Source organism: Halobellus ordinarius, from assembly GCF_031823395.1.
In the GTDB taxonomy this organism is placed as follows: domain Archaea; phylum Halobacteriota; class Halobacteria; order Halobacteriales; family Haloferacaceae; genus Haloquadratum; species Haloquadratum ordinarius.
In genome coordinates, this window is record NZ_JAVQKJ010000006.1 from 285,559 (window position 1) to 342,509 (window position 56,951).

A 56,951-nucleotide genomic window follows, 5' to 3' on the forward strand; every position below is an offset into this window, starting at 1 on the left:
CGTATTCGATGCCCTCGGCTTCCAGTGAGGCCTCCACCCCATCGAGGATTCCAGCGGCCCGGATTCCCTGGTCGGTGACCAGCAGGGCACTGTTCCACCCTTTCGCGTCGATCACTTCCCCCGCTCGTTTGCTTTTCCCGTTCCCGAACTCGACCCAGATCGGAAACGAGAGCGTGTACTCGCCGAGACTCATCGTTGCACCCGGCCGGCGGGGATCCAGTTTCGATTCGGATTACTCTCTGCTTGGGCGTAGCTGTTTCGTTGCATCCGTAGTAAACTCGAACAACTCTATTATAAAATATTTTTGTTAGTGTGAATATTGCTTATTCTTGTCCGAAGCTCCCGAGAGCCGCGTAAAGATTTTTGAGTTCCGAAACGAGAATGCCCGTATGGCGAGTTCCTCACCAGAGGGCAGTACCGTCACCGATAGACATCGATCGAAGCACCAGGAAGTGAGAGCCGAGTTCGAGTTCGGTCCGTGGATCGGCGGAGAGCATCAGCCCAGCGGAACGGAGCAGGCGGTCCGTGATCCGGTGATCGACGAGGCTATCGTCGAGATCCCCCACTGCAGTGCCGCGGCGGTCGACGAGGCGGTCGAGGGCGCCTGGGACGCCTTCGAGAATCGCTGGGAGGAGGCGAGCGCCCGCGACCGGTCTGCTCGCCTGTTCGAGTGGGCCGATGTCCTGTCGGATCACGTCGAGGAACTTACTCTCCTGGAATGTCTGGATTGCGGCAAACCGATCACGCAGGCGCGCGGCGAAGTCGAAGGGGCGATCGATACCATCGAATTCTACGCATCCGTCTGCCGGGCACAGCGCGGAAGCGAGGTTCCGGCCGGCGACGACCTCCATCTGTACACGACCCAGGAGCCGTACGGCGTCGTCGGGCAGATCGTCCCGTGGAACTACCCGCTGTGGGCGGCCGCCTGGAAGCTGGGGCCCGCACTCGCCGCCGGTAACGCCTGTGTGTTGAAGCCTGCGAGCGACACCCCGCTCTCGACGATCCGGGCGGCACAGCTCTCGGAGGGGATCTTCCCCGACGGCGTCCTCAACATCGTTCCGGGATCGGGATCCGAGGTCGGGCAGGCGATCGCCGAACACGACGACGTTCGAAAGGTTTCGTTCACCGGCAGCACCGACGTCGGAAGCGGGGTGATGCGGGCCGCCGCGGAACGGGTTGCTCCGGTCACGCTCGAACTCGGCGGCAAATCCCCGTTCATCGTCTTCCCGGATGCGGATCTGGAGAAGGTCGTGCAGGCGGTCGCCGACGGGATCTTCTACAGCACCGGCGAGATCTGTGACGCTTTCTCCCGGGCCCTCGTGCACGAATCGATTGCCGAGGAGTTCACAGAGCGGTTCGTCGATACCGCCGAATCGTACGTGCTTGGAGACCCGCTATCCGAGGAGACGACGATGGGACCGCTCACGTCACAGAGCCAATTCGAGACGGTGAGCGACTACATCGAGATCGGGAAAACCGAGGCAGAGTTGCTCAGTGGCGGCGGCACCCCCGACGACCCCGAACTATCCGATGGGTGGTACGTCGAGCCGACCGTCTTCGGCGGTGTGACAAACGAGATGACGATCGGCAGCGAGGAGATCTTCGGCCCGGTGCAGACGATTATGACCTTCGAGGACTACGAGGAGGCGATCGAACTCGCAAACGAGACACAGTACGGCCTCGCCTCCGGAATCGGAACGGAGCGCACCTCACTCGTCCACCAGACCGCAGACGACCTGGATGCAGGCCTGGTGTACGTCAACGAGTACGGCCCGATTCTTCCTGACGCCCCATACGGTGGATTCAAACAGTCCGGGTTCGGGAAAGATCTGGGTCTGGAAGCACTCGAACACTACCAGCGTCAGAAGAGTGTCTACGTTAACCTTGACGACCCCGAACTCTGAGTTCTCCGGGTGCGGCGCTCACCTATTCTCTTTGCTGTTCAGCGTAGTTTCGTTGAACGAAACGATAGGGGCGGTTGTCGCTGGACCGGAAACCGACAGGCCCGCAGAGGCCGGGAAAGGCCGATAATCCGCCTCCAACGTATGTGGTAACACATCACGTATAGGGGGAGAAACCGCCCGCCAGACTGCAACCTCAGTTCGGCTCAGCAAAACTATAACCGGAATTCGGGAGGAGTCTCCACAATCATAACAAATGTACTATTGTTATTTAAAAGAAACTGGAGGACATAGAAACATAAAATACGTGAAATATATCGGTGCTGTCCGGGTGTTTCGTGAGATGATATGTAAAAGTTCGATGCAGTACAACTACCTCTCAGTCATCTTAAAGAGACAAACTCAGGTATGACACCGGCCGAGCCAGTGAAAATAGGGGATACTGGTCGTGGAAGTCAGATGTGAACACAGAAATTGTCCCGGAGAAATCGCCCGAAGCAACGGAGCGAGAAGGTGCTACTTCGTCTGCACGTTAAACGTCTCCAACAGCGGCTTGTTGGCGAGAATCAGGATGACGAGCGGCGGGAGCAGCGCGAGGATGGTGCCCGCCATAATCAGTCCCCACAGCGTCTCGCCGGCCGCCTGCGCACCCTGGAGCTGTTTCAGACCGACCTGGACGACCTGGTTGCTCTCCGATTGGATCGCGACCAGCGGCCAGAGGTACTGGTTCCAACTCCAGATGAACGCGATGACGTACAGGCCGATGAGCATACTCTTCGACATCGGAATCAACACGTACACCAAGAACTTGATCGGGCCGATTCCGTCGAGTTTCGCGGTTTCGACGATCGACTCCGAAATCGACTCGAAGTGCTGACGAAGCAGCAACACCGACGTCGCACTGGCGAAGTACGGCATCACCAAAGCCAGCATCGTGTCGTTCCAGTTCAGATCGACCATCATCTCGAACAGGGGGACGATCCGGATCGGCACCGGCAGCGTCAGCGTCAAGAGGATGAAGATGAACGTCGCCCGCTTGAACCGGAAGTCGAAAAACACGATGGCCAGCGCTGCCAGAAGCGAAATTCCGACCTTGCCGACGGAGATGAGCGTGGCCATCACGAAACTGTTTTTCAGGTAGTTCGCGAACCCGTGTTCCTGCAACACCGCCGAGTAGTTGCTGAGACCGTCACTCCCGATTCCGAGGAAGGTGAAATTCAGGATCTCGCCCTTCGTCTGTGTACTCATCAGTGCCACGAGCACCACCGGCAGCAGGAGGACGACAATCGAGAGCAAAAGCGTCCCGTGGAGCTTCCACTGTCGTCTGATCCGGCGCTTGTACAGGTGGGCGTTCTTCGCGACCGTCTCGAGGTCGGGAATGTCGACGGGGCTCATCTCACCCACCTCCGTAGTGTGCGTACCGGTCAGACATAATCAACTGGACGATCATGAGTCCTCCGACGAGGACGAACAGGATGAGCGACTGTGCCGCGGCGAGTCCCATCTGGCTGGAGCTGAACGCGGTCTGGTACAGCTCGTAGATCAGTACCGTCGTCGTGTTCCCCGGACCGCCGCTGGTCATAATGTCGATGACGGGGAACGGGAGGAAGAACGCGTAGACGGTGTTCATAATCACCAGGAACCCGATGGTCGGCGAGACCAGCGGGATGTACACCCGAGTCAGCAGTTTCAGATGGCCGATGCCGTCGAGTTTCGCTGTCTCGTCGATCGTCGCGGGGATGCTGCTGAACGCGCCGACGAGGAAGATGACGTTGTAGCCGATCATCTTCAGGATGGTCGTCCCCGAGACGACGGCCAGCGCCTGGAGGTCGTTCGACAGCCACTCCAACCTGATCCCGGTCGCGGCCTCCAGTGCGAACGTGAAGATCCCGACGGTCGGATGGAGCAAAAACAGCATAATCGTCGCTACGATGGCGAACGAAAACGAGTACGAGAGGATGCCCGAGATCAGATAAAAGGACTTGGCGAACTCGATCTGGTAGATCAGGTAGCTCAGATACAGCGCGATGGCCAGGGAACCCACGACGACGACCACCGCGAACGCCAGAGTGATCAGGAAACTGTACTGGTACCGGCCGCTGGTCAGCAGCCACTCGAAGTTTTCGAGGCCGACGTACTGCTGTCGTGCGCCCGCGGCGACCGTCTTGTACAGGCTGAGACGGAACGTCTCGATCGCGGGGTAGTACAGAAACGCGACGCTGGCGGACAGTGTCGGCAACAGCAGCAGAGCGGCCTTCCATCTGGATTGATATATTTCGCTCATAAAACCGGTGGATGAGGATCTGATTTCGACCCCGTCGTTAGGCCCGTTCGTAGCGTTCCAACTGCCGGTCGCCGAACTCCTTGATGGCCCCCGTCGCCTCGCTGATCGCCCTGCCCTGCAGCATCTCGTCGGACTGGCTCTCGACCTCCTGGTAGATGTCCGAGGCCGGGCCCATCAGGATCCCCTGGTTCATCGCGTGTTCCTCCCACGCTTGGTACTGCTCGTAGGAGACTTTGAAGCTGTCGGGGTTGTCCTCGTAGAAGCCCTCATCCTCGAGGATGGTGAAGGACTCCTCGTGCGACGGGAAGTAACCGGTCCGCCGGGAGTAGTAGGCCTGCTGCTCCGGGCCGGTCATATCCTGGAGGAACGTCGCGACCGCCTCCCGCTCGGCGTCGCTGCGGTCTTTATCGGAGACCCAGACCGCGGCGCCGCCCATACTGTGCCCGATACGGTCGCCTGGTACCGGGAGCGGCGCGATCCCGACGTTGATGCCGTTCTCCTCGAACCCAGCGAGGAGGTACGCCAGCGATCCCGAGGAGTTCATATGCATCGACGCGACGCCGTTCTGGAATGCCTGCTCGGAGGCGCCCCAGTTCTTGATGCCGGGGTTGTGGTACGCGTCGCCCAGATCGTTCATCCAGTAGTCGAACACCTCTTGGGCGGCGTCGCTGTTGTAGTACACCTCGGTCGGCTCGCCCGCGCGGCCGTTCTCCTGATCGCAGACGAACTGCTCCTGTTCGCCCATCCAGCTGTTGATCCACCAGTTGTGGTTCGGCCAGCTGACGCCGTAGTCGGCGACGCCCTCGTCGACGATCGTGTTCGCGGCGTCGGCCATCTCCTCCCAGGTTCCGGGGGCGGCCTCGGGGTCGAGTCCCGCCTCCTCGAAGTGATCTTTGTTGTAGTACATCACGATCTGGGAGTTGTTGAACGGGATCGACCACGTAGTGCCCTCGATGACGCTCGTCCCGACGGCCGGTCCGATGTAGTCGTCGGGGGTGATGTCGGGCCAGACCTCCTCGACCGGCGTGAAGAAGCCGCTGTCCTTGGCGATGATCGCGTCACCCTTGTCGAGATGGCCGACGTCCGGGGGATTGCCCGCGTTGGCCGCGTTGAACAGCGCCGAGCGCGACTCCGCGTAACTGCCCTGGGCGGACATATCGATGGTGATGTTCGGGTGTTCCTCCTCGAAATTCGCCACCATCTGGGTGAACGTCTCTTCGTAGTACCCACCCCACGCAGGCCAGAAGGTCACAGTTACCTCCTCCTCGCCAGCGTCGCCGACGGTGGTCCCTTCCGAGTCCGTCTCCGTTGCTGTCGACCCACCCTCGCCTTCGGTTTCGGTGTCCTCGGAACCGCCGTCTCCCGTACAACCGGCTAACCCCATCGCAGCCGTGGTGCCGCCGGCCACGAGGAATCGACGACGGGAGTAACGGCCTCCGCTTCTGTTGGAATGGCTACGTGACATAGTCGCATCGCACTGTTTTGAACCGATTCGTATTAATATTTCTTAATTATCCTGACACTATTCGGGCGGATCAGACATCGGCGGGGAAAGAGCTACTTTTCCGCGGGCTGACAACGTGACTGATGCGAACAGGATTCGTCAGTTTCGATCGGGAAGCGTACTCGGAATCGATCGCACACGCAGACGAACTCGGCTTCGATTACGTCGAACTGATGATGGACGGCGACGCCCACCGTGATCAGCTTGAACGTGATAGCGACGTCGTGACCGACGCGCTCGCGACTCACGATGTCGATCTTCTCGTCCACCTCCCATATCCGATGCTCATCGGCTCGCCGCACCGCCACCAGCGGACGGGCGCTGTCGAGGAGCTGAAGCGGTGTATCGAGGTCGCAGCTACACTGGGCGCCGAGAAGGGGGTTCTCCATCCCGACTCGTACGCTTGGCGACGCGTTTGGGACCGTGACGAACTGAACTCGATGCTCATCCCCTCAGTTCGCGAACTGGATGAGTTCGCCGCGGAACACGAATTCGAGATCTGCCTGGAGAATCATTACGACGACGTCGGCTCACTCGACGTCCACGGCTTCGACGTGGTGCTTTCGGAAACGGATACCTCGATGACGTTCGATACCGGTCACGCGGCGATCTCGGGAATGACGGAATCGGAGATGGCCTCGTTCCTCACCGAACACGGAGAGCGGGTCTCACATCTCCATCTCAACGACACGCGGCACCCGGACACCGGGTATCAGGGGAAAGACGAACATCTGCCGCTGGGGTACGGGGGCCTCGACTTTGCGACGGCGCTCCAGCCCGTTCGGGAGGGAATCTGGGACGGCACGCTCTCTATCGAACTGGACACTGCGGACTTCGAGTATCTCGAGGTGAGCAAACGGCGGCTCGAACGGATCCTCGCCTGAACCGTCGCCCGGGAGAGACGCAAGCCCCTCAGGCGGTAACTTCTCGCTCGATTGCGTGGGCCGAGTGATACAGTACGTCACCGGTCTCGGCGTCGAAGAGATGGAGTCGCTCGGGGTTACAGACCAGCGATACCGTGTCGCCGCGGGACACGTCGGCGTGCGCATCGAGTTGAATCCGGACCTCCTGCTCGCCGATCATCCCGTACACGAGCGAACTGTCACCGAGCGGTTCGATCACGTCGACGGTAAGCGACAGCGGGGTCTCCTGCTCGAAGTCGGAGGTGGACGCGAGATGGATGTCCTCGGGTCGGATACCGAAGGTGACTTCGCCGAGTTCCAACCCCCGAAGGTCGCCGTTCTCGGGCAGGGTGATCTCGAAGTCCTCACGGGCGTGTTGGGCCTCGATGGAAAAATCGCCGCCCTCCTGTCGGAGCTCCGCCGGGATCAGGTTGATCGGCGGCGAGCCGATGAACTCCGCGACGAACTCGTTGTCCGGGAAGTCATAGAGTGTCTGCGGCGGGTCGACCTGTTGGATCTGCCCTTCGTTCATCACGACCACCTTGTCGCCGAGCGTCATCGCCTCCGTCTGATCGTGTGTCACGTACACGGTCGTGGTCCCGAGCTCCTGGTGGAGTTCGTCGAGTTCGGTCCGCATCTCGATCCGGAGTTTCGCATCGAGGTTCGAGAGGGGTTCGTCGAGCAGGAGTACGTCGGGATCTCTGACGAGTGCCCGTCCGAGCGCGACGCGCTGGCGCTCACCGCCGGAAAGCTGCTTGGGCTTGCGGTCCAGGAGGTCTGCGATGCCGAGTGTGTCGGCGGCTTCCCGGACCCGTTCGTCGATCTCGTCGCTGGAATACGTCTCGGAGCCCGAGTTCATCCCGAACGTCATATTCCGTCGGGCGCTCATATGCGGGTACAGTGCGTAGTTCTGGAACACCATTGCGACGTTCCTGTCTTTCGGAGGCGTGTCGTTCATCAACCGATCGTCGAAGTACAGTTCCCCCGACGTGATGTCTTCGAGCCCTGCAATCATCCGCAGGGTCGTGCTCTTGCCGCAACCGCTCGGCCCGACGATGACGATGAACTCCCCAGGTTCGACCTCGAGGTCGATCCCTTTGACCGCGATGAGCGACCCGTAATCCTTCGTGAGGTCCTGCAGCGAGACGCTGGTCTCCGACGATGGATCCATATGTTCTTCGAAATCTCTGCTTCCTCCATACTTAATATTTGTGCCGGTACCGGGAGATGGCGGTCCTGAGAGACTATCCCCCCTCGCAAGCGCCGCTTCAGTTCAGAATACGCTTTCATCCGCATCGTGGCCTCCCAGTGCTGGCGAGTTCCGAGATATCAGGAGGAGGGCGAGGCCTGCGAGCAGGATCGCAGACACAAACGCATATGCGAGACCCCATCCAGCCGTATCTGCGATCGTTCCCGTCACGGTTCCGCCGAGAGAGCCAAGCAGGATGTATGCGGTTCGAAACACGCCGAATGACTCCGCACGGTCGCCTTGGTCACTCGCCGCGAGCAGTTTCGACTGCAACGGAACGTTGAATCCCATCGTCAGAGCCGCAGCCGCCGCACCGACGATCACGGCGGGACGCGTGGATGCGACGACGAGGAAACTGTGACTGATGACGCCGATTGCGAGCGCGGCACCGACGACCACAATCGGCCGAAAGCGGTCGCCACACCAGCCAGCGATCGGATGCGTCGCGCTGACGATCAGAAAGTATAGCGAAAACACAGCGCCCGCCAGCACGGAGTCGAAGCCGTGATAGCGAATGAGAAACGTCGGCAGAAACGTAATGTTCGCCAACGCGACGAACTCGCCGATGCCCGCGACAGTCGTTATTGAACCGATCCTTCGCAGATAGCCCACCCCGGAACGGAGCTGATCAAGCAAGCCTGTGGCCGGAGTCGTCGGCTCAGTCGGCCGCGTCGGTTCCACAAAAACGGCTGCTAACCCGGCCACCGGCAGCGCGACGGCCGCACCGAGCAGGAGTCCGATCCGCCACGAGTACCAGGCGCTGATCGTGGCTGCAACGATTGGGACGACAAGCCCCGCGGCCTGTGATCCGATGCGATGGATACCAAGCGCCCAGCCTGTTCCCTCAAACTGATCGTCGAGCGACAGAACGCCCACGTTGTAGTAGAGGCCGAGACTGCCACCCAGCAACACGACCACGACCGCGAAAATCAAGATCGACGGTGCCGCTGCGAGCAACACGCTCCCGAGAGCCCCGCATAGCAGCACAAAAAGTATCAGTCGGCGTCGTCCGTACCGATCCGCCAGGATCCCGCTCGGCAGTTGTGCGATCGCATACGCCGCCCAGAGGCCCGTCATTGCGGTACCGACCGCGCCAGAGGTCGTTTCGAGTGACGTCGTTATTTCGGGAACCAACGGCGCGACTGCCAGCGGTTCGATCCGTGTCGCAAAGTACGAAAGCGTGTAGACTGCCAGTAAACCGTGGCGCTGCCGGTGGAACGAACGCATCCGTCTACCCACAACTCCTCTGGGCAGGGTACCTAATTGTTCCGCCGGGGAGCGCCTCAGAGAAAATTTCTTATGTCTCCATTGGAAGCGCATAGGTACGGACATCCGGAGCGGACGAGAGGATTCCATATGAACTACGATACGATCATCTTCGACAGCGACGGGGTGCTCGTCGAGCCGACAGACCCGGCCGTCCACCGAACTGCCGTCCGCAAGGCGTTTCTCGAATTCGGCGTGGTGGACGTCGACGCCGAGACGGTCGAGTACCTGGTCGAGATTACCGGTGACGAACGTGACAAACTCTCGGCGGCGAACGTCCGTCGCGTCTGCGAGGAGTTCGGAATCGAACCCGAACAGTTCTGGCGTCGACGGGAGCAACTCGCTGTGGAGGCACAGGCCGAGGAAGTCGAGCGGGGCCGAAAGTGCACGTACCCCGATGTCGGCGTCGTCAACATCTTGGATGCGCCAGGGAAGGACCTCACGCTCGCAGTCGTCAGCAACAATCAGGCAGGGACGGTCACGAACTCCCTCGAGGCGTTCGACCTCGCTCCCCACTTCGATGCGATCTACGGGCGGGAACCGACGCTTGCGGGGCTCGATCGACGGAAGCCGGACACGTACTACGCCGAAAAGATCTTAACGGAGTTCGGCGGCGATCAGGTGCTTTTTGTGGGTGACAGCATCGTCGACATCCAGACGGCCGACCGTCTCGGGATCGACTCCGCGTTCCTCCACCGGGATCATCGGGCGTCCTACCAGCTCACGGAATCACCGAAGTACGAGATCGACGGGCTCGAAGGCCTCCTGGAGATCGTTTCCTGAAATCCGAAAAGCGAGCGAAGCCTTCCGCACCTCACGTCGAACCGAGCGGTTGTCTCTCGACGACGCTCGATCGATCGACGATCGCCTCTTCGAGCGCCTCACTGGCCTCTTCGAGCGCGTTCGGGATCTCCCGCTCCAACACGACTCCGTTCATCCGATAGGTCGGCCCAGCCACGTTCAACGCTCCGAACACGCCACCGTTCGGATTTTCGACGACTTTCGCGACGCTTCTGAGACCCTCGGCGTACTCTCCGTCGCTGATCGCGTACCCTCGCTCCCGGATCTGTTCCAGTTCTGCGAACAACTCCGTCTCGGAAGTAAGCGTGTTTTCAGTTCGTGCCGGCAACCCCCACTGGTCGATGATCCGTTCGACTTTCCGATCGGGGAACTCCGCGAGGATCGCTTTGCCGGCGCCAGTCACGTGCATGTGATAGTAGTTACCAACCTGAGACCGACGTCGTTCCGGATCACTACCGTCTCCGCTGTCGGAGTATCTGACCATCCTGTGGTACTTTCGGTACGATTTGCCGATCGTGATCACCCGGCCACGATCTTCAGTCAGGAAATCCACTTCTTCGCCGGTCTCGTCGTTGAGTTGCGAGACGGCGTCTTCGATCGCCTGCAACGGCCACTGGCTCCTGACGTACTCCCCGAAATCGAGGAACTTCAGTCCCAGATGAAACGTTTCCCCATACCGGGTTACGAAACCGGCCCTCTGGAGTGTCCTCAGATGCCGATGGACCGTACTCGTCGCTTTGTCCAGTTCGTCGGCGATTCCGTTCAGATCGGCGCCCTTCTCTCGACGGATGATCTGGAGGATGTCGAGCGAGGTCCGGGTAGTCTTCACCGAGGCGCCCGAGGGATCGTCTGTCATACGTGGAGCTACGTCCTTGACCTTTTTAAAAATACCCCAGAATGGAATCACTAAATACGACTACGCGAGGGACGTTTTTCCCACCCTACCGAGTCCTCGCTGTCGGGCGACTTAGGTCAGTTCTGCAACTGATCGATTCGAAACTATTCGATGAGCTCACCGGAACGATCAAACGGAAACACCACATATCGAAGCATCCGTTCCGCAGAATAACTCCGTCGGTGCGTTCTTTCAGTAATTGGGACGATTGAACCGGTCTGTCGTATTTTGGCTGTCGGTCTCGTGGGGATAAAAAATATGCCGAGTTCATTTATAAATATCCCAGGATATGGGAGACCAGGTCGTTTTTCACCCCCTCGATTTCTATTTTATATAGTTCTAAGTATAGATACCAAACGTACATTTGTTACGATGAACCGGGCCTATGGTATCACAGTTTTATATAAATAACAGTACTTTATCGTATTTATCAATATTCTTATTTAATCTTTATTTATTTTAACGTGAATTTACGCTTACTGAGGTCTCATTGAACCATAATCAAATACAGAGTGTTTTAATCACCATTCAAAATTTATACTATGTGATTTGATAGGATTAGGCACTACTCCTCCAGATATTCATACTCTTTAGGGAGTATTTTCAGGTCACTATCGACATCGGTTGCAGTCAACGGTGGTCGCACGTCGGACGAAGCGATGATATCGCGTTCAGCGAGCAATGCTTTCGTCGCGGGGGCAAACCCGTCCCGCTTGCACACCTCGAAAAGGGGTTCGATCATCCGATGGTGCTGGTGTGCAGCTTCCTCGGTGGCCGTCGTCCGATAGAGTTCGGTATAGACGGAGGGAACCACGTTCGCGAGCGCGTTGATTCCTCCATCGAACCCCATTCGCAAGGAGGGGAGCAAAAGCGGGTCGTACCCCTGGAAAAGCAGAAAGTCCTTCGGTGTCTGATGCTTCGCCCGAAGGCCGTAAGCCAGGTCACCACTGGAATCCTTCAGTCCGGATATCTGCTCGTGAGTGGCGAGCGAAGCGACAGTCTCGACCGGAATCGATTCACCGACACACGACGGGATATTGTACAGAATCAGTGGAAGCGGACTCCTGTCAGCGACGCTCGTGAAGAATCGTTCGAGTCCCGGGTTCCGGTTCGAGTTGTGGAAGTACGGCCCAGTGACGACGGCAGCGTCCACGCCGAGGTCGGCAAGCGTTTCGATCCAGTCGACGGTCTCAGCGACGGTCGTCCCGCTGCCACCAGCAATGACCGGGGTATCCGCCCCGACGGATTCGATAGTCCGTTCGACCAACTGTCGTCGCTCTGTCCGGGTCAGACTCGCGGACTCCCCGGTCGTCCCGCACGGGAAGAGACCGCTGACGCCGCCTTCGCGGACGTGCGTGAGCAACTGCTCGAAAGAGTCCCAGTCGATCTCTCCGTCGACCATCGGTGTCGCAAGCGGCGGTGAGATGCCCTCGAGTGCGCGGAGATTCGGATCCATACCCGTCTGTTACGAACGATACTGTACATAAAACGAGGGGAGTCAGTCGAAAAGAGCCTCCGGAGAAAGTCGACCCGAGGGTGCGACTCGAATCCCGCCGGCGGCAAACGGCGTTCTCATTGCTCGTAATAGCGTAGGTATTACTTGTCATAAATCGATAAAATACGGATAGTAGACGGCATACGTAGCTGGCAGCGGGAGGATTGAATTTTTGACTGCCCCGCGCAGTCAGCGAGATATGCATTCGACATCCCGTCAAAAACCGAATGAACTGTAATCCCCTTTCAATCCTAATTTTGTAGGTCGGTTCGTCAGGTTCCTGTAACCAAATTCGATAGTATGGCCACGCAGGAAACAACTGGTGGTTCCAGTCCGGACGAGGCAGAACCCACGGTCCTGTTTGTCGACGATGACCCGCAACTGACGGCCCTCTACGAGGCACAGTACGGGGCGGAGTTTACTGTCGTGACTGCCACGAGTGGCGAAACCGCATTGCAGGAATTCGGAGATCACATCGACTTCGCGTTCTTCGACCGCCGAATGCCGGATTTACGCGGAGAAGAAGTCATCCGCCAGGTTCGAAACGAGGGATACGAGACGCCAGTCGGCATTATCTCAGCCGTCGACGCCGAATCGAATCTCTCCGTCGACCCGGACGTCTATCTGACAAAACCACCGTCCGTCGAACGGGTCACAGAAACCGTGTTGGAGTACTGGGGTTGATTCACCTGGAAAAAGTGTAAACTACTCGTTGGTGCAGTCGTGCCCAGACAGCCTTTTATACCGCCTCGTTGAATACCGAAAGTAACAGTTAGTGTATTCAACAATTTCGTCCGGGAGGGGGTGGCGGTCTCGGGAGTAACTGACTGACAAGATGTTACAAACTGTATATCTGACGCTGCTCGCGGTGACCTGTATATTAGGCGTCGGCATCGCGTATTCCGCGTGGACTCACCGCGAGATTCTCGGGGCACGACCGCTGGTCCTGACGTGTGTTGCCGCGGTAGTCTGGGCAGGCGGGTCATTCGGACTCGTGACCGTCTCGACGCCGATGGCCGAACTGCGATGGTTGCAGATATCGTATTTCGGGATCGTCGCCTCACCGGTCGGGTTTCTCCTCCTCGCGGTCCTCTACACTGGCTACGTCGAGTCGTTTCCGACGCGTGCCGCCGCCGTTCTCGGTGGATTCGCCGGAGCGTTTCTACTCCTCGTCTGGACGAATCCGAGCCACCATCTCTACTGGGCCGGGATCGACTATTCGGCTCCCGTCCCCGCAGGACTCTCGACGACTCCGGGGCCGGGATTTCTGGCTTTCGTCGTGTTCACGTACGTACTGCTATTGTTCGGGTCGTTTCTGTTCCTCAGATACGTCGTCACCGCCCCGAACCTCTACCGGCGCCAGAGTGCGATGCTGATCATCGCCGTCGCAGCGCCGTGGGCGGCGAACATTCCCCACTCCTTGCAGTTGATGACCGCGGATTTCACACCGATTTCACTCCTGGTTACGGTAAGCGCGATCTGGGTGGCGATGTTCCGCTATCGCCTCGCCGAAGTCGGCCCGGTCGCCCTCCGAACGGTGTTCGAGAACATCTCGTCGGCCGTCTGCGTGCTGGACCGACACGACAGAGTCGTGGATATCAATGGGGCCGGAATGGAACTGTTCGGCGTCTCCGAGGACGTGATCGGCGCGCGGTTTCGGGAGATCGTTCCCACGACTGCCCTCTCCGATCTCGTCGACGGAACGGGGCGAATCCAGGAGATCATCAGGATCGACGAGTCCGAGTCCGAAACGCGGTACTACGAGGTGTCCGTGACACCGACGAACCCCGGCCAGGGGGGACGGGACAGTCGTGTTGTCGTAATCAACGACGTCACGACCCTCAAACTGCAGCAACGTCGACTCGCCGCACAGAACGAGCGCCTCGATCAGTTCACCTCGGTGATTTCACACGATCTCCGGAACCCGTTGAACGTCGCCCAGGGACGGCTCGAACTGGCTCGCGAGGAGTGTGACAGCGAGCACCTGACGGCCGCCGCGGACGCCCACGCCCGGATGGACGAACTGATCGAGGATCTCCTCGCGATGGCCCGAGGCGGACGGAGCGTCGGCGACAGGGAGACGGTTTCGGTCGAAGAGCTTGCCACCCGTGCCTGGGCGACGATCGAATCTCCCGAAGCCACCATCGAAACCGACATCGAGCGAACGGTTGCTGCCGATCCTGGCCGGCTCCGACAGGCGTTCGAGAACCTCTTCCGGAACGCGATCGAACACGGCGGCAGCGACGTAACGATCACTGTCGGAGAGCTGCCTGAGGGGTTCTACGTCGAGGACGACGGCAACGGGATCCCCGAATCTCAACTCGACCAAGTGTTCGAGGAGGGCTTCTCGACGAGCAACGAGGGAACGGGACTCGGGCTGAATATCGTGCGACAGATCGTCGAGGCCCACGAGTGGCAGATCCGGGTGAAAAACGGGTCGAAGGGTGGCGCGCGGTTCGAGATAACCGGCGTCGAGTTCGTCGGCGAATAGCAACCCGAGGTCGCGACGCTCGAAGAGCGAAGGCCGCCGAAACTCAACCGCGCTCGAAAATCAAAACACGCAGCTATTCCGGGAAATCGTCTGTCACGGCTGCCGTTCGTATGTCACGAAATCGAAGGCCGCTCTCGATTCTCTGTCTGTCTCGTCCCACGCCGACTCGTTCCACTCCGGAAACTCGGTGTCCCCCTCGTAGGGCTCGTGCAGTTCGGTGAGGATCAGCCGGTCTGCATACGGGAGAAACTGCTCGTAGACGCGACCGCCGCCTGCGACGTACGCCGTGTCGACGCCGCGATCCTCGGCGTCGGCAGCGGCGGCCTCGATGGCTTCTTCGACGGAGTTTGCCAGTACCGCACCGGGCGGGAGATCGAGTGACTGCGAGGAGAGGACGACAGTCGTCCGCTCGGGGAAGGGTTCACCGAGTGCCGCGACGACGGCCTCGTAGGTCTTCCGGCCGACGATCACCGGATGCCCAGTCGTGGTCCGCTTGAAGAACCGGAGATCCTCGCCGTAGTGCCACGGCATCTCGCCGTCGCGGCCGATGACCCCGTTGTTCGCGACGGCGGCGATCAGGACGATATCGACGTCGGCGGTCATTCGGCCACCGCAAAGCGAATCCCCGGCGCAGCATCGTACCCCGAGAGTTCGACGTCCGCGAACGTGAGGTCGTCCAGGGGGACGTCCGCCACCTCGATCGCCGGCCGCTCCCGCGGCTCACGCGAACACTGTTCGAGTAACCCGGGCACGTGATCGTACCGCTCTTCACCCTCGGCTTCGGGTGGGGCGGTCTCCACGAGCCACTCCCGGACGTCGTTGTAGTCGCCACGATCCTCGACCGACCCCAGTCGCGACTGCAGCGCGTCGAGGTTGTCCGCGTACCACTCTCCGCGCTCGCCGGCGCCGCAGTAGATGTGCGTGTCGACGACGGAGTGGGCGAAGGTCCCCGGTTCGAATCCAGTCCGTTGTGCGATCGCGATTGCGAGCAATGCGTACGCGGCGATATTGAAGGGGATCCCCAGGGCGACGTCGCCCGAACGCTGGTGGAGGTGGACGTTCAGTTCCTCGCCTTGGACGTTGAGAACGAACGTGTAGTGACACGGCGGGAGGGTCGAGACGGCGGCGTTGGCCGGGTGCCAGGCGTTGACGACGATCCGCCGGGAGTTGGGATTCTCGCGCAGTTGGTCCAGCGCGTACGCGATCTGATCGAACGTCCCTTCGTCGTTGATCCAGCGGTGATCGTCGTCGGGCCAGGACTCGCCCGGCAATCCCTCCTCCGGAACCGGAAACCGACGCCAGAAGCGACCGTAGGCGGTGTCGAGGTTGCCCTCGTAATCGGCCCAGGCGTCCCAGATCCCGGTCTCCTCGCGGAGGTTTCTGATGTGTTCCTCGCCCGAGAGATACCAGACGAACTCGTGGATCAGCGAGTTCCACCGGCTCCCGGAGAGGTCCTTCGTCGTAAGAAGCGGGTAGCCCTCCGAGAGATCCACCCGGTAGTGACGGCTGAACGCCGAGATCGTATCGACGCCCGTTCGGTTCGGCTTGTAGCCCCCGTTTGCGAGGACGTCGTGGACGAGATCGAGATACTGACGCATACTGGCTTGATCGTCACTCCGCGGCCCGGAATCTTGATTGTTCGTATCCGGAACGTGATAGGGATTATCGTAAGTCCTCATAGAATTCTGGCCGGACGGGGCGGCGAGAATCTATAAACAGTTACGATAATCCCTATGAGACATCCGGGCGCGTTCGATCCAGCGGCGATATCCTGCTGTGACGAGCGGGATCGGAAAGAGGGAAGTCGGCGGGTCCGCTATCAACGCCCGTGATTCACAATCTCGCACGCGACGTCCAGGCGTTCACCGCGAACGTCTTTCTGGCCACCGGCGACACGACCGCACTGATCGACGCGGGCGCGAACTTCGACGTCGTCACGCGGATCAGAGACCACGTCGACTCCCTGGATCGCCTCTATCTGACCCACACCCACCCGGACCACGTCGAGAAGGTGCCGGCCGTGAAGGAGGCGTTCGACGTCGAAACGTGGGGGTTCGACCCAGGCAGCGAGTACGTTGACAACGCTATCGCCGACGGCGAGACCGTCCCGATCGGCGACGACGACTACGAGGCGATACACACCCCGGGACACAAGCCGGACCACCTCTGTTTGTACGCCCGCTCGACCGGCGCCTGTTTCGCGGGTGATCTCGTCTTCGCCAACGGGTCGTTCGGTCGCACCGATCTCGAGGGCGGCGATCGGGAGGCCCTCATCGAGAGTATCGACAGGCTCCGGGACACGGTCGGCGACGAACTGACCGCACTCTACGTCGGACACGGGCCCAGTATCACGGAGCGCCCCGGCGACGACCTGGAACTCGCAGCAAGGGCGGCGCGAACCCGCTGATCCGTCGTCGTTTCGGCGTCCCGTTATCCGTCGAAGACCTGCGTCCGAGTCTCGTCGGCGTCTTCGGGAATCTCGTCGACCTCGTCGGCATCCTCCGCGAGGCCGAAGTATCCGGGTTCGTCGCCGACGGGGTCGTTGATCACCAGCGCGTCGGCGTGTTGTATCAGCCAGGGAATCGTCCACGCGACGACGCGGTCCTCGGTGTCGGCGTCGAGTTTCGTTGCCGGATCGAGGCCCTGAAGCAGGCGAGCGATCTCTGGGACGGTGTACATCAACTCCGGATCGAGGATCTCCGTGGGCTCGTACAGACGGTACGGGTAGAGCGTCTCGAAGTCGTCTTTCGGCTTCGGCATACTGCACCGTTGTCGGCGGACGATAAAAGTCCCGCCGAGTGGATCTGCCCGCGGGCCGCCCGCCGGCAATCGGCCAGTCAGTATATGTGCCTCCCGTCCGTCCATCGGGTATGCGAACTGTGGACGCCGCCGGCCTGAAGATCGGCGACGAACACCCACCGCGGATTATGGGCGTGCTGAACGTCTCGAAGGAATCACCGTACGATCCGAGCGTCTTCGACGATCCCGGCGACGCCGCCGAATACGTCGACGAGGAACTGATCGACGAGGGTGCCGACATCGTCGACGTCGGCCTCGAATCTGCGAACAAGCGATTCGAGGTGCTCTCGGCCGAGCAGGAACTCGACCGCCTAGACACCGCCGTCGAAACGCTCGAAAGCGTCTCCGGCGACGCGATCTTCTCGATCGAGACCCGCTACCACGAAGTCGCCGACGCGGCGCTCTCACAGGGCTTCGATATGGTCAACGACATCTGCGGCTTCGCGGACCCGGAGATGCCGCGAGTCTGTTCTGAGCACGACGTCGCGGTCGCGAAGATGGCGTCGCCGCCGGATCTCACCCGACCGGGGGCGATAGAGGACGTCGACGACATCTACGACGCGCTCGGCCTGAACGGGTTCACCGACAAGACGATCGTCGACCCGGCGTTCGGCGGCTGGTCCGAGGCAAAGACGCTCGAAGACGACCGGGAGACCTTCCGGCGACTCCGGGAGTTCCGGGGGCTCGGCTACCCGATCCTGGTGTCGATCAACCGGAAGAACTTCCTCCGGTCGGTCGCCGGCCGCTCGACGGAGGAGGCGCTTCCGGTGTCGCTCGCGGCGACGTCGATGGCGGTCGAACGAGGGGCTCACATCATTCGAACCCACGACGTGGCCGAGACACGAGATGCGGCGCTCATCGGCAAGGAATTCGCCCGCGATCGGCTCCGGGAACACCGGACGGGCGACGTCGGTATCGAGGAACTGGACGTAACGACGACACGGGAGGCCGAACGCCATCTCGAACGCATTGGCGGAAGTTCCGAATCGGCTGGTGGCGAGAGCGATCCACGGACCGCATCAGCGACAACCGTCGTTCGCGTGTTCGAGCTGACGGGGCTGTCCGACGGGAACGTCGGCGTTCTGTCCACGGCGGCCGCAGAGGTTGGCGTCACGGTCGTTTCGGCGGGTTCGGCAGCCCCGAATCAGTCCGTCCTGGCCGACGGGAACGGGAATTTCTCGGCAACCGATTCGACCGGTCGAACGGCTGTGGTCTTCGGGACACCGCGTGCCCTCACCGCACTCGACGACGCAGTCGACGATCAGTCGGCCGGGCTCGCAGACGCACTGCGGCGGATCTCCGCGTCGCTCGCGTGACCCGGTCTGTCGGTGTAGGGGTGCGTCAGACGCGCACAGACACGGGAAAACTTATGCCGGATCGTTTAAAATGGGCCGACTGGACGCCGGAAGGGCACGCGGGTAGGGGTACTTGGTGCCATTCCGGCCCGCACCGTAACACCCGTGAGCCGTAGCTATGCGATTCGAAACCTGGGAACCGATCTACGAGTCGATCCTCCGCGACTTCGGCTACCCGCGGACGGGAGACGAACGCGCCCGCGACGTGCTCGCTGTATCGGCGACGCCGTTCGACCTGGAGCGCCTCGACTGCACGGGCGAGACGGTCGCAGTCGTGGGAGCGGGTCCTTCGCTCCCAAGGGAAGTCGACCGCGTAGCCGACGCCGACCGAATCTTCGCTGCATCGACGGCGGCCGATACAGTCGCTGATGCCGGCTACGACGTGGATCTGTTCGTCACGGACCTCGACAAGAATCCGGAGACGGCGCGCGATCTGACGGGGGCGGGGACGCCGGTCGCGGCCCACGCTCACGGCGATAACATCCCGTTGCTTGAGACGTGGCTGCCGCGACTCGACCAGGCGCACGTCCTCGCGACGACGCAGGCCGAGCCTGTCGACGCCGTCTACAATTTCGGCGGCTTCACCGACGGGGACAGGGCGGCGTTCCTGGCCGACGAGTTCGGCGCCGCGGAACTCCAGTTCGTGGGCTGGGACTTCGAGGACCCGTCGGTCTCGGCGGCGAAAGCGAAGAAGCTCCGCTGGGCGGCACGGTTACTGGAGCTGCTGGAACGGCGTCGCGACGAACGGTTCGCGGTGCTCGACGGTCGCCGGGACGAAATCGAGCCGATTAGCGACTGATCCGCCGGGTCGATCGGTGACGTACCCGCCGCGACACCATTGTTTCCGGAAAGCTGCCGTTACGTTGACGGCGAGGGCGCCCTTCCTGCCGGTATGCAGATTCACTGGCACCGGCAGGATCTCCGGGCGGCGGACAACCGGGCGCTGGCGAGGGCCGCCGCGGCGGCGACGGGAGATGCCGCGTCGACTGGCGACGCAGACGGAGCAGCCCCGAGAGGGGCGGTCATCCCGGTGTTCGTCTTCGACGACGACGTCCTCGAACACGCCGGCAATCCTCGGGTTCGATATATGCTGGATTCGCTCTCGGCGCTCCGTTCGTGGTACCGCGAGCGGGGCTCCGATCTCGTGGTTGCGTCCGGGGACCCGACCGAGGTGCTCCCCGAGTTGGCCGCGACCTACGACGCGGATCGGGTGGTCTGGAACAGAGACTACTCCGGACTCGCCCGCGAGCGCGACGCGGCTGTCAGGCGGGCACTCAACGAGCACGACGTCGAGCGCGAGTCGTTCCACGACGATATCATCCACCCGCCCGGATCGATCACGACCAACGACGGCGACCCCTATTCGGTGTTCACCTACTTCGGCCGGAAGTGGCAGGCGCGGGAGAAGCCGGATCCGATCTCCCCCCCGCGAGCGGAGACGCTCGCGGACGTCTCGGGCGACGATCTCCCGACGATCGATGAACTGGGATTCGAGGACCCCGACGCCGACGTGCCGGAGGCGGGCACCGAACCCGCCCGGGAGCGCCTGGAGGCCTTCTGTGCGGACGGCATCTACCGGTACGAGGACGATCGTGATTATCCGACCCGTGATTCAGTCTCTCGGCTCTCCGTCGATCTGAAATTCGGGACGATCGGGATCCGGGAGGTGCACGCCGCGACCGAGTCCGCACGGGAGCGGATCGTGGATGTGGAGACGAATGGTGACGCGGATCCCGACGACGAGCGGATCGACTCGATCGAGGAGTTCCAGTCACAGCTCGCGTGGCGGGAGTTCTACACGCACGTCCTGTTTTTCAACCCGAACGTGGTGACAGGGAACTACCGCGAGTACGAACACGACATCGAGTGGCGAAACGATCCCGAGGAGTTGCAGGCATGGAAGGACGGCGAGACCGGGTATCCGATCGTCGACGCCGGGATGCGGCAGTTGAAATCGGAAGCGTATATGCACAACCGCGTCCGGATGATCGTCGCGTCGTTTCTCACGAAGGATCTGCTCATCGACTGGCGCGAGGGCTACGCCCACTTCCGCGAATATCTGGCGGACCACGACACCGCAAACGACAACGGCGGCTGGCAGTGGGCGGCCTCGACGGGGACCGACGCTCAACCGTACTTCCGCATCTTCAATCCGATGACGCAGGGCGAACGGTACGACTCCGACGCCGAGTACATCAAAACCCACGTGCCCGAGCTGCGCGACGCCGAAGCGGACCTGATCCACGAGTGGGACGATCTGACGCCGACGCAACGCCACGGTGTCGCGCCGGACTACCCGGCACCGATCGTCGACCACAGCGAACGACGTGAAGCGGCGCTCTCGATGTTCGAGGCGGCCCGCGGCGACGATTGACGCTTTTGTCTCATTTCTCGACTGCGTTTGCTTCGAGCGTCGACAGCGGCACGCGCTCCAGGACGGCCTCGTTCGTCGCCGCCAGCACGACCGGCGGCGCGCAGTCGGCCTCGTGGGCTTCCAGCCAGCGCGGGAGGCAGAGACACCAGCGATCGCCCGCCGACAACCCGGGGAAACCGAACTCGGGCCGCGGGGTGATCAGATCGTTTCCCTGGCGCTTGCTGTACTGCAGGAACTCGTCTGTGAGCTCCGCACACACCTCGTGGCGCCCCGGATCCCGCGGGAGGTGCCGGCAGTGGCCGTCCCTGAGATAGCCGGTCTCGGGATCGCGACTGCAGGGTTCCAGCGGGTCGCCACGGACGTTCCGTTCGTCGGTCTCGGGGGTACCATTGCCCATCCGTGCCATACTGGCTCCAGGGCCGGACTCGGCAAAACTCTGGTCCCGCCGCGACGAAACCGGAAGTAGTCTCACAGCCGCAGGTGTGTAAACATGTTAGCACACCTCTCTTAACGTTTAACAGGAATCCGCCCGTGGTAGGAGATGGTGGTACAATTATGAGCTACGAACTCGATCCCCTCCCGTACGATTACGACGCCTTAGAACCGCACATCTCCGAACAGGTACTGACGTGGCATCACGACACGCACCATCAGGGCTACGTCAACGGCTGGAACGCCGCCGAGGAGACGCTCGCCGAGAACCGCGAGGCCGGGGACTTCTCGTCGTCGGCGGGTGCGATTCGGAACGTCACCCACAACGGCAGCGGACACATCCTCCACGACCTGTTCTGGCAGAGTATGTCGCCGGCGGGCGGCGACGAGCCCAGCGGGGCGCTCGCCGACCGCATCGAAGAGGACTTCGGTTCCTACGAGGCCTGGAAGGGCGAGTTCGAGGCCGCAGCGTCCAACGCAAGCGGTTGGGCGCTTCTCGTCTACGACTCCTTCTCGAACCAGCTGCGCAACGTAGTCGTCGACAAGCACGACCAGGGCGCGCTCTGGGGCAGCCATCCGGTGCTCGCGCTGGACGTCTGGGAACACTCCTACTACCACGACTACGGTCCGGCCCGTGGCGACTTCATCGACAACTTCTTTGACGTCGTCGACTGGGAGGAGCCCAGCGCCCGGTACGAGCAGGCCGTCGAACTCTTCGAGTAACGCGACGAGTCGCTGTCGCACACCCCGACATTTTTTCGGCGCCGATCAATCAAGCAGCCCCGCCTCCGGAGCGAAACTGCAGTCATCGAGGCTGCCAAATCGATCTGTGAGAATCTAACACTGAAATCGAGATCTGAGTCTTGCGTAGCCTTTTGCGGGTCCGCATCCCCGTCACGCGTATGTCGATCCGACTCGGTCGTACACTGGCTGACGGTTTCAGTCGCATAGTGAGCCGAACCGGTCTGGTGCTCTTCGCCGGCCTGCTCGCGATCCAATTTCTCACTCAGATCTCGATCAATACCGCCCTTCTGGGAGTCTTTCCGCCGGAGGCAACGAGCCAGTTGGAAGGGATGGTCGGGCTGACGCTTCCCGTCTCCGGGACCGCCGGTGCACTGTTGTTCGTGCTCACGACCCTCCTCAGTTCCGCGTTCTTCGTGGTCATCTCGCGCGCGCTCGCTCGACCGGCGACCGAACTCGCGACGCTACCGCGCGAGCTATACACGCGGCGGGTCGGCCGCGCATCGGTCTCGATGATCGGCGGCGGCTTCATCGTCGGGCTCTCGGTCTCCGTCGGGCTCGTGTTCTTCGTCCTCCCGGGGCTGTTCCTGGGCGCCTGTTTCCTGTTTTTCATCTTCGCCGTCGGGGTCGAGGATCGACGGGCGATTTCGGCGCTGAAGCGGAGTTGGAACCTCTCGCGGGGACATCGGATCAAACTCGGGGTTATCGTGCTGCTGTCGGGCGTCATCGGAGGCGTGGTGGGAGCCGTGGGAGCGGTGTTCGAGCTGGCTGCTTCGCCGGCCGTTTCGGAAATCGCCACCAACACTATCAGCAGTGCGCTGTTCGTCGTGCTCTACGGGATTATGGCGGAAGCCTACCTTCAGGTTCGTGATGGAGGTGTCGGTCCATCCGGCCGCTCCGGAACGACGACCGAGGGCCACCACACGGTTGATCAATACTGAAGGCCCCAATATCGGAGAAATCGGTGGCAAACCCGCACTGCCCTCGCAATCGACGACGAAATCGACGGTCGTGGTAGCGTGACCCTCGGAAGCGTTATCCCGGAACCGGGCGTACGTTTGTTTGCAATGGCAAACGGTAAGGTTGATTTCTTCAACGACACAGGCGGCTACGGTTTCATTTCGACTGACGACTCGGACGATGACGTTTTCTTCCACATGGAGGACGTTGGCGGACCGGATCTCGAAGAAGGACAGGACATCGATTTCGACATCGAGCAGGCCCCCAAGGGCCCGCGCGCGACGAACGTCGTCCGTAACTAAAACCGGCTTCCGTCGCCGGAAGGCGACTGCAGACGGCACCACTTTTCCAGACGCTACGTCGACAGTGACCACAGCGAACAGTTGCATCGAGATCGATGACGGTAGTTCGCTGGCTGGCCTCCACCGAGAGCGCGGAGTCGAAACGCTCAGTGTACTGCGTCCGCTCTCCCCGATGTGACCGCCGAGAACGGATCGGACGAGGGAACGACTCACGGTTCCGGCGCCAGTACTGCGACCGACAGCACTGGCGTGTTCGTCGCAGACACGAAGGCCACGCGCGACGACGCTCTCGCAGTCCGACAGCGGGTGTTCGTCGACGAGCAGGGCGTCGACGAATCGATCGAGTACGACGAATACGACGATCCCGACGCCCCGGCCACGCACTTCGTCGCCTACAACGGCGGGGATGTCGTGGGTGCAGCACGGATCCGACCCGTGACCGGGAAGGGGGACGCGCCGTCGAGGTCCGACGACCCGAAAACCGCCAAGGTCGAACGGGTCGCCGTCGCGGCGGACAGTCGCGGCGAGGGCTGGGGGCGACGTATTATGGAGTCCGTCGAATCGTGGGGTCGTGCAGCGGGATACACACGGTTCGTTCTCAACGCGCAGACACACGTTCGAGAGTTCTACGAGCGCCTCGGCTACGAAGCGTCCGGCGAGGAGTTCGAGGAGGCCGGGATTCCGCACATCGCGATGGACAAGTCCCTTCGAGACGAAACATCCTGAACGGGAGTCGCCGCCAAGTAGTCCGAAGACGTGGTCGGCTGAGAGTTTATAAACGGAGCCGCGGGCAAGGTCGGTGTGACCTGACAACTGCCCCGCGTCGTGTCGCGGTTGTTCGGCACGCCGACGTGGGGAATCGGGGACTCGCCCGACTGCTGCCGTGCCGACTGTTCGCCCCATCATACTGATTACTCTCGTCTCTCCCCGCCGAGCGCCGTCACCGGGGTGGCGCTCGGCGAAAAAACGTGAGAGTGCTCAGTATCAGAGCCGTTTCGAGACGTACGGGCCGTCCTGGTGATACCCGAGTTTCTTCCGGTAGTACTCGCGGACGCCGATCCCCGAGATGATCGCGAGGTTCCGGTAGCCAGCGTCGGCGGCGATCTCCTCGGCGCGGCGGATCAGTCGCCGGCCGTACCCCTTGTGCTGCCACTCCCCTTCGCCGCTGCCGATCCCGGCCTCGCTGCCGTAAACGTGTAGCTCGCGGACGATCGCGGCGTCTTCGAGTTCCCGCCTGACGGGATCGTTCGGGAAGCGGAGCCGGCAGAACCCGACCAGCAGGTCCTCGATCGGATCCTCGAACGCGAGGAAGTGTTCGGTCCCGCCGGCGACGTCGTAGGTCGTGACGTTCAACTGCACCCGTTCGGGGTCGGGGTCGACCTCGTTCATCCCGGCTTCGCGGGCACGGATGTCGCGGGACTCGATCCCCTTCTCTTCGGCGCGCTGGGCGGCCAGCTGTCTGAGATTCGATTTCCAGACCCCGGCATCAATAAAGTCGGCCGGGATGTCCCGCTGGACGCGCTGCAGACGCGTGTACTCGGGGATCATCCCCATCACCTCGGCGACGATCTCCGCTGCCTCCTCGTTGCCGAGTGGCTCGAACTCGTCGCGGCGCCACTGGTCGTACACCCGTGTCCCGCGAACGACCAGCGTCGGGTAGATCTTCAGGTAGTCCGGGCGGTACTCCTCCCGCTCGAACAGCTGCCGGAAGTCTTCGAGAATCATCTCCTTCGTCATTCCCGGCTGTCCCGGCATCATATGGAAGCCGACCTTGAATCCCGAGTCGCGAAGCCGCCGGTTGGCCTCGATCGAGGCGTCGACGCCGTGGCCGCGGTGCATCTCGCGGTTGATGCGCTCGTAGGTGGTCTGGACGCCGACTTCGACCTTCGTCGCGCCGAGGTCCAGCATCCGATCGATCTGTTCGGGATCACACCAGTCCGGCTTGGTCTCGAACGTCGTCCCGACGTTCCGGATGTCGGCCGTCTCGTTTTCGGCGATCACGTCCTCGAGATACCTGAATTCGGTATTCTCGGGGTCGGGCTTGAACGACTTGCCCTCTGCGGGATCCGGCTGGGAGTCGAGGTCGTAGTCGTTCAGTGCCTCGAGAGCGCGCTTGACGAACCACTCCTGGTAATCGTGGCTCCGCGCCGTCATCGTCCCGCCCATCAGGATGAGTTCGACCTTGTCGACGGGGTGACCGATATGTCTGAGTTGTTCGAGCCGGAGCGTCACCTGGCCGTACGGGTCGTAATCGTTCTGCTCGCCGCGGGCGGCCGCAGGTTCGTGGCCGGTGTACGACTGCGCGGAGTCGAACTCCGAGGCCGGCCCGCCCGGGCAGTACAGACACTTGCCGTGCGGGCACATATGCGGTGAGGTCATAATCGCGACCGGCGAGACGCCGGAGGCTGTCCGCACAGGCTTCCGCTGGACGACTTCCTTCACTTCCTCGCGGCGACTGTCGGGCGCGTGTTGGAGGATCGCCGTGTTCTTCGGGACCTTCGGCGAGGAGTGCGTCGAACACGCGTCGAGTTTCGCTGACTCCAGACTTTCGCGGTCGACGTCGCCGTCGAGGATCCGCTCGACGAGATCCTCGCAGGTACGGCGGAACGCGTCCGTCTCCGTGGGGTCCGGTTCCGCCTCCGGGTCGGCATCCGCGTCAGTGCTCACTGGCGGCTCACCTCCGTGTAGCCCGGGTGACGGTGATTCATTAGCCAACTCTCGTCCCGTTTCGGGGTTAAGCGTGTCGCTCCGGGGAATCGAAAAACGGCGAAAGCGAGAGCGGAAAACCGAAAAGAGCCGGCTTACAGTTGGTCGACGACAGCCTCTGCGACGGCGTCGACGACGGCTTCGCGGGCACCCGAGAGGAACTCGACGCGATTCTGTCGGATCCCGACCGCGGTTACGCCGCCTTCGGGAACGGCTGCACTCGCATCTGCCGCAGCGGCGCGGACGTCGACGTCGTCCGAAGTCCGGACGAACAGTTCGTCCGTGGCGTAGACGACGGTTGCCGCGCGACTCTCGTCGGCGTTCCGGTGGAGCGCATCCGCGAGCAGCGACGTCGGCGGGAAGTCGTACTTGTGGCTGTAGGAGTCGGCATCGAGGACAGCAACCTCACGCCCGTCGATCTCACGGTGTTCGAGGTTCGCCTCCGCCGTCTCGACCTCATCGTCGAGTTTGATCCGGAACTGTTCGGAGACGTGGCCGGCGAGTCCGCCGTCGTCCTCGAACAGGAGGTCGGTGATGAGTTCGCGTTTGTCCTGGTAGGACTGGTAGTACGCTTCCAGGGCGATGGCCTCACGCAGTTCGCGCGTGCGATCGGCGTCGTACCCGGATTCGGCGGCGAGTTCGGCGTACACCGTCGGCGTCTCCGTCCAGTAGCTCACCGCGGGGAGGTGGGCGAACTCCGCGCGATCGTCGGCATTGACGGCCGCCCCGAGATTCGCGCCCAGGGCGCCCGTCGAGAGGTCGCCGGCGGCGACGTCGGTGAGGCTCGGCGAGACGACGACGCTCGCCTCGTCGACGATTTCGGTATCGACCGTTTCGGCGTCGACGACGATGCGGGAGGCGCCGTAGACCCCCAGGAGGCCGAGACCGTCCAGCGAGTCTGTGGTCCCGCCAACCCCGACGAGAACCACGAGCGGGAGTTTCTCGTCGTGGCGCTCCGAGTCCTGGAGCATCCGCGTGACGTCGCTCGTGGCGGCGTCCATCCCGTAGACCGGGTCGTCGAGCGGCCGGCGCGTGAAGAAGTGGTACTCGGCGTCCGCGCGGGCGTGTTCCTCGCGGATCAACGGCAGCGTCGCGCGCTCGATGGCTGCGCCGGCCACGTATCCGTCCGCTGTGGCGGCGTGTCGGACCACGATCGGCCGCGACTGCAATACGGCAGTCCGGATCGCCTCGGCGGCGTCGGTGAGTTGATCGGTGACGGCCGCCACCGCGTCGTGGTCGCCGAGCGGTTCGACCTCGTCGGGCCGTGCCTTCTCCGAGAGCGCGTCTGCGAGTCGCGTCTCGACGGTCTCGGCCTCGTCGCCCTCGAGTGCGGTCAGGTCTTCGGTTTCGATCTGGAGTTCGCCGCGGCGCATCTCGACTTCGCCGTCGAGACGCACGATGTCTCCCTCTTCGACGTCAGGGTACGCGCGGACGCCCGCTTCGACGAACGCGGCACAGTCGACGACTGCCGTTTCGTCGCGAATCTCGAATATCGTCGGGCCGCCGGTCTGTCGGGCACCGACGACCTCGCCTTCGATCCGAACCAGGTCGTCGACACGGTCGCCCAGCGAATCGACCGAAACCCGCTCGGGTTCGACGTCGGCCTCGCGCTCCTGCAATTGTGGTTCGTCGCTTTCGTCGCTTTCGTCGCTTTCGTCGCTTTCGTCGCTTTCGTCGCTTTCGTCACTCGCAGCGGACTCGGCATCGGTCGCCTCCGTCTCGAACTCGAATCCCTCGTCGTCGGCCTCGGCGTCGCCGCTCGCGGTCACCGCTTCCGTTTGCTCCCCGTTGGTAGCCGGAGCAACAGAGGCTGACGTCGTATCGTCGTCGCCGGTATCGGAGCTAGTCGACGGGGACTGGCTCCGCGACTTCGTCGAGACGCCCTTCGGCGTCTTCTTGACGGGCTTCGGCCCGCTATCGTCCTCCTCGCTCTCGATCGGTTCGCCGTCGGCGTCACCGTTGGGGTCGTGAACGCGCGCCCCGCGGAACTCCGATTCTGACTGGCGGATCGACCAGCCGAGATCGATGTTGCCGTTGTCTCTGACGTTCTTTACCTGGACGAACACCGTATCCCCGGACTCCCAATCGAGCGTCTCGAGGCGGCGATCGAGTTCGCTACGGTGGAGCAGGCCGGTGACTCCCCGCGCGAGGTCGACGAACACACCGAACTCCGCGAAACCGTCCACAGTTCCCTTGTAATAGCGACCGGGCGTGAGCTGCTCGGGCGAATTGCCCCTGAAATCGAACCAAACGTCCTCGTCGTGCGTAATCCAATCCATTGGGTGTATCAAATATGCCACGCCTAAAACGGTTGTCGAATCCCGCTCGTCAGCTGAAGAGGTGTTCCAGACTTGTCATATCAGTCCAATCGACCGAATGAGGTCCTCAAACGCGGGAATACCGCCGAAGACGGTGCCGAAGAGTAACGTCGCCGGCACGGTCGCAGCGATCAGTGCTCGCGTCGTCGTGGTCTCGTGTACTTCCCGTAGTCCGACGACCAGCAGCGCAGACGCATAGAAGGTAGCGACGACCCGGAGTGCGGGTGACGGAACTCCGGAGATCACACAGGGTGCAGCGGCGTAGGCGATCACCTGCACCGTTTCGGAGACGCCGCCCCGGTCCGGAACTGTCACGATCAGGATAATCGTCTGCAGTGCCGCCGTCAGGTGGAGCGTTCCAGGAGCAATCAGCAGGGCGACAGCGACGAGCGAAAGCCCTGCAGAGACCGCCCGGCCACCGGCGAGACTCGGAATCCGTTCGGGCGTAAAGGCGAATAGGCCGGTCACGTATACGGTGGCAACGACGACTGCGAAGACCAGTCCTGGGGCCTGATCCCCGGGGGCGACGCCGTTCCTGAAGAACTGCCGCGGGCGGACTACCACTTCGATCCACGCCCGCACGATCCCGCGTGGACCACGTTCGCGGCCGCCCTCGGGATTCTCGACCCAGGTTGTCAAGACTACCAGCCCCTCATTCCCGCCGGACCGAATGGCAGTTCCGGCAGCGCGCTTCGTAGGACTCGTCGGCGCCGACGACGATCGTGGGTTCGTCGGCGTGAGCGGGCTCACCCTCTACGAGCCGCTGGTTCCGGGTCGCCGGCTCCCCACACACCGAACAGATCGCCTGCAGTTTGTCGACGTACTCCGCGACGGCCATCAACTGCGGCAGCGGCTCGAACGGGTCTCCCCGGTAGGTCTGGTCGATGCCGGAGACGAGAACCCGTCGGCCGTCGTCGGCGAGCTGCTGACAGACGTCGACCAACTCGCGGCCGAAGAAGTTGGCTTCGTCGACGGCGACGACGTCTTCGCCATTCAGCCCCTCGCGGATCTGCCAGACGCCCTCGCCCTCGCTGGGGACGACGTCCGCTTCCCACTGACGCCCCACGTGCGAGCCGACGGTGGTGTCGCCGTACCTGTCGTCGACGGCGGGTTTGAACACGGCGATCTCCTGCCCCGCGATCTCCGCGCGCCGGAGGCGTCGGAGGATCTCCTCGGTCTTGCCGGAGAACATCGACCCGGTGACGACCTCGATCCACCCGCTGTTCGTAATAGCGTGCATACGATGTCAGACCGCGACCGAGGGGCAAAACCGTTGTTCATTCGCGGTCAGTCGGCCCCGGTACGCAGCATTGCCAGCGGCGACTCTCATCCGTCTGCCCCCACGTTTTCGTCGGCTTCGAACGTCGAGGGGTCGGGCTCGATCCGGGCGTACTGGACCACGCGGCGCCCGAGAATCCGAACTCGTTCGTCGAGTCCGTCGTCGACGATCCCCGCTTCGTCGAATTTCGCGGAGACGTTCGGCAACGCCGCCTGATGGGGAAGCACCCACGCGTCGAGAGCGCGGCAGACCGACCGAAGATGCTCCAGGGCCGCGACCGGAAATCCTCCGCCGGCAACCGCGAGGAGTCCGACGGTCTTGCCCTCGAACTCGTCGAAACCGCAGTAGTCCAGGGCGTTCTTGAGAACCCCAGAATACGAGCCGTGATACATCGGCGTTCCGAGCAGGACGGCATCGGCTTCCCGGATCCGACGGACGACGGCGACGCTGTCACCGGGGCGTTCCTCGTCCGCGTCGAACGGCGGCAGCCGGTACTGTCTGAGATCCAGCACTTCGCCGGTCCCGCCCGCCGCTCGCACTCCGTCGAGCGCGCGTGTGAGTGCACGTCGCGTGTAACTCCCGTCGCGCAGGCTGCCACAGACGGCAACGACGTGAATGCTCTCTGAGGTCGTTGTCTCCGACATACCCGTCCGTCGAACGGATCCGTCAATAATCCACCGTCGGCAGTGAGTCCGGTTGGTGTTGGGACAGAGATACTCGCGGTACTGACGAACGACGAGCACCGAGCTTTTTTATGTGATTCCGAGGCAGACGGCCTGTGATCTGAAGAGTGGCCGCGACGGTCAGGGCGGGTGTGCGGCGCGCCGTCGCGGCAATCCGGGTGATGCGCCGCCTGTCAGCCTCTGAAACTCCGAGTAGCGGTCCGAAAGGCGATCACCGGCTACTCGCTCCGGACCGTCCGCCGCCGGTCGGCGATCAGATCGAACGCGTCGTTCGTGTCCCCGAGCACGAACAGCGCGTAATAGCGGAAGTACGTCTTCACCGGGACGGCGACGAGCAGCCCGATCACCAGCAGTCCGAGCACGAACAGAACCGCCACGAGCGCGATCACCGCCCAGCCGATAATCTCCGCGACGCCGAGCAGACCGACGCCGACGGCGGCGACGATGCCGAGCGGGATCCCGATCGCGATCGCGCCCAGCACGGTCCCGATTCCGGTCAGGATGCCGGCGACGATTCCGAGGACGAAACGGAGCACCACGTACGCGGCGTACTGCTTCCAGTGTCCCGTGAGCGTGGGCCAAAATCGGCGCCACGCCGACAGGAGCCGCCGATCCTCGGCGATCATCACCGGAACGACAAAGACCGTCGTGAATCCGTCCACGAGACTGCTCACAAGCAGCACCACGAGAAAGACGGGGAGTGCCACCACAAAGAGGCCGATCGAGAGACCACCGTCACCGAAGATGTACGGGCTCAGGACAGCGACCGCGAGAACCCCGAACGTCCCCAGCGTGAGCACGCCCAGAAGGATTCGAAATCCGAAGAGACGCGCGCCTTGCCTCCATCGTCGACGCCAGTACTCACGGATCGTCACCGACTCCTGACGGAGTGACTCGAACAGCACGAACTCCATCACCGACCCGACGAAGGCGAATCCGAGCACCAGTAGCACAACCACTCCAAAAACGGCGGCGATCACGGCCAGTTCCGGTCCGCTGATGGAGGAGACGACATCCGCCGGGTTGGAAACGCTCGGCGCCTCGGGACCCGTTCCCCCGGGCGAACCGCCGCTGAACTGAAAGCCGGGAAAGCCGCCGGCGCCGCCGACGAAAAAGACGATCAGCGCCAGCCGCCCCCATCGCCCGCGGTCGAAGGGCCAGAGGAACGCTCGCGTCGCGTCGACGGCGTCGTCGATGGCCTCGACGGCGTGGAGGCTCATCGACTTTGCCTCCGGAAGAACCGCTCATCGAGCGATTCGGTCTGCTCTCGTCGCTGTTCGCGGGGGGAGGGACCAACCAGGGGCATCAATCTGTGTTACTTGTCACAGATCAAATAATACTTGTGATCCGATCTGCCTCACCGCTCCGCAGATCGATAGAGCAAGTCGTACTGGTGAGCGACGTAGAACAGCTCCCCGGTTGCGAGTTGTTCCCGCCGCGTCGCGAGCCACGAGTCGAACCCCTGGACGGGCCGATCAGCAGCCGAAACTGCCTCCTCGACGAATCCCAAAATTCGGGAGAGAAAGTGACGCTCGTCGGCCGGATATTCGGATCCGTGCGGTCGGACCACCCAGTCGGAACTCGCCATCGCGAGGAGGTCGCCGTCGCGGTCGTTCAGGCGTTCGGCGAGGTGGCGACCGGCGCGGACGTCCCGGCCGGGCCGAGCATCGATCGCCTCGTGATACGCACGCTCGACGGCATCGTCCCCGGGGAGCGCCGGCCCGAATATCGTGCCGCCGTCGAACGTGATCGGGAAATACGCCAGTCCACCGGGACGGAGTGCGGACTCGACGGCCGGAACGAGTCGCGAGAGCGGAACCAGGTCCGCGAACGCCCCCGCCAACACCAGATCGACATCAGTGGCGTCGTCCAGTGCAGCCAGTGCATCGCCCACCTCGAAGCGAACCGAGAGATCTGCGACCGTGAAATCGGCGTCGGGAGCATCCGGCTCGACCTCGACACCATCGTCGGCGTATCGAAGCGTCTTCGGCCGGACATCGCGGGCAAAGACGACGATCCCCTCGTCGGTATCGACACCGCGGTACTGTCCCGCGTCGACGCCCCACGAACGGAGTCGGGGCACGGATACTCCCGTTCCGCACCCGATTTCGAGGACTCGCGGATCGGCAGGGAGCCTCTCCAAGAGCCGATTTCGCACCCGTCGGGAGAGCGCGCGGTCGTCGACCGAGCGTTTCGCCTCCAGGTACCGCGGTCGCGCGTGCGTCATTCGTCGTGGCCGTCTGTATCGAGCCGGCGAGTGTGACTCGCCCACGAGACGTCGTCTTCCCAGATCCGAACGGTGAGACGCGTCGGTGTCGGGTCCTCGAGCGCCGCTGCGACGCGGTCGCCGAAGAGCCGCGCGAAGTGCTCGATACTCGGATTCAACCCCTCGAACTCCGGCAGATCGTTGAGCAGCGTGTCCCGATAGCGCGCTTCGAGGTCGTCCAGAATCCTCTCGACGGCGTCGATGTCGACCAGATAGCCGTACTCGCCGAGCTCCGGGCCGGCGAAGCGTAACTCCACTGTGAAGTGGTGGCTGTTGACTTCCCCTTCCGGTCCGGGATCCGGGACGGTGAGGAAATGCTGTGCGATGAACTCTCTCGTGACGGTCAGTTCGTAGGTGTCGGTCGGATGGGTCATCGTGTGTTACGCGCGGGAAGCGCTGTTGTATTTGTCGCCACCATCTGTTCAGGAGTACGTGAGCAGGACCTGTAGGACGTCGTCGTCACGCTCGTCGAGCAGTCGGTACGCCTCCGGCGCTTCGGAAAAGGGGAACCGGTGGGTAACGAGCGATCCGACGTCCAGGTCTCGAAGTCGATTCACTGCGGTCTCGCCCCGGCGCGATCTGGTCCACCTGCCACGCGATTCCGGAGCGAGTGTGCTCACCTGGCTTGACTCAAGCGAGATCCGGTCCCGGTGGAACGACGTCCCGAGATCCAGCATCGCGGGTTTCTCGCCGTACCACGATCCGACGATCACGCGGCCGTCGTAGCCAGTCGCGCCGATAGCGTCGTCCAAAGTCGCCGGGTGCCCCGAAAGTTCATACACCAGGTCGGCACCGTCGCAGTCGCCGGTACTCGGTTCGAGCACGTCGTCCAGTGCATCGGGCGGGACGGCGACGTCGGCGCCCATCTCACGGGCGTGCTCCCGGCGATTCGAGAGGGGTTCGACCGCAATCAGGCGAGCCAGCGGGAACGACGAGAGGATGCCGATCGTACAGAGTCCGACGACGCCGGCCCCGAAGACGACGATTTCCTCGCCGACCCGCGGGCGGCCGTCCAGGACGAGCGACGTCGCCGTCTCGACGGATGGAAACAGGGCCATCTCCTCGTGGCTGACCGATTCTGGGACGGGGATCAGGGTCTCGGGATCGGCCGAAAATCGCGTCTGATGCGGTTGGAAGGCGAACACGGTCCGCCCCTGCCACCGGTCGTCGACCGCGCTTCCGGTCGAGACGACGTCGCCGACGGCGGCGTAGCCGTAGGCGACCGGAAACGAGAGGTCACCGTCGAGTGCCTCGAGCGTCTCGTCGGCGGGGAGATCCGTGGGGGCTTCGCCCCGGTAGACGAGCAACTCCGTGCCGGCGCTGATGGCAGACACGCGGGTTTCGACGACGACCTCCCCGACCTCCGGTTCGAGCGGCGTCGACTTGATCGCGGTCTCGGTTTCACCAGTGAAGTAGAGCGAATTCCGGTTCATTCCTTTATACGAGCGAACGGATACCGATAGACGATAGAAAACCTACTATCCTAAGTGATTATCATACTGTCGGCCAGTCCGGCCACGCTCCCAACGAAGGGAATAATTTAACCGGTGCTGCCAGTACCGCTCGCTGTGAGCGTGACACCCGCTTCGATCGCTGCGTTCGCGTTCCTCCCGGCGGAGTGGATAGACCAGCAGTACGCGCTGGTGTTGTTCGCCGGGATCCTGCTGGCCGGGATCGGCACGCTGGTCGTGTTTCTCCTCGGCGTCGTCGCGTACCGGCGGCGGCGCGAGTTCCACTTCCTCCTGATCACGCTGGCGCTGGGGGCGCTAGTCGTTCGTACGGGGGTCGGCCTCGCCACGGCGTACGGACTCCTTCCGATGACGATCCACCACCTCCTCAGCCACTCGCTGGATTTCCTCGTGGCGGTACTGGTCCTGTATGCGGTCTATCACACTCGGTGAGACACTGTCAGTGAGACACAGCCGAATCCCAGCGACTGGGAATCAACAACCGGTGTTTGTCCACTCAGTCACTAGTGGTGACAGCAGTCCCACAGCGCAAACCACTCTCTCAGCTATGCATCCTCAGCGCCAGCGGATCGAGACCTACGTTGCGGAACACCCAGGAGCGCACTTCAGCGAACTGTCCCGCGAACTCGACCTCGCGACCGGTCAGGTGCAGTACCACGTCCGGAAGCTCGTTCGCGGCGACGCACTCGCCCGAAAGCGGCTGTACGGCCGAACGCATTTCTACCCGCCCGGCTACGACGAGTGGCAACGGAGCGCACTCGCGTTGTTGCGCCGGGAGACGGCGCGGGAGATTCTCTTTGTCCTCCTGGAAGAGGGTCCGGCACACCCGGAGGACGTCGCGGACGACGTCGGCATCGCACGCGCCACGGTCGAATATCACGTCGATCGGCTCCGCGAGCAGGACCTCCTCGACAAGGAGTACGGTGAGGGGTACCGGGTCACACTCTCGGTTTCGGACCCGGAGGCGACCGCAGACCTGTTAGCTGCTATCGAGCCATCGTTGCCGGACCGGCTCATCGATCGCTTCGTGGTCTTGGTCGACGACCTCTTCGCTGACTGATAATGATTACTCTCACTGTTTACCGCCGAGCGCCGCCAACGGGGGTAGCGCTCGGCGGTAAGAGACGAGAGTAGTCATTATGAGACCGCGCGTCACCGGGTGGCCCGAGAGGGCGAGGCCCTCACCGGAGCGGTTGGTAGTGTGGAATCCCGAACAGGTGCGGAGCCGCAATCCCGAACAGTCGGAGGCCGGTGAACAACGTGTGAGCCCCCAGAACGACGAAGACGGCGCCGAGTGCCCGGTGGACGAGGCGACGGTTTTGCGTCCCCAGTGACTGAAACAGTGTCCCGTAGAGAAACACCCCCGGGAAGGTTCCGGCGCCGAGTGCCGCCAGTGAGATTGCACCGAACGTGGGATCGGCTCTGCCGAAGGCATACAGGAACGCCGGATAGAGCAGCGGACACGGCAGGAAACCGTGGACGAAGCCGAGGGCGAAGATCCGCTTGGACCCGACCCACTCGTCGATCCGCGGTGACAGCCACGCGTGGACACGCTGGAATGCCCGATCGACCAGGGGGAGCCCGCCGAGACGGCGCGTCCCGCCGCCAGACAGGTATCCGATGCCGGCAGCGATGATCGTGACCCCGACAGCGATGCCGGCGGTGGCGCGAATCGCGTCTCCGAACGGGAGCGAGGTCCTCGCCGACGTGAACAGGAGCGCGCCCACGAGCCCGAACACGGCCCCGAGGACCGTATAGATCGCTATCCGGCCTGCGTTGAAAAGGAGGTGCTGTCGGACGGCGAACAGTGTCAGGAAGTTGTCGCGCCGAGCGGCCGGGCCGTCGCTATCGTCCTCCATTCGGTCAGCGTACAGGGATACGAGCGGTCCACACATCCCGAGACAGTGGCCCGTCCCGAACAGTCCTACGAGCACGAAGAGTCCGAGTTCGACCGTTCGAGTCGTCGGGGTTGCGCCCGGGGCGACACAGGTACCGCCGGCCTGCAACACGGGTCCCACCGTCACGCCTGGAGCACCGTCTCGAGTGCGGACCACACACGGGTTCCCTTCGGATCGTCGCCCGTGTAGGCACGCTCCACGTAGCCCTCGGCGTTGACGACCAGGAGGAGGCCGAGGTGGTTGTACATGTACATACTGCTGTCAGTAGCGCCGGTCTTCTCGAACGTGACGCCGTATCGCTCCTCGACGACCTCCTTCGCGTGCTCGTGGTCGTCAGGCCGGAGGAAATACCAGTCGTCCGCGTCGAGGTCGACATTCATCATCTCCGCGTACTCGCGGAGGCGCTCGGCGTCGTCGCGCGCCGGGTCGAACGTCACAGGCAGGAACGTCACCTGATCCCCGTACCCTGCTTCGATTGCGTTCGTCTGCACCTTCCGCATCGATGAGATCAGGAACGGACAGACCGTGTTGCAGTGGCTGTAGAAGAACGTCATCACCACCGCCGTCTCCAGATCGCCGACGGAGACGTTCCGATCGGCGATCGCGGCTGGAAGCGTGGCGTCCGGCAGCTTTTCGCCGTACGCCGGATACGGCAGGTTCGCGCTTCGAGTGGGCTGCGTCTCCGGCTTTCCCAGGACAGTGTGCTGCGAACCGTCGCCGAGGACGGTCCCGACGCTGCCGAGACACCCTGCAGATGCTGCGAGCCCTGATCCCGCTGCCGTCGTGAGAAACGTGCGTCGTCGCATCGTTCGAACGTAGGTGGTTTTAGGGCAAATGCCGTCTGGTACGTCTCTCGAACGCTGCTGTGGACGGCAGGGAATACGTGTGAGCAGAAGTGGGGCCGCAATCAGCCACGCCTAAAAAAGGACTTACCGCAGCGGAGTAGCCACGATCACCAAAGCATAGCACTCGCAAGGGTCAGACCGGCTGCGGTCCAGCCGAAAAGCGCCAACACACCGACCGACGGTGCGATGGCGGCAGTCCCCGCGGTCGCCGCGTCGAGGACGGTTGCGAAGACCAGACCCCGGTAGGCGCCGCCGGGGCCGAGAACCACGGCAGTGGGAAGCATCTCCGTCCCGAGCAGTCCCCGTCGCAACGCCGCAAGCGCGAGGGCGTCGGCGCCAGTCGCCGACACCGCCCAGAGGCCGAGCGACAGTCCCACGGCCCCTTTGGCGCTCTTTGCCACTGCCGACACCGCGAGTGCCAACGCCAGGGCACAGAGTGCGAGCAACGTCGCGACCGCGACGAAACGGAGGAAAAGCAGTGGGGAGTCGGCGCCGCGCTGTGCCGCGTACAGCGGGTTCACTCCATCACCGGAGAGCAACACGAAACACAGCGCCGGCAGCGCCGCGGCAGCAACGCCGAGCGCGAGGACCGCTCCCCGACCGATGAAGGTCCCGAGGACGACCGATCCGCGCGAGACGGGGAGGATCGAGTGGATCGGGAGTTCGCCCCGCTTCCGATCGGCGACGAAGACTCGGTATCCGTTCGCAAAGGCGATCAAGGGGACCAGGAGTTCGACGGGCGTCAGCAGGTCGACGACCGTCGGCGCGAACCCGGCGGCGTGGCCCTCGCCAATCCAGGTGAATCCCAGAAGGATCGCCGCGAGTCCGCCAAACAGAACGACGGTCCCGCGGCTGCGTGTCGTAGTCTTGAGTTCCCGACGGGCGACGGCAACGACGTGTCGAGCGTCGAGCGGATTCACGATCAGACACCCCCTGTCAAGTCATCGTCGCGGTCTTCACGCCCGCTTCGGACCGTGATTTCGCCGTCGACAGCGCTGTCGTAGGCGGTTGCAAACGCGGCGTCCCGTATCGGCAGTTGCCGATCGAGGCGAAGTCGACCGCGGTCGAGGAGAAGCGTCCGATCGGCAACCTCTTCGACGGCAGGCAAGTCGTGTGTCGCGATGACGACGCTGCGGTCATCTGTCGCCAGCGAGTGACACTGGTCGAAAACGCGCCGAGTCATCGTCCGGTCGAGGCCGCTTGTCGGTTCGTCGAGGACGAGCAATTCGGGATCGCCGGCCGCGGCGACAGCGACCCCCAGCAATCGACGCATTCCGCCGGAAAGAGCTCTCACCCGACGGTTCGCGACTGCCCCGAGGCCGACCTGGTCGACGAGCGTCTTCGGGGTCGGGCCCGTCCCGGCGAGGCGGTCGTAGTACGCCACCGTTTCTGCGACCGTCAGATCCGCCCGCGGATGGAACGACTGCGGGAGGTATCCGACCGGGTGGCTATCCCCGGTCGCAGGGTATTTTACAGTCCCACTCGTCGGCGTTGCGACGCCCGCGAGGGTCTGCAGCAGCGTCGATTTGCCGCCGCCGTTCGGACCGACGACGGCCACGACCGACCCTGCCTCGATAGCGAGTGACAGTCCTCGCAGGACTGATACTGGTCCGTACTCGTAGTCGATATCCGTCGCCGACACGACTGGATTCTCCGTCATAGTGCTATGTGTCTATCTGCTGTTCGTGATTGCGTCAGGGCGATCGAACAGTTCGCGCCGGCGGTGCGGGCGAGAGCCAATCGGTCGGGATTGACCGGTCGGGGTTCCGGGTGTCGATCGACGATTCCGCCGCTCCGCATCCCCGGTACGGTACCGCGAAGTTCGCGCAGCGCGACGACTGCCGGTGCATTCGACAGGAGCTCGGCGCCCGGGTCACCCAGGCGGCTATCGACCGGGTTCGTCGGGCGATACGGTCGGTTTCTCGTGTCGGGGACTGCGTCCGTCCGCGACCAGTAGTTCCCCTCCCGGCCGCCGGACCAGACGCGCAGTGCGCCGCCGGTGGCAGTCGCCGGGCGGCTGTTGCCGAGGAAATCGTTGCCGATCACCCGGTTGGAGGCCACGATCGACGCCGCATCGGCGCCGACGTCGTTCCGAACAAGGACGTTGTGCCGGTAGAGCGACTGTCGCGTGCCGATCTCCAGGCCTACGTCGTTCGCCACGAGGCGGTTCCGCGCGACGTACGAGTCAGTCCCGGCCGTGACGATACCGTGACTCGACTGCCGGACGTCGTTGCCGACGAGGACGTTTCCGGTGGGCCGCGTCATCACCACGAGTCCGGTCTCCGTCCGGCGGGCGACGTTGTCCGCGAGAAGGCTCTCGGAGGTGAACATCAGGTGGACGCCGAACCGGAGGTCGCACATTCGACTGTCGCGGACGACGAGTCCGTCGGAGCGGTGAGCGTAGACACCGTCGAGGGTCCCCACGACGGTGGCGTTCCGGACGATGGCGTCCGCTGCCCCCATCGCCATCACTCCCATATACCCGTCGCCGTCCGGTGCGGTCCCGTGGACAGTCAGGTTCTCGACGAAGCTTCGCTCCGTCTGGCGCAACAGCACCCCGTTCGAGGGCGTCCGGATCGAAACGTCGGCGACGACGACCGAACTGGTGTTCACCGCTGCAACGCCGGCATCCCCGCGTCCGTAGGTCCCCCTGACGTGACTGTCCCACTCTTCGGCGACCGCATCGATGTCGATCCGAGCGGTACCGACGTCATCGATTGCGATGTCAGTGACGGCGACGCGGTCGCTCGTGACAGTCACAGCAGTCCCGTTGCCGCCCGCGGAGAGGGTGGTGGCGGGGCCCGCGCCGCGGAGCGTTATCGGCCGGTCGATCTCGACGCGCTCGTGATACGTGCCAGGTGGGACGTACACCGTCGTGTTCGGTGGCGCCCTGTCGACTGCGGTCCCGATATCTGGGGCATCGGTCCCGACGACCATCGAAACCGGGCGTTCAGTGAGTGAAACGAGGCCAGCAGCCGTTCGGTTCGCCTTGCTCTGGCGGGCAGCGACTGTGTCTTCCCAGGAACGCGCTCCGCCCGGCCCGTCGACCCGTTCCCGGACGGTCTCCCACTGCCAGACCGCGACCTGCGCGTCGCGTCCGACGCGGTCGGCGAACTGCCGGGCAGCGCTCCTGTCGCTGAAGGGGACCAGGACCCGGCCGGGAGTCGCTTTCTGCGACGGCATCGCGACGAAACTGGCCGCCTCGACAGCGACCCAACCGGGACGACCGGCGGTGGGGATCGGGTATCCGGCTTCGCTCACCGCCGGTTCGGTGCCGGCGAAGTCGCTGACGAACACGCCGAGCGGCGGCCCGAACTGCTGTCGGTGCCCTTCGCGACCGAGCGCCGCGACGAGCGAGCCGACACCGTAGTAGCCCACGACCGTCTCGAACTGCGCGTAGGACACCTGGGCCTTCGGAACCACGGCGCCATCGGTCTGTGTAGTCCGCACTGTCTCCGCGGTCAGCCCGGATTTCGCCGTCGAGCCGAAGGGGACCGGCTGTGGCTCCCGCGTGGCATCGACGGCGAAGGCCCCACCGTACACGGCCGCGAGCAGGAGACACGACACCACGACGGCGGCGCCCCACTGCATCGAATCACTCGAAGAAGCTCCCGCGATACTGCTCTGCGAGGTCGCGATCGAAGTCGCCGAAGGCTGCGAGATCGTCTTCGGTGAGGTCGTCGTACTCCTCGACGTAGGCCATCGCATCCGAGCGGGTATCGAACGCGAGCGGATTGATCCGCATCGGGTCGTCGACGCGGTCGGAGTCCATCTCCAGTACGTACGTCGCCGCCTCCCCGTCGATCCACTCCGTGGTGTCGTGGTCGTGGACGAACGCCGCGGCGATGGCAGCATCCGCGTGCGATTCAGCGAAGTGACCGGGGTCGGCCACGAACGCAGCGAGACAGCCGTTCGAGCAGAAGAACTGTGGGTCGGCAGCGTCGTACTGAATCTGGGCGTTGTAGTCCGGGAACTTCGCCGGCATCATATTACAGACCGCACAGGAGGCCTCTTCGGGAACCGAAAGCGGCTCCAGGGAGGCCTTCTCGGTTTCTGTCGGTGTTTCGGTCTCCGTCGGTGTTTCGGTCTCCGTCGGTGTTTCGGTCTCCGTCGATGTGGCCGTCGCGGATTCGGTCTCCGCTCCGCCTCCGTTGTCGCCGCCTGTACACCCCGCTACTGTCACCGCGAGTAGCGAACTGCCGATCCCGAGTGTACGCCGACGCGTCAGGCCGTCCGAATCAGGTGTTCCGGACATATGCGGACGTTGGCGCCGCACCGTCAAAGCCGGTCTGGTAGGATTCTCGAAGACTGCGCAGGGGTTGTTCACACATTCTGCGCCTTCGATACTTCGTCGTGGTATTCCGCTGATACAGAATGCTCGTCGGATTATTAATTCTATCCCCATAATTTACCATATCTTGTGATAGATCACCGGAAAGATAGCAGCTGAATTAATAAACACGGAGGCATTTGGTTTAAATAAGCAACCACTATGACGACAGCAGATTCCGGGCCGCAGGAAGACAGAAGGGCGGAGCGTCGGGAGCGCGGCGACGACGGCGATAGCGACGCCGCGGCGTCGTTCGACGTGCCGGATATGGACTGTCCGACCTGTGCCGGGAAAGTCGAGAGCGCGCTCGACCGCGTCGAGGGGATTCGCTCCCGGGAGACCAGACCGACGACAGGCCGCGTGACGGTCTCCTACGACGAGGAACGCGTATCAGAGGAGGATCTCGTGAACGCAATCGAGGATGCCGGGTATACCCCCGCGGGAGGCGAAGACGAGGACGCCGCCCCGGAGATGGCCGAGAGAGGGGAGATCTGGACGAGCAAACGCGGGATCAAGACGTGGATCAGCGGCGCGTTCCTCGCCGTCGGTCTCGCAGTCGAGTTCCTGCTGGTCGCCTGGAACGCACCCGTCGGGAGCCTGCTGGGCACCGAACTCTTCGTGGCCGACGCGCTGTTTCTACTCGCGGTCGCCAGCGGCGGACAGGCGATTCTCCGTGACGGTTACTACTCGGCGCGCAATCTGAACCTCGACATCGACTTCCTGATGTCGGTCGCGATCCTCGGTGCGTTGCTCGCAAGCGTCGGCTTCGGCGAGGCGCTGTATTTCGAGGCAGCGACGCTCGCGTTCCTGTTCAGCGTCGCCGAACTACTCGAAGACGAGGCGATGGACCGGGCGCGAAACTCGATGCGGGAGCTGATGGATCTCTCGCCGAACGAGGCGACGATCAAGCGCGGCGGCGACGAGGAGACCGTCCCCGTCGCCGCGGTAACGCCAGGCGACGTCGTGGTCGTTCGGCCCGGCGAAAAGATCCCGATGGACGGCGAGGTGATCGAGGGCGAGAGCGCGGTCAACCAGGCACCGATCACGGGCGAGAGCGTGCCCGTCGACAAGACCGTCGGCGACGAGGTGTTCGCCGGGACGATCAACGAGGGTGGCTATCTGGAGATCCGTGTCACCGCGACGGCGAGCGACAACACGCTCTCGCGGATCGTCGAACTGGTCGAGGACGCCGGCGCGAAACAGACCGAACGCGAGCAGTTCGTCGAGCGGTTCGCGTCGTACTACACGCCGGTCGTGGTCGCCTTCGCCATCCTCGTCACGCTGGGCACGCCGTTCGTCTTCGGCGTCGGATGGCCAACCGCGGTCGTCTACGGGCTGACGCTTCTCGTTTTGGCCTGCCCCTGCGCGTTCGTCATCTCGACGCCGGTCTCCGTCGTCTCCGGAATCACGAGCGCCGCGAAGAACGGCGTCCTGATCAAGGGCGGGAAACACCTAGAGGCGATGGGCGCTGTCGACGTCGTCGCCTTCGACAAGACCGGCACGCTGACCACCGGCGAACTGGCCGTGACGGACGTCGTCCCGCTGAACGGGAACACCGAGGCCGACGTGCTCCGCTGCGCCCGCGGCCTCGAACAGCGCAGCGAACATCCGGTCGGCGAGGCGATCGTGGCCGCCGCCGCCGACGCGGGAATCGACGGTGTCGACGAGGTCGCGGAATTCGAGAGTCTGACCGGGAAGGGCGTCCGCGCGGATCTCGGCGGCACGCCGCACCTCGCGGGCAAGCCGGGGCTGTTCGAGGAGTTCGGGTTCGACCTCTCGCACGTCCACGCCACGACCGACGGCGGGGTCGTGACGACGACGGCGCGCCGCCTCTGTGAGCGGAACAACTGCCTCGATCTCCTCGACGACACCGTCCCGGAGCTTCAGGCGGAGGGGAAGACGGTGATCCTCGTCGGGACCGAAGACGAACTGGAGGGCGTCATCGCGGTCGCCGACGAGGTCAGACCGGAAGCCGAGCGGACGATCGCTCGGCTGAAGGACCTCGGCGTCGAGCGGACGGTGATGCTGACCGGCGACAACGAGCGGACCGCCCGCGCGATCGCCGACCGGGTCGGCGTCGACGAGTTCCGCGCGGAACTGCTCCCCGAAGAGAAGGTGGCGGCACTCCGGGAACTCGTCGACGAGTCGCCGGACGATGGCGGGGTCGCGATGGTGGGCGACGGCGTCAACGATGCTCCCGCGCTCGCGACGGCGACGGTCGGGATCGCGATGGGCGCGGCGGGGACGGATACCGCTCTGGAAACCGCCGACGTCGCGCTGATGGCCGACGACCTCTCGAAGCTCCCCTACCTCTACGAACTCGCCCACGACGCAAACGGCGTCATCAGACAGAACATCTGGGCGAGTCTGGGAATCAAAGCGCTGCTTGCGATCGGTGTGCCCTTCGGCCTGGTACCGATCTGGTTGGCCGTTCTGGCGGGTGACGCCGGGATGACCATCGGCGTGACCGGCAACGCGATGCGGCTGTCGCGGGTGCGGCCCGACGAAACAACTCAAACGAGTGTTTGAGTCACGCTCAGGTTTTTGATCGGTCGAGTGCGAACGTCTGTCAATGCACCGTCGCCGACTCCTCTCGGTCCTCGCCCTCGGAAGCGCCGGTCTCGCCGGTTGTGCGGCCCCCACAGGTTCCTCCACCACCACGCCCGGCTCGATGACGAACGGTTCACCGGGTGGATCGACCGCGGAGGAGTCTGATCCGACTGGGACGGAAAGAGGGGATGGTCCGATCGTCGACGTCGGGATCGAAACGTCGAGATACTTCCTCTATGCGGACGAACTGATTCCCGACGAGCGGGTGATCGATCCCGACGATATCGTGTCCGCCGCCGAACTCGATCCGTCCTTTCGGGACGTGCTCGAAACCGCCCGAGAGGTCGGCTACGAGGTCGACCAGGTATCCGAGTCCGTGCTGGAGAGTGTCGATCGGTTCCGCGATCACGGAATCGGCTATCGGTTTCAACCGTACGTCGAACTGACGGGCACCCCCATCTCGTTCGATCCCACAGTCCCGACCTTCCGGGCGCGATTGGCGTCGGGCGACGCCGATGAGGCCGATCCTGGTCGCACAGTTCGTCACGACGACATCGATAGCTTCGCCGACCCGGTTCGAGAGCTCGTCCGAACGATGGGGGCCTTCAGTGCGCAGGCACCCCGCGACGAGTACCGGATCTCGGTGCTGCCGGCGGGGGTCGAGAAGTTTCTGGACGAATACGACTACATCGAAGACTCGGTCGGCACCAGTCGGATCGAAACCGAGCGGATCGATCCAGGGCCGCCGTACGCGATTTCTGTCCGGGAACTGACCGAGGAGGACCTCTGGGGACATCCTATCGTGGCGTGGGAATCGCTCTCGGAACCGGTGAGACGGCTACTGACCCGGACAATCGACTCGGATCGACGCGCACCCGCGCTGCCGCCGGAGTGGTCCGAATACCGAACTGACGACGTTCCGGCGGCGTTCTGGGAGCGACTTCAGGGCGAGGAGGGCGTTTCCGACCGCCCGTACGTGAAATTCGAGGGCAGGATGTACAGCGTTCGTGCCCAGGAGACCAGACAGGGACGACTCCCGGTCGAACTGACTGCCTCGACAGCGGCGGATGTGGATGAGCCGGCGATAGTCGTCAGGCTCAGCCCGTCCACATCGGGAGATCATCCGCCGCTCGACGACGGTCTCGAACTCGAAGCGAGAGGTGCCGTACCGAGCGTCCTCTGGCTCCAGACCCCGACGGGCCGTCGGCTGCTTCCGAGCGACGCGTACGAAAGTGTCAGCTGGGAACCGGCCGAAGAGGGGTCAGTCGATCGGCGGATCCGGAACATCGATCGGGCGTCGGTGTCGGGAGACGACGCGCTCTCGACGGCGTATCGGATTCCCGATGCGGTCCCCGCCGGGACGTACCGGAGTTGGGGCCGGTTCACCGTCTCCTGGACGAACGCGGACACCGGACAGGAGTATCCGCAGATGGAGTACCCGTTCGCGGTGCGGATCGGCGTTCGCCGGTGACTACCTCCATCAGTCGGGACGCGATGAACCCCGTCACTCGACTCGCACCCTGACAGTGATCCCGTCCGGGTCGGTGAACTCGATCCCACCGCTCCAGTCGCTGACGGAGACACCGCTTTGCCCCAGTCGGTCCCGAATCGCCTGCAGTGCGTCTGCATCCGGAACCAATACCTCGAACCACGCGAGGCCGCGAGCGGACGCCGGTTCCGAGCGCCCGTTCCAGGTGTTGATGCCGAGGTGGTGGTGGTAGCCGCCGGCCGATACAAAGAGCGCGGCGCCGACGTCCATTTGCACCTCGAAGCCGAGTGTATCGACGTAGAAACCCCGAACGTTGCCGATCGCGGTCGCTTCGAGGTGGACGTGGCCGAGCGTCGTTTCCGGCGGTGCGCTTTTCGCGCCGTCCGACTCGGCGGCGAGCGAGTCGAGATCCAGGGGCAGCGTCGCCATCTCGACAGTCCCGTCGGCGGAGCGAGGCCACCGGTCCCGCGGCAAGTCCCGATAGATTTCGACGCCGTTGTCCTCGGGATCCGAGAGATACAGCGCCTCGCTCACCCGGTGGTCTGACGCGCCGTCCAGTTGCCAGCGGGTTCGGATCCGTTCCACGGCGTCGCCCAACGCCGCCCGAGACGGGACCCGGAAGGCATTGTGAAAGAGTCCGGCTGCGTCGGGATCCCGTTGTGTGGCGTCCGTCCGTTCCAAGACGAGCAGCGCCGTTCCGTCGACGCCCAGTGTCGCGGTCTCCGGGGTCTGCTCTTGCACCGCGAGACCGACGACCGATCGATAGAACTCCGTCATCGCGTCGAGGTCGGCCACGCGAAGCGCCGTCCGACCGAGGCGCGTCCCGTCTGGCAACGTCGGCGAATCTGCTGGACTATCCATTCGTGGCCTACACTGACGTCGGGAAGGCTATTGAATTCCCGAGGTTTCGCGGTCAGAGCACGTCGAGAACGACTATCGAGAGGTAAAGCTGGCCGACGCCCGCGACGATGAGGAGGATGCCGGCGGCCTGCTTCAGTCGGCCGGAATAGCGGCCGACGTTCCGCCACTCCGTGACGCCGGCGTCGGTGAGCAACGTCACACCGACCAGCGGGAGCGCGACGGCCCCGGCGTAGGTTCCGAGGACAGCCAGCCCGCGCCCGGTCGACAACGCCGACGCCTGCGCGATCACCCCGAGAAACACCGGCACCACACAGCCGGCCGCTGCGACGGCGTAGACGGCGCCGAAGATTCCGAATCCGAGGAGCGACTCCGGTCGTTCCGGCAGCGGGATCGTCGGTGCGGTCTTGCCGGCGAGCACCGCCACACCGAAAACGACGAGCGCGGCGCCGATGAGTGGCTCGAACAGGGGCAGAATGGACGTCAGCCGGGTTCCCAGGGCGAACGCGAGTGCCGCCACGCCGCCGAGCGTGACGATCGCACCCGCCGCGGCTGCCGCGCCGGAGACGAGTGCCGGCTGTTCGCTATTCCGCTTGAGGTAATAGCCCACGTAGCCCGGAAGCAACGGGAACGCACACGGCGCGAAGAACGTCGCGATTCCCGCCCCGGCGGCGAACCCGAGCGTCCCGAGGAAGGCAGCGGAGGTCACGTCTCGTCGAGCACCTGATCGAGTTTCGGTCGGAGGGTCTCGACGGGCGAAAGTCCCGCGTCCTGCCACCTGATCTCGCCGGACGCGTCAGCGATCGCGTGGTACGGAACTCCGCCGGCGCCCAGCGCCGCCATCAGGTCGCTTTCGGGATCGACGCCGACCGTCCACTCGCCGTGGTGCCGGCGCCACCACGAGCGGATGTCGTCCGCGGTGAACGTGCCGCCGAGCCGCTCGTTCGTGATCGAGATGAACGTGACGCGGTCGCCGTACTCCTCGTAGAGGGTCGATAGCTCGTTCATCTGTTCTTTGCACGGGGCACACCACGTCGCGAAGAGGTCGATCAGCGTCGGTTGCCCCTGCTGTGGGACCGAGGCCACACCCGCTTCAGATCCCCGTGCGTCGATCGTCTTCACTTCCAGCGGGAGCCTGTCCGATCCCCCTAGCGGAAGTCCTGAGAAATCTCCACGGAGTGCCATCACGCTCGCGCCGGTGATACCGAGGCCGCCGAGAGCGGTCAGTAGTCGGCGTCGGTTCATCGGTTCCTCACCGTGTCGAGATCCGCGATGATCCGTTCCGTGTCCGGCGAATCGGTCCGGTACGCCCGCTCGATGTATCCGTCGCCGTTGACGAGGTAGGTCATCGGCGTGTGAGCGAACATGTACATATCCATATCCTCGGGATGTGTGCGCTCGAACGTCACGCCGAACTCTTCTTGGACAGTCGCCTTCGCCCGTTCGGGTGATTCGGGCCTGAGGAAGGTCCAGTTGCCGGCGTCCAGCGCGACGTTCATCTGCTCGGCGTACGCCGTCAGGCGTTCGGCGTCGTCGCGTTCGGGGTCGAACGTGACCGGGAGGAACGTGACCGATTCTGCATACCCTTCCTCGATAGCGTGCGCCTGGACGTTCCGCATCGCGCCCATCAGCACCGGACAGACGGTCTGACAATTGCTGTAAAAGAAAGTGAGGAGAGACGGCCGCTCCACGGATCGGACCGAAATCTCGCCCCCCTCGATCGGTGCGGGGAGCGCCACGTCGGGAACGCGCTGTCCCCAGGCGGGATAGGGCAGTTCCTCGCTCGTGTACTGCCGGTCCGGTTCAGCGAGCGCGACGTCGGGGTTTCCGCCGCCCAGGCCGAGACAGCCCGCACTGCCGATCACACCGGCTGAGACAGCCCCACGGAGAAATGTCCGTCGTTGCATACCAGTTGTATTGTGTCAGATATGCACGGCTATAAGGGATGTGGTCAGTCTCGAAGAGTGAAAACGGGGGTTCATACTGATTACTCTCACTGTTTACCGCCGAGCGCCATCCCCGTTGGCGGCGCTCGGCGGTAAGAAACGAGAGTAATCAGTATCAGGCGGTATGGTTCCGAAAAGTACCAAATCCCTACCGTGACTGCGCGAACGCGACAGCGAGGAACACGACCAGGCCCCCGAGGAAAAACAGCAGTCCGGGTTCGGCGAAAAGCAGGACGCCGCGCAGCAGCGCGTTCCCGTCAGCGACCCCCAGACTCGCCGGCTCGAACGGAGAGGCGATAGCCCCGCCGAGCAGCCGTTCGGCAGCGACCTGCACAGCGAGACTCGTGAGCGCGAGGACAGCCAGACCGGCGGCCCAGTCGGAGAGGCGCTCGCTGAGCCCGTCTCGCTCGGCCGCGGAGGCAGTGCCGACAAAGACGATCGGATCAGCGGCCGGCCCGTAGACCGTCATCTGGTTGCCCTTCTCCGAGAGTTCGGTCCCGACGGATTCGACGATGCCCGCGGTTTCCAGTTTCGAGAGGTGATAGTGGACGTTCTGCACGGAGGTATCCAGGTCGCGAGCGAGTTCCGAGGGCGGTGCGGGATCCTCGTGGAGTCTGCTGAACAGCAGACGCGCCGTCTCCGAACTCAGCGCGTCGACCAGTTCGCCGGCCGTGTCGTCGGCGACGTCGACCACTGCTGGCGAGGCGTCAGGCGCCCGCGTCCGCGGAGCCAGTCGTGAAAGCGGTGATGACATCTTTGTCAGGGCTTACGGCAACGAAGCCTATCAAACCGTGCGTAGCTCAAGCGAGTCTTTGAGGATCTGATCGGGCGGCAACGGGGAAGCGATTCCGCGATTGTCGCCCAGTTCACCGTGCCCGGGCACGTTGGACGGCGGCGGTCACGTCCAGCCGACCCGCACCGGATGCCAGGTCGCGGCCCGACCGACCGACATCACCCGCCGAAGCACGGAGGAGGGTTGCGACCTCCGCGGTATCGAGAGTTGGGGCCGCGTCCAATACCAGCGCCGCGGCGCCAGCGGCCCGCGCGGCCGCCGCAGACGTTCCAGCGTCCTCCTCGGCGACCCACGGCACCGGCGGCGCGATAACATCAACGCCGATCTGGCCCTGCGCGGTCGGTCCACGGCCGCTGTACGGTGACACCCCGTTCCCGGAGGGAGATTCCGCGGCGACCCCGTCGGTGGATTCTTCGTTCCCCGGGTCGGCTGTCACGCCGACGCCGATGACGCCGGGAACGCTCGCGGGGGCTGCGATGCTCCCCAGCGGCCGAGGAGATGCGAGGGCGTGTGTCGTTGTCGTCACGGACACACGACCCGTCTGGTCGGGGTTCTCTCTCCCGGGATCTGTCGACCCGCCTCCGTCACTACTGGTCGGGCGGACTGAAAGCGCGTACGTTCCCGGAGAGATGTCGGCCACGAGGCGCTGTCCGAGACGGTCCTCCGTCGCCTGCGAGAGCGCGACCAGGTTCCACCGGCGGCCGTCGTCCACCGAGCGGAGAAGCGAAAGCGTCAGATCGATCTCAATCGCGGGGTCGGTCACGAGCCACGCCCGGAACCGGCCGGCGATCGAGTCGGTACCCGGACGCGGCCGAATTCGCAGCCGCCGCCGTGTCGATCCATCGTCAGCCAGCGCTCCGTACGGCCCTTCCCAGTGACCGCGTGCCGCGTTGCCGGTCGGCGCGACGAAGACAGATCCGGATTCGACCGCCCGACGGGCGGCTCTGTAGACCGCAGACCGGGACGTCGCGGCGGTGCCGTGGGCCGCAACCGGGGCCAAGATTACATCCACCGCACGCGTCCGTGCCCACTCGATTGCAGCGACGAACTCTGACGGTCGGCGAAAGGACGCCAGCGAGAGTCGGGCGTCGGGCGCGAGGCGAACGACGGCTGCCCCGGCGGCGGTACCGTGACTGGTCCCCTCGACGACGGCGCTTTCGTCACCGAACTGCCTGATCGCGTCGATTGTGCCCGCGATGGCATCGTGATTTGGATCGAAGCCGGTCGGATCGAGAACGGCGACATCCACGCCCGTGCCAGTAATCCCCGCGTCGTGGAGGTGCTGGAGCGAGACCGGACGGTTGCTGACAGTGCGTTCTCGGCTCACCGCCAGGCTGTCGATGGTCGGGACCCGTCCGGAGGCGAGGAGGCTCACTGCGGCCGCGCCGCCGACGGTCAGGGCCCGACGGCGGCTGATCTGGAGACCCGATCTGTCACGTCTGTCGTCCGTCACGTTTCCGGAGCTATTCCACGAGGCGGCTTGATGCTGTCGGTCGATGCGAACGAGAGACTGCCTATACGGAAGGAGAATAGAGTGAACTACCCCACCCTACTCGCTCACGGCTACCGCCGTTCGCTCCTTGAGGGTGGGGCTTCCTGTTTCAACGACGCACTTTGCATCCACGACGGTGGACGACCCACCAGTCGCGGACGTAGGGAGTGCAGTCTCCGCAGGCGTCACTTCGGCGTGTCCCACGCCTAACTCTGAAAGCCCGCGTTGTAGCACGTTGTACGCGGCGTTCTCGTCGCGGTCGGTCTCGAACCCACAGGTCGGGCAGGAATGTTCGCGCACCCACAGTTCTTTCTCAACCTCAACCCCGCACTCGGCACACTCTTTCGTCGTGCCCTCAGGTTCGACTTTCACGAAGTGCGTGCCCTCGCGCTCGCATTTGTATTTGAGGAAGTCGATGAATGTCCGCCACGACGCCGACGCTCGGTTGCTACTGTTCGACGGCAGTTGCATCATCCCGTGAACGTCAAGATCTTCGACCGCGACGAGGTCGTACTCCCGAGCGTAGTAGTTTGAGAGTTTGTGTAGGAAGTCGGGTCGCGTTAAGTTAAGCAGAAACGCAAGACTGCAAGAGCATTTTCCGAGTTGGAGAAACCCGATTTATATACTCAAGACAGGTAGTAACTCCGGGAGAAATATAGTAGCGTTTGCAAGTCTTCGCTCACACGATCGCACGATAGCGTGCGATCGGATGAGTAATCAGTTGCAAACGCTACTATAGGATACGCCTTCTCAGTTCTCCTTGCCGTTGATCGTCAGAACACGATCAGCTACAACATTCTAGAACACTTCAATAAAATCGCGTGACTGCAGCCATATTGGTACCTATAGTAGCGTTTGCAAGTCTTCGCTCACACGATCGCACGACAGCGTGCGATCGGATGAGTAATCAGTTGCAAACGCTACAATAACTTAACGCGACCTGTGTATTTGCAACAATAACTTGAGGGTGTCATAGAACTCTTCTCACACCGTGATGATCGTGCTTCCCGGATTGTCTCCGCGTTCGTAGTTGGTGATTGCGACGACAAGACGAAGGCACAGCGCAAGGAACACCTGCGATCGTGCGTGAACGCGGCCTCGGGCGTGCGTTCGCCCGAGGCCGCAGTCCTTCACTGATTCGTTGGTTCGTTCAGCTCCTGTCCGGCGGTTGTACGTCTCGTCTAGCGTCGATTGCTTCAGCTGTACGTCCTCGCTGTGTTGTTCGATGCGGTCTTCGACCCTGTACTCGATGTCTTTCGGATCGTCAGTGTTTCGCGCGTTGTACGGAGCGACTGGCACGACTCCTGCGGCCAGCAGGTGGTCGTGCCAGTCGAGCGTGTCGTAGGCGCTGTCACCGACCATCCAGATCGGGGTGGCGACGGCGAGCGCGTCACGCGTGACGCGCATCGCCGTCTCCTCTGGTGCTTGCTTACTCTCGGTGAACTCCGCCGCAATCGGGATCTTTTGCCCGGTCGAGACGATCGTGCAACCGTAGCCGTGGTAGTACTCTCAGCGGTTGGATCGTAGCACTTCGACGCGTCTTGATCGGCGGGCATCGCCCTCACGTCGGTTGAATCGATACAGTAGGTCAAGTCGAGCAGGCCGCGCCGGGCGGCCTGCTCGACGAGTCGGGTAAAGACCTCGTCAACGGCGTGTTCGAGGTCGGTAAGGAATCGATCGACCGCGTCTCTCGACGGCGGTCGATCGAACCCACAGCTCAGCCAGACAATCTTGTTCCGAAGCTCTCGTTCAACGGGACGAATGCCGTAGATGTCCTTGTAGTAGCAGTGGAGAAAGCCACGCATCAGCTCTGGTGGTTGGTGCTCTCGTGTTCGCCCCGTCTCCGCCGGGGCGAACACGTCGAACTCTTCGAGAAACTCAAACGAGAGGTGCTCGAACAGTGCTAGCGTCTCCGTCTCCACGACATTAAAGAACGAGTCTACCGAAGGATCATCTTGCAGGGTCGCTGAACTCATCCACCTCAGCGTTCACCCTGCTCTTTGGTGTGCTACTCGTTCTATGACACCCTCGTCAGTACTGCAATAGTTGATAGTTGATAGTTGATATAGACGATTCCTTCTCAGTCTCCGACCACGCCTGTAGTTTGCGTTCAACCCGCAAAGCGCCGTTTTCGTGGACGTAGCACTCGGCTTCGGGCTTGAGCAGGACCGCATCCACATCACCCAGATAACGAGATCTTCCCGAGGACGTGGCTCAATCTCGATGTCCTTGATCGCAAACGGGTTGACCGCCGGTGGGGCAAAGGGGTCAGTCATCCTCAACCGCCTCGTTTCGATACCACCAAGCTCGAACGACGGGAGCCTGTGTTCAAAGCTCACTCGCGACTGGATGTACTGCACGGTTTGCATTCAGTATCCCCAACTCACTGTCACCAAGCAACCGGGGTGCCGCGCTTGCGTATTGCGTTGGTGACTCCCAAGCGGCGCTCCTGTCAGTACTGGGGGACTGGACGTACTCTTGTTAGGGGGTGTGTCGTACCGTGGTATCGAGACGGCGGCGCTCCTATTGAATGTCTCAGGCTGTGCAGAACTCACTCCTCGGAGGTGTTCGTGGCAGGTTCCCACCGAAGTGTTGGCCGCCCCAGATTGGGGACGACGCGAAGTCCACCATATACAGTACGGTACCACGCTACTACCAGTGCGATTCCAAGAACGGCACCTGCAAGCCGAACGACAACGGCCTCAAGCGGGAGGGCAATCGACTCTTGAATGGTCGTGGTGCTCGTTATGTGGAGGAGACTTGCCGGTTGAGCGTTCGTCCCGACGAGTACCCCGGCGAAGTTGGCCCCGAAATGAATCCCGATCGGCACGGACAGATCTCCACTGACAACGTATCCGAGGCCAAGCAGGAGGGATACCCCGGCCATCATAACTCCGAAGACCCGGCCTTTCCCCGCAGCGTGTGTCACATAAAACACCCCAGCGGCTGTGAGCACGCCGATACCGGCAGCCACCCACCTCGGAATCCGTCGAACGCCATCGAACCCCTCGGTAATGTTGGTAATGAGGTATCCTCGGACGAACAGTTCCTCCGGAATCACGAATAGCAACTGGAAGACAGCCCCACCGACTGCGAGTACGACCCACCAGAGTACTTGATGCGTTGTCACGACGCCGGTAAACTCGTAATACCCGATTGTGAGTCCGACACCAACTGAGAGAAGTGTGATACCGGCACCGAGTGCGGTCCCGCCACCGAACCCGCGCCACCACCCCTGATCCACGTGTAACCCCAAATCGGTGAGTCGCCGTCGATCGATCAGGACTGCAGCGACGACGACGGCAAGGGTGAGTCCAACAGCGTTCGGGAGCTGTCGACTGATCATATTGACGGTCTGGATGAGCGGCCCGTCACCGGAGATGAGCGTCGGACGGAACTGGTTTCCCGCCCCTGCCAGTATGAGGAACAACACGAACCCAGCGGTGAGACGAACGGGGGAGCGGGGACGTCGGTCAGATTCGTTCCAAACGACCCGGAACGGACGCCGCAACTGGTGGTTCCGGTCGAACAGGACTGTGTGGATGGAGGGCTTCCACATACCGCCAAACAGTCGGCGTACTCAATAAATTCTGCCGCTGCTGACCGGTTTGTCATTCGGATTTCGGTGAGTGATCGAGACAGTACGGTTCGTCGACGCCTGTGACGCAACCGCTGCCTGCCGTGGTGTCGAGACAGCTTCCTGATGTACTGAGCAATTCACAATACCTTGCGTGAGCGTATTCGCTCATAGAGACTCGGGATGAAAATCACTTATCGAAGGCTCCGTTCTGTTCGAGTACGTGCAGGCTGGCGGCAAGCACGACTCCCCGGCCGAGCCCGGCGACGTGGCCCAAAAGATTCGTTGTCGGGCCGGCAGCATTGAGCGCTGACAGCGGTGGGAAGAAATCCCAGAGCAGCGTGCCGAGGACGACGCCAGTGAGGCCAAACACGACTGTTTCCGGCACCCACGCGAGTCAAGTGCGGGCATCCGACTGTGAGCGTGGGGCTGTGAGGTACCAGCCACCGGCGACGACGAGCGCGCCGCCTGTACAACTAACTGCCCACGCGACGGTGGTACTGTGGCGGGCTTGTACGTAGCGTCCGACGGCGACGATGAGGACTCCCGCAAAACCAGCCGCAATGTCTGAAAAACCGTACGTGACAGGCGTAACGCCCGGATACAGGACTGGAAGCAACGCGTAGCTGGTGAGGATCGGAAGGACGAACAGCAGGGCAAGTGTGGTTCGCCAGAACCAGCGTCGCCCGTGGCGCGCTACACTGTACAGGTACGGGAACTCGACGATGCGGAGGTACGCGTCCAGGTTCTGAAGGAGGTATGTCTCGGAGGTGTGGACGTACGCTGCGGTGAGCAACGTATAGCCACGGACCCGCCCGTGATCAAACACGAGTGCGTCCCGAACGGGGAGTAGTGCGTAGTACTGGATCCCGGCGAGCATCAGCGCGATGCCCACAAGCCCGGCGACGTCACGGGCGTACGTCAAGAGTCGGTCCGAAGCGAGTGTCATTCCCTATATCGCTGGATACCGATCCAACTCAGGGAAATGAGTCCGATGAGTAATAATGAGATAGCAAAGAAACTATAGTAGCGTTTGCAACTTATTGCTCATTCGATTGCACGCAGTCGTGCGATCGTGTGAGTGAAGACTTGCAAACGCTACTATAGCTTGGGTGCCAAGAAAGCTGGAGAGCCCGAGGAAGTCAGTCCGGTTGAAATACCCGACTCCGAGGAAGACGCTGACGACAACGACGGCAGCACCGAGACGCATCCCTACTTCTTGCAAGAAATTTCTGAAGGTAAAGTCACGAGCCATATCGCATCTCTCAAACTATACTGACTTGGCGTTGGTGGAATTGTACCTAGCGGAAACGACGTGTCTGAATATCTGAGGCGTGCTCTGCCGTCCTGAACGTTCGAGCCCCGATTCACTAGCGAGGCTGCCAACAAAAGTGCCTTATTGACATCCTCCTCCGCGTGAACGCGGAGGAATCCCGAGCGGTGGGAGTTTCAGGTCTGCAACCATGGACGCCGCCACTTCACGGGAGTCCGCGTCTAACCCAGTCGTCGTGGTCGGTGGCTGTCTAGCCGTGCCAAGCGGCTGTTACTCCTATCCTCGGCGTCGTTGACTCCCATCTGTTGTTTTTGCCAGCGGGAGTCGCTGACACGTCGCCGGACTCGGAGTTATCTTGAACCTTGCTCGACCGACGGGCACAAGACGAACCTTTCTGGGATTCGCGTTCACCACGTCGGCGTTCCGGATATTGTCTCATTGGGTGGCGGGTTGGCCGCCTCCGAAGGTCGTTCGGAATCCGCTCCGTTCCGACCTGACCTTACCACAGTATCGCGGGTTTTGCCACTTGAACGTATGGATTAGAAACTCGGCTATGCAATTGTCGGTGGGAAGTGTCACTAAGTGACGGCGCGTATCCACGGCCTGAAGGCCGTGGTATTGCGCCTGTTCCGCATATAAAGCGCTGAAATGACGGTCAGTGTCGCCGGGAAGTCCCAACGTCTCCTCACCGACCAATACCACGAGGACGCACAGCGTCGATGAGACCCGCATTTTACTTTCCGATGGGTTGATACAGGCACCCCACTGACTTCTGCGGACGCATATGAAGCGTCGGACTGCCGGTGTCCTGATTGGTATGCTTGCAGTGGTCTGTTTCAGCCTCGTCCTCTCTGCCGTGTATCCGTTTACGATGACCGAACCACACGCAGCGAACACTCCGAGCGATCGATTCACCGTTGGTGAGACAGACGAGTTCAGCGCGACGGGAAGTCTCGTCGTCGACGGACAGGTGAGACTGGCATTCGACGGCGTGGTAACTGCTGATGGCGCATGGTACCAGCGGGTTGTCGATGGCGACGTTGTTGCAGCGGCCTACCAGCCCAACGCAACTGGCCCGGTCTACCGCAAGCGGACGATTGAAGGGAGTGATACCGCCGAGCAGCAACGAGAACTGATTGCTGAGGATGAGGATCGCGTACTCGTCGGTTCAGATCGGGACGGTGACAGCGTGGCAGTCATCGTCAAAGAGAACGGCACCGGCGTCACGCAGCCGGTGTCAGGCACAGCATCGGTGTTCGTAAACAATCTAGCCGTCGCCGGGTACGAGGCCGAAGGGTCTGATTCGTCGGACGGGACAGTCTATAAGCCACGGTCAGGATGGTACGACGGACGGGAGCCGTACCGAGTTACAGACGCCTCGGGTGAGGTACGGACTGACGCTAACTCGCACGTAGTCACATCGGCGAA

54 protein-coding genes and 2 pseudogenes (2 of these 56 only partly in view) are annotated in these 56,951 nt (G+C 62.9%); 18 read left to right on the forward strand and 38 right to left on the reverse strand.

Features of this window, described 5'->3' with window-relative positions:
• Positions 1–193, reverse strand: the start of a protein-coding gene (locus tag RJT48_RS10480; RefSeq protein WP_311172229.1) for an iron-containing alcohol dehydrogenase. Its footprint begins 1,007 nt before the window's first position; the window shows 193 of its 1,200 coding nt (coding positions 1–193); its start codon is at positions 191–193; the stop codon falls past the left edge of the window.
• Positions 194–389: 196 nt separating this feature from the next.
• Between RJT48_RS10480 and RJT48_RS10485 the strand changes: the two genes are divergently transcribed.
• Positions 390–1,904, forward strand: coding sequence for an aldehyde dehydrogenase family protein (locus RJT48_RS10485; RefSeq protein WP_311172230.1), 1,515 nt, complete (start codon positions 390–392; stop codon positions 1,902–1,904).
• A 513-nt stretch (positions 1,905–2,417) separates the two neighbouring features.
• On the opposite strand, the gene RJT48_RS10490 is transcribed toward RJT48_RS10485, so the two are convergent.
• From RJT48_RS10490 to RJT48_RS10500, 3 genes are read right to left on the reverse strand one after another with little or no spacing between them, the layout of a single operon-like run.
• Positions 2,418–3,296, reverse strand: coding sequence for a carbohydrate ABC transporter permease (locus RJT48_RS10490; RefSeq protein ID WP_311172231.1), 879 nt, complete (start codon positions 3,294–3,296; stop codon positions 2,418–2,420).
• Between the two features lies 1 nt (position 3,297).
• Entirely contained in the window at positions 3,298–4,185 is an 888-nt protein-coding gene (locus tag RJT48_RS10495; protein WP_311172232.1) for a carbohydrate ABC transporter permease, read from the reverse strand.
• A 37-nt stretch (positions 4,186–4,222) separates the two neighbouring features.
• Positions 4,223–5,569 carry an ABC transporter substrate-binding protein gene (locus tag RJT48_RS10500; RefSeq protein ID WP_311172233.1) on the reverse strand — a complete coding sequence of 449 codons (1,347 nt, stop codon included), beginning with the start codon at positions 5,567–5,569 and terminating at the stop codon, positions 4,223–4,225.
• 203 nt (positions 5,570–5,772) lie between these two features.
• Here RJT48_RS10500 and RJT48_RS10505 point away from each other — a divergent pair, with 203 nt between their 5' ends.
• Positions 5,773–6,573 (forward strand): sugar phosphate isomerase/epimerase family protein, encoded by an 801-nt coding sequence (locus RJT48_RS10505; RefSeq protein ID WP_311172234.1) that lies wholly within the window; start codon positions 5,773–5,775, stop codon positions 6,571–6,573.
• A 28-nt stretch (positions 6,574–6,601) separates the two neighbouring features.
• Here RJT48_RS10505 and RJT48_RS10510 read toward each other — a convergent pair whose 3' ends face one another.
• Positions 6,602–7,762 (reverse strand): ABC transporter ATP-binding protein, encoded by a 1,161-nt coding sequence (locus RJT48_RS10510; protein ID WP_311172235.1) that lies wholly within the window; start codon positions 7,760–7,762, stop codon positions 6,602–6,604.
• 102 nt (positions 7,763–7,864) lie between these two features.
• Positions 7,865–9,067, reverse strand: coding sequence for an MFS transporter (locus tag RJT48_RS10515; RefSeq protein ID WP_311172236.1), 1,203 nt, complete (start codon positions 9,065–9,067; stop codon positions 7,865–7,867).
• A gap of 129 nt (positions 9,068–9,196) precedes the next feature.
• On the opposite strand from RJT48_RS10515, the gene RJT48_RS10520 reads away from it, so the two are divergent.
• On the forward strand, positions 9,197–9,889 hold the full coding sequence (locus RJT48_RS10520; protein WP_311172237.1) for an HAD family hydrolase: 693 nt from the start codon (positions 9,197–9,199) through the stop codon (positions 9,887–9,889).
• Positions 9,890–9,920: 31 nt separating this feature from the next.
• On the opposite strand, the gene RJT48_RS10525 is transcribed toward RJT48_RS10520, so the two are convergent.
• Positions 9,921–10,763, reverse strand: a complete 843-nt coding sequence (locus RJT48_RS10525) for an IclR family transcriptional regulator (RefSeq protein ID WP_311172238.1) — start codon at positions 10,761–10,763, stop codon at positions 9,921–9,923.
• Positions 10,764–11,367: 604 nt separating this feature from the next.
• Positions 11,368–12,258, reverse strand: coding sequence for a dihydrodipicolinate synthase family protein (locus RJT48_RS10530; protein ID WP_311172239.1), 891 nt, complete (start codon positions 12,256–12,258; stop codon positions 11,368–11,370).
• 339 nt (positions 12,259–12,597) lie between these two features.
• Between RJT48_RS10530 and RJT48_RS10535 the strand changes: the two genes are divergently transcribed.
• The gene (locus RJT48_RS10535; protein ID WP_311172240.1) at positions 12,598–12,981 is read left to right on the forward strand and encodes a response regulator transcription factor; all 384 of its coding nucleotides are present in this window, start codon (positions 12,598–12,600) and stop codon (positions 12,979–12,981) included.
• 151 nt (positions 12,982–13,132) lie between these two features.
• Positions 13,133–14,788, forward strand: a complete 1,656-nt coding sequence (locus RJT48_RS10540; protein WP_311172241.1) for a histidine kinase N-terminal 7TM domain-containing protein — start codon at positions 13,133–13,135, stop codon at positions 14,786–14,788.
• A gap of 93 nt (positions 14,789–14,881) precedes the next feature.
• Here RJT48_RS10540 and RJT48_RS10545 read toward each other — a convergent pair whose 3' ends face one another.
• Positions 14,882–15,391, reverse strand: a complete 510-nt coding sequence (locus tag RJT48_RS10545) for a dihydrofolate reductase (protein WP_311172242.1) — start codon at positions 15,389–15,391, stop codon at positions 14,882–14,884.
• Positions 15,388–16,386, reverse strand: coding sequence for a thymidylate synthase (gene thyA / locus RJT48_RS10550; protein WP_311172310.1), 999 nt, complete (start codon positions 16,384–16,386; stop codon positions 15,388–15,390). The genes RJT48_RS10545 and thyA overlap by 4 nt, the downstream gene beginning before the upstream one ends.
• Before the next feature lie 230 nt (positions 16,387–16,616).
• On the opposite strand from thyA, the gene RJT48_RS10555 reads away from it, so the two are divergent.
• Positions 16,617–17,195 (forward strand): MBL fold metallo-hydrolase, encoded by a 579-nt coding sequence (locus RJT48_RS10555; RefSeq protein WP_311172243.1) that lies wholly within the window; start codon positions 16,617–16,619, stop codon positions 17,193–17,195.
• Positions 17,196–17,218: 23 nt separating this feature from the next.
• Here RJT48_RS10555 and RJT48_RS10560 read toward each other — a convergent pair whose 3' ends face one another.
• Positions 17,219–17,548, reverse strand: a complete 330-nt coding sequence (locus tag RJT48_RS10560; RefSeq protein ID WP_311172244.1) for a DUF5827 family protein — start codon at positions 17,546–17,548, stop codon at positions 17,219–17,221.
• Positions 17,549–17,658: 110 nt separating this feature from the next.
• Between RJT48_RS10560 and folP the strand changes: the two genes are divergently transcribed.
• The 3 genes from folP (at position 17,659) to RJT48_RS10575 (ending at position 21,316) form a co-directional block, all read left to right on the forward strand.
• Positions 17,659–18,903, forward strand: a complete 1,245-nt coding sequence (folP, locus tag RJT48_RS10565; RefSeq protein WP_311172245.1) for a dihydropteroate synthase — start codon at positions 17,659–17,661, stop codon at positions 18,901–18,903.
• A gap of 157 nt (positions 18,904–19,060) precedes the next feature.
• Positions 19,061–19,741 carry a 6-hydroxymethylpterin diphosphokinase MptE-like protein gene (locus RJT48_RS10570; protein WP_311172246.1) on the forward strand — a complete coding sequence of 227 codons (681 nt, stop codon included), beginning with the start codon at positions 19,061–19,063 and terminating at the stop codon, positions 19,739–19,741.
• A 93-nt stretch (positions 19,742–19,834) separates the two neighbouring features.
• Positions 19,835–21,316, forward strand: coding sequence for a cryptochrome/photolyase family protein (locus RJT48_RS10575; protein ID WP_311172247.1), 1,482 nt, complete (start codon positions 19,835–19,837; stop codon positions 21,314–21,316).
• Between the two features lie 10 nt (positions 21,317–21,326).
• Here the strand turns inward: RJT48_RS10575 and RJT48_RS10580 are convergent, their stop codons facing one another.
• Complete coding sequence (locus tag RJT48_RS10580; protein ID WP_311172248.1) at positions 21,327–21,722, reverse strand: DUF2237 family protein; 396 nt, start codon at positions 21,720–21,722, stop codon at positions 21,327–21,329.
• 149 nt (positions 21,723–21,871) lie between these two features.
• On the opposite strand from RJT48_RS10580, the gene sod reads away from it, so the two are divergent.
• The 4 genes from sod (at position 21,872) to RJT48_RS10600 (ending at position 24,477) form a co-directional block, all read left to right on the forward strand.
• Positions 21,872–22,471, forward strand: coding sequence for a superoxide dismutase (gene sod / locus RJT48_RS10585; protein WP_311172249.1), 600 nt, complete (start codon positions 21,872–21,874; stop codon positions 22,469–22,471).
• 179 nt (positions 22,472–22,650) lie between these two features.
• A complete protein-coding gene (locus RJT48_RS10590; protein ID WP_486617181.1) occupies positions 22,651–23,430 on the forward strand; it encodes a DUF7847 domain-containing protein in 780 nt (259 codons plus the stop codon).
• Between the two features lie 126 nt (positions 23,431–23,556).
• The gene (locus RJT48_RS10595) at positions 23,557–23,751 is read left to right on the forward strand and encodes a cold-shock protein (protein ID WP_311172251.1); all 195 of its coding nucleotides are present in this window, start codon (positions 23,557–23,559) and stop codon (positions 23,749–23,751) included.
• A gap of 249 nt (positions 23,752–24,000) precedes the next feature.
• Entirely contained in the window at positions 24,001–24,477 is a 477-nt protein-coding gene (locus tag RJT48_RS10600) for a GNAT family N-acetyltransferase (RefSeq protein WP_311172311.1), read from the forward strand.
• A gap of 258 nt (positions 24,478–24,735) precedes the next feature.
• Here the strand turns inward: RJT48_RS10600 and RJT48_RS10605 are convergent, their stop codons facing one another.
• From RJT48_RS10605 to RJT48_RS10645, 9 genes are all read right to left on the reverse strand, one after another.
• A complete protein-coding gene (locus RJT48_RS10605; RefSeq protein WP_311172252.1) occupies positions 24,736–26,418 on the reverse strand; it encodes a tRNA uridine(34) 5-carboxymethylaminomethyl modification radical SAM/GNAT enzyme Elp3 in 1,683 nt (560 codons plus the stop codon).
• A gap of 134 nt (positions 26,419–26,552) precedes the next feature.
• Positions 26,553–28,736: an OB-fold nucleic acid binding domain-containing protein gene (locus tag RJT48_RS10610; RefSeq protein ID WP_311172253.1), complete on the reverse strand. Its 2,184-nt coding sequence runs from the start codon at positions 28,734–28,736 to the stop codon at positions 26,553–26,555.
• 75 nt (positions 28,737–28,811) lie between these two features.
• Complete coding sequence (locus RJT48_RS10615) at positions 28,812–29,414, reverse strand: YIP1 family protein (RefSeq protein WP_311172254.1); 603 nt, start codon at positions 29,412–29,414, stop codon at positions 28,812–28,814.
• 13 nt (positions 29,415–29,427) lie between these two features.
• Positions 29,428–30,015: a thymidine kinase gene (locus RJT48_RS10620; protein WP_311172255.1), complete on the reverse strand. Its 588-nt coding sequence runs from the start codon at positions 30,013–30,015 to the stop codon at positions 29,428–29,430.
• Between the two features lie 86 nt (positions 30,016–30,101).
• Entirely contained in the window at positions 30,102–30,698 is a 597-nt protein-coding gene (locus RJT48_RS10625) for an NADPH-dependent FMN reductase (protein WP_311172256.1), read from the reverse strand.
• Between the two features lie 257 nt (positions 30,699–30,955).
• Positions 30,956–31,957, reverse strand: a complete 1,002-nt coding sequence (locus RJT48_RS10630; RefSeq protein WP_311172257.1) for a DUF7544 domain-containing protein — start codon at positions 31,955–31,957, stop codon at positions 30,956–30,958.
• Between the two features lie 137 nt (positions 31,958–32,094).
• The gene (locus tag RJT48_RS10635) at positions 32,095–32,964 is read right to left on the reverse strand and encodes a class I SAM-dependent methyltransferase (RefSeq protein WP_311172258.1); all 870 of its coding nucleotides are present in this window, start codon (positions 32,962–32,964) and stop codon (positions 32,095–32,097) included.
• Complete coding sequence (locus RJT48_RS10640) at positions 32,961–33,377, reverse strand: 6-pyruvoyl trahydropterin synthase family protein (protein ID WP_311172259.1); 417 nt, start codon at positions 33,375–33,377, stop codon at positions 32,961–32,963. The genes RJT48_RS10635 and RJT48_RS10640 overlap by 4 nt, the downstream gene beginning before the upstream one ends.
• Before the next feature lie 48 nt (positions 33,378–33,425).
• On the reverse strand, positions 33,426–34,436 hold the full coding sequence (locus RJT48_RS10645; protein ID WP_311172260.1) for a zinc-dependent alcohol dehydrogenase: 1,011 nt from the start codon (positions 34,434–34,436) through the stop codon (positions 33,426–33,428).
• Positions 34,437–34,571: 135 nt separating this feature from the next.
• Between RJT48_RS10645 and RJT48_RS10650 the strand changes: the two genes are divergently transcribed.
• Complete coding sequence (locus RJT48_RS10650) at positions 34,572–34,904, forward strand: DUF7471 family protein (protein WP_311172261.1); 333 nt, start codon at positions 34,572–34,574, stop codon at positions 34,902–34,904.
• Between the two features lie 115 nt (positions 34,905–35,019).
• Complete coding sequence (locus RJT48_RS10655; protein ID WP_311172262.1) at positions 35,020–35,532, forward strand: winged helix-turn-helix transcriptional regulator; 513 nt, start codon at positions 35,020–35,022, stop codon at positions 35,530–35,532.
• Between the two features lie 121 nt (positions 35,533–35,653).
• On the opposite strand, the gene RJT48_RS10660 is transcribed toward RJT48_RS10655, so the two are convergent.
• The 6 genes from RJT48_RS10660 to RJT48_RS10685 form a co-directional block, all read right to left on the reverse strand.
• The gene (locus RJT48_RS10660; RefSeq protein WP_311172263.1) at positions 35,654–36,526 is read right to left on the reverse strand and encodes a sulfite exporter TauE/SafE family protein; all 873 of its coding nucleotides are present in this window, start codon (positions 36,524–36,526) and stop codon (positions 35,654–35,656) included.
• Entirely contained in the window at positions 36,493–37,176 is a 684-nt protein-coding gene (locus RJT48_RS10665) for an SCO family protein (protein ID WP_311172264.1), read from the reverse strand. The genes RJT48_RS10660 and RJT48_RS10665 overlap by 34 nt, the downstream gene beginning before the upstream one ends.
• A 146-nt stretch (positions 37,177–37,322) precedes the next feature.
• Positions 37,323–38,135, reverse strand: a complete 813-nt coding sequence (locus RJT48_RS10670) for an ABC transporter permease subunit (RefSeq protein WP_311172265.1) — start codon at positions 38,133–38,135, stop codon at positions 37,323–37,325.
• Between the two features lie 2 nt (positions 38,136–38,137).
• Entirely contained in the window at positions 38,138–38,875 is a 738-nt protein-coding gene (locus tag RJT48_RS10675; protein WP_311172266.1) for an ABC transporter ATP-binding protein, read from the reverse strand.
• A complete protein-coding gene (locus RJT48_RS10680; RefSeq protein ID WP_311172267.1) occupies positions 38,872–40,806 on the reverse strand; it encodes a NosD domain-containing protein in 1,935 nt (644 codons plus the stop codon). The genes RJT48_RS10675 and RJT48_RS10680 overlap by 4 nt, the downstream gene beginning before the upstream one ends.
• A 4-nt stretch (positions 40,807–40,810) precedes the next feature.
• Positions 40,811–41,470, reverse strand: coding sequence for a nitrous oxide reductase accessory protein NosL (locus RJT48_RS10685; RefSeq protein ID WP_311172268.1), 660 nt, complete (start codon positions 41,468–41,470; stop codon positions 40,811–40,813).
• A 237-nt stretch (positions 41,471–41,707) separates the two neighbouring features.
• On the opposite strand from RJT48_RS10685, the gene RJT48_RS10690 reads away from it, so the two are divergent.
• Both RJT48_RS10690 and RJT48_RS10695 read left to right on the forward strand, forming a co-directional pair.
• Positions 41,708–44,074 (forward strand): heavy metal translocating P-type ATPase, encoded by a 2,367-nt coding sequence (locus tag RJT48_RS10690; RefSeq protein WP_311172269.1) that lies wholly within the window; start codon positions 41,708–41,710, stop codon positions 44,072–44,074.
• A 43-nt stretch (positions 44,075–44,117) separates the two neighbouring features.
• Positions 44,118–45,566, forward strand: coding sequence for a hypothetical protein (locus RJT48_RS10695; protein WP_311172270.1), 1,449 nt, complete (start codon positions 44,118–44,120; stop codon positions 45,564–45,566).
• A gap of 33 nt (positions 45,567–45,599) precedes the next feature.
• Here RJT48_RS10695 and RJT48_RS10700 read toward each other — a convergent pair whose 3' ends face one another.
• From RJT48_RS10700 to RJT48_RS10750, 11 genes and pseudogenes are all read right to left on the reverse strand, one after another.
• Positions 45,600–46,445 carry a VOC family protein gene (locus tag RJT48_RS10700; RefSeq protein ID WP_311172271.1) on the reverse strand — a complete coding sequence of 282 codons (846 nt, stop codon included), beginning with the start codon at positions 46,443–46,445 and terminating at the stop codon, positions 45,600–45,602.
• A 52-nt stretch (positions 46,446–46,497) separates the two neighbouring features.
• The gene (locus tag RJT48_RS10705; protein WP_311172272.1) at positions 46,498–47,151 is read right to left on the reverse strand and encodes a cytochrome c biogenesis CcdA family protein; all 654 of its coding nucleotides are present in this window, start codon (positions 47,149–47,151) and stop codon (positions 46,498–46,500) included.
• Complete coding sequence (locus tag RJT48_RS10710; RefSeq protein WP_311172273.1) at positions 47,148–47,687, reverse strand: TlpA family protein disulfide reductase; 540 nt, start codon at positions 47,685–47,687, stop codon at positions 47,148–47,150. The genes RJT48_RS10705 and RJT48_RS10710 overlap by 4 nt, the downstream gene beginning before the upstream one ends.
• Positions 47,684–48,349, reverse strand: a complete 666-nt coding sequence (locus tag RJT48_RS10715; RefSeq protein WP_311172274.1) for an SCO family protein — start codon at positions 48,347–48,349, stop codon at positions 47,684–47,686. The genes RJT48_RS10710 and RJT48_RS10715 overlap by 4 nt, the downstream gene beginning before the upstream one ends.
• Before the next feature lie 187 nt (positions 48,350–48,536).
• Entirely contained in the window at positions 48,537–49,142 is a 606-nt protein-coding gene (locus tag RJT48_RS10720; protein ID WP_311172275.1) for an ArsR/SmtB family transcription factor, read from the reverse strand.
• Positions 49,143–49,254: 112 nt separating this feature from the next.
• The gene (locus RJT48_RS10725) at positions 49,255–50,634 is read right to left on the reverse strand and encodes a S8 family serine peptidase (RefSeq protein WP_311172276.1); all 1,380 of its coding nucleotides are present in this window, start codon (positions 50,632–50,634) and stop codon (positions 49,255–49,257) included.
• Between the two features lie 96 nt (positions 50,635–50,730).
• Positions 50,731–51,243, reverse strand: a pseudogene (locus tag RJT48_RS10730) (RNA-guided endonuclease InsQ/TnpB family protein); the annotation flags it as partial.
• Between the two features lie 414 nt (positions 51,244–51,657).
• A pseudogene (locus RJT48_RS10735) lies at positions 51,658–52,649 on the reverse strand (transposase).
• Positions 52,650–53,224: 575 nt separating this feature from the next.
• A complete protein-coding gene (locus RJT48_RS10740; RefSeq protein WP_311172277.1) occupies positions 53,225–54,232 on the reverse strand; it encodes a CPBP family intramembrane glutamic endopeptidase in 1,008 nt (335 codons plus the stop codon).
• A 208-nt stretch (positions 54,233–54,440) separates the two neighbouring features.
• On the reverse strand, positions 54,441–54,638 hold the full coding sequence (locus RJT48_RS10745) for a hypothetical protein (protein WP_311172278.1): 198 nt from the start codon (positions 54,636–54,638) through the stop codon (positions 54,441–54,443).
• Positions 54,639–54,647: 9 nt separating this feature from the next.
• Complete coding sequence (locus RJT48_RS10750; protein WP_311172279.1) at positions 54,648–55,199, reverse strand: hypothetical protein; 552 nt, start codon at positions 55,197–55,199, stop codon at positions 54,648–54,650.
• 1,141 nt (positions 55,200–56,340) lie between these two features.
• On the opposite strand from RJT48_RS10750, the gene RJT48_RS10755 reads away from it, so the two are divergent.
• Positions 56,341–56,951 carry the 5' portion of a hypothetical protein gene (locus RJT48_RS10755; RefSeq protein ID WP_311172280.1) on the forward strand. It continues 226 nt past the right edge of the window, so the window shows 611 of its 837 coding nt (coding positions 1–611); it begins with the start codon at positions 56,341–56,343; its stop codon lies off the right edge, out of view.

What these genes read in the sequence shown, in the direction of transcription:
- RJT48_RS10620 (WP_311172255.1), bottom strand. Translation starts at nt 30,015, where the DNA reads ATGCACGCTATTACGAACAGCGGGTGGATCGAGGTCGTCACCGGGTCG.
- RJT48_RS10545 (WP_311172242.1), bottom strand. Translation starts at nt 15,391, where the DNA reads ATGACCGCCGACGTCGATATCGTCCTGATCGCCGCCGTCGCGAACAAC.
- RJT48_RS10645 (WP_311172260.1), bottom strand. Translation starts at nt 34,436, where the DNA reads ATGAACCGGAATTCGCTCTACTTCACTGGTGAAACCGAGACCGCGATC.
- RJT48_RS10535 (WP_311172240.1), top strand. Translation starts at nt 12,598, where the DNA reads ATGGCCACGCAGGAAACAACTGGTGGTTCCAGTCCGGACGAGGCAGAA.
- RJT48_RS10740 (WP_311172277.1), bottom strand. Translation starts at nt 54,232, where the DNA reads ATGTGGAAGCCCTCCATCCACACAGTCCTGTTCGACCGGAACCACCAG.
- RJT48_RS10685 (WP_311172268.1), bottom strand. Translation starts at nt 41,470, where the DNA reads ATGTCCGGAACACCTGATTCGGACGGCCTGACGCGTCGGCGTACACTC.
- RJT48_RS10490 (WP_311172231.1), bottom strand. Translation starts at nt 3,296, where the DNA reads ATGAGCCCCGTCGACATTCCCGACCTCGAGACGGTCGCGAAGAACGCC.
- RJT48_RS10505 (WP_311172234.1), top strand. Translation starts at nt 5,773, where the DNA reads ATGCGAACAGGATTCGTCAGTTTCGATCGGGAAGCGTACTCGGAATCG.
- RJT48_RS10680 (WP_311172267.1), bottom strand. Translation starts at nt 40,806, where the DNA reads ATGCAGTGGGGCGCCGCCGTCGTGGTGTCGTGTCTCCTGCTCGCGGCC.
- RJT48_RS10510 (WP_311172235.1), bottom strand. Translation starts at nt 7,762, where the DNA reads ATGGATCCATCGTCGGAGACCAGCGTCTCGCTGCAGGACCTCACGAAG.
- RJT48_RS10655 (WP_311172262.1), top strand. Translation starts at nt 35,020, where the DNA reads ATGCATCCTCAGCGCCAGCGGATCGAGACCTACGTTGCGGAACACCCA.
- RJT48_RS10520 (WP_311172237.1), top strand. Translation starts at nt 9,197, where the DNA reads ATGAACTACGATACGATCATCTTCGACAGCGACGGGGTGCTCGTCGAG.
- RJT48_RS10630 (WP_311172257.1), bottom strand. Translation starts at nt 31,957, where the DNA reads ATGAGCCTCCACGCCGTCGAGGCCATCGACGACGCCGTCGACGCGACG.
- RJT48_RS10635 (WP_311172258.1), bottom strand. Translation starts at nt 32,964, where the DNA reads ATGACGCACGCGCGACCGCGGTACCTGGAGGCGAAACGCTCGGTCGAC.
- folP (WP_311172245.1), top strand. Translation starts at nt 17,659, where the DNA reads ATGCGAACTGTGGACGCCGCCGGCCTGAAGATCGGCGACGAACACCCA.
- RJT48_RS10665 (WP_311172264.1), bottom strand. Translation starts at nt 37,176, where the DNA reads ATGCGACGACGCACGTTTCTCACGACGGCAGCGGGATCAGGGCTCGCA.
- RJT48_RS10495 (WP_311172232.1), bottom strand. Translation starts at nt 4,185, where the DNA reads ATGAGCGAAATATATCAATCCAGATGGAAGGCCGCTCTGCTGCTGTTG.
- RJT48_RS10525 (WP_311172238.1), bottom strand. Translation starts at nt 10,763, where the DNA reads ATGACAGACGATCCCTCGGGCGCCTCGGTGAAGACTACCCGGACCTCG.
- RJT48_RS10540 (WP_311172241.1), top strand. Translation starts at nt 13,133, where the DNA reads ATGTTACAAACTGTATATCTGACGCTGCTCGCGGTGACCTGTATATTA.
- RJT48_RS10750 (WP_311172279.1), bottom strand. Translation starts at nt 55,199, where the DNA reads ATGACACTCGCTTCGGACCGACTCTTGACGTACGCCCGTGACGTCGCC.
- RJT48_RS10715 (WP_311172274.1), bottom strand. Translation starts at nt 48,349, where the DNA reads ATGCAACGACGGACATTTCTCCGTGGGGCTGTCTCAGCCGGTGTGATC.
- RJT48_RS10700 (WP_311172271.1), bottom strand. Translation starts at nt 46,445, where the DNA reads ATGGATAGTCCAGCAGATTCGCCGACGTTGCCAGACGGGACGCGCCTC.
- RJT48_RS10710 (WP_311172273.1), bottom strand. Translation starts at nt 47,687, where the DNA reads ATGAACCGACGCCGACTACTGACCGCTCTCGGCGGCCTCGGTATCACC.
- RJT48_RS10570 (WP_311172246.1), top strand. Translation starts at nt 19,061, where the DNA reads ATGCGATTCGAAACCTGGGAACCGATCTACGAGTCGATCCTCCGCGAC.
- sod (WP_311172249.1), top strand. Translation starts at nt 21,872, where the DNA reads ATGAGCTACGAACTCGATCCCCTCCCGTACGATTACGACGCCTTAGAA.
- RJT48_RS10530 (WP_311172239.1), bottom strand. Translation starts at nt 12,258, where the DNA reads ATGGATCCGAATCTCCGCGCACTCGAGGGCATCTCACCGCCGCTTGCG.
- RJT48_RS10640 (WP_311172259.1), bottom strand. Translation starts at nt 33,377, where the DNA reads ATGACCCATCCGACCGACACCTACGAACTGACCGTCACGAGAGAGTTC.
- RJT48_RS10595 (WP_311172251.1), top strand. Translation starts at nt 23,557, where the DNA reads ATGGCAAACGGTAAGGTTGATTTCTTCAACGACACAGGCGGCTACGGT.
- RJT48_RS10485 (WP_311172230.1), top strand. Translation starts at nt 390, where the DNA reads ATGGCGAGTTCCTCACCAGAGGGCAGTACCGTCACCGATAGACATCGA.
- RJT48_RS10625 (WP_311172256.1), bottom strand. Translation starts at nt 30,698, where the DNA reads ATGTCGGAGACAACGACCTCAGAGAGCATTCACGTCGTTGCCGTCTGT.
- RJT48_RS10590 (WP_486617181.1), top strand. Translation starts at nt 22,651, where the DNA reads ATGTCGATCCGACTCGGTCGTACACTGGCTGACGGTTTCAGTCGCATA.
- RJT48_RS10610 (WP_311172253.1), bottom strand. Translation starts at nt 28,736, where the DNA reads ATGGATTGGATTACGCACGACGAGGACGTTTGGTTCGATTTCAGGGGC.
- RJT48_RS10580 (WP_311172248.1), bottom strand. Translation starts at nt 21,722, where the DNA reads ATGGCACGGATGGGCAATGGTACCCCCGAGACCGACGAACGGAACGTC.
- RJT48_RS10690 (WP_311172269.1), top strand. Translation starts at nt 41,708, where the DNA reads ATGACGACAGCAGATTCCGGGCCGCAGGAAGACAGAAGGGCGGAGCGT.
- RJT48_RS10675 (WP_311172266.1), bottom strand. Translation starts at nt 38,875, where the DNA reads ATGACGGAGAATCCAGTCGTGTCGGCGACGGATATCGACTACGAGTAC.
- RJT48_RS10575 (WP_311172247.1), top strand. Translation starts at nt 19,835, where the DNA reads ATGCAGATTCACTGGCACCGGCAGGATCTCCGGGCGGCGGACAACCGG.
- RJT48_RS10515 (WP_311172236.1), bottom strand. Translation starts at nt 9,067, where the DNA reads ATGCGTTCGTTCCACCGGCAGCGCCACGGTTTACTGGCAGTCTACACG.
- RJT48_RS10560 (WP_311172244.1), bottom strand. Translation starts at nt 17,548, where the DNA reads ATGCCGAAGCCGAAAGACGACTTCGAGACGCTCTACCCGTACCGTCTG.
- thyA (WP_311172310.1), bottom strand. Translation starts at nt 16,386, where the DNA reads ATGCGTCAGTATCTCGATCTCGTCCACGACGTCCTCGCAAACGGGGGC.
- RJT48_RS10500 (WP_311172233.1), bottom strand. Translation starts at nt 5,569, where the DNA reads ATGGGGTTAGCCGGTTGTACGGGAGACGGCGGTTCCGAGGACACCGAA.
- RJT48_RS10695 (WP_311172270.1), top strand. Translation starts at nt 44,118, where the DNA reads ATGCACCGTCGCCGACTCCTCTCGGTCCTCGCCCTCGGAAGCGCCGGT.
- RJT48_RS10720 (WP_311172275.1), bottom strand. Translation starts at nt 49,142, where the DNA reads ATGTCATCACCGCTTTCACGACTGGCTCCGCGGACGCGGGCGCCTGAC.